Origin of the sequence: Flavobacterium mesophilum, assembly GCF_039581405.1 — a bacterium.
Lineage (GTDB): Bacteria > Bacteroidota > Bacteroidia > Flavobacteriales > Flavobacteriaceae > Flavobacterium.
In genome coordinates this window covers 1,038,087-1,095,270 of the sequence record NZ_JBCPXZ010000001.1, presented here as the reverse complement: position 1 = coordinate 1,095,270, position 57,184 = coordinate 1,038,087, and the positions used below count along the sequence as shown (strand labels likewise).

61 protein-coding genes and 1 pseudogene (2 of these 62 only partly in view) are annotated in these 57,184 nt (G+C 33.3%); 15 read left to right on the top strand and 47 right to left on the bottom strand.

Annotated features, from left to right (window positions below):
- The 6 genes from AAYQ19_RS04715 to AAYQ19_RS04690 form a co-directional block, all read right to left on the bottom strand.
- Positions 1–166: the beginning of a hypothetical protein gene (locus AAYQ19_RS04715; protein WP_343534375.1), read on the bottom strand. 653 nt of this gene lie to the left of the window's left edge; only the first 166 of its 819 coding nucleotides appear in the window; its start codon is at positions 164–166; its stop codon lies off the left edge, out of view.
- A 104-nt stretch (positions 167–270) separates the two neighbouring features.
- The gene (locus tag AAYQ19_RS04710) at positions 271–708 is read right to left on the bottom strand and encodes a hypothetical protein (protein WP_343534373.1); all 438 of its coding nucleotides are present in this window, start codon (positions 706–708) and stop codon (positions 271–273) included.
- Positions 708–1,121, bottom strand: a complete 414-nt coding sequence (locus AAYQ19_RS04705) for a Panacea domain-containing protein (protein ID WP_343534371.1) — start codon at positions 1,119–1,121, stop codon at positions 708–710. The genes AAYQ19_RS04710 and AAYQ19_RS04705 overlap by 1 nt, the downstream gene beginning before the upstream one ends.
- 175 nt (positions 1,122–1,296) lie before the next feature.
- Complete coding sequence (locus AAYQ19_RS04700; protein ID WP_343534369.1) at positions 1,297–2,055, bottom strand: hypothetical protein; 759 nt, start codon at positions 2,053–2,055, stop codon at positions 1,297–1,299.
- A gap of 2 nt (positions 2,056–2,057) precedes the next feature.
- Positions 2,058–2,729 (bottom strand): hypothetical protein, encoded by a 672-nt coding sequence (locus AAYQ19_RS04695; protein ID WP_343534367.1) that lies wholly within the window; start codon positions 2,727–2,729, stop codon positions 2,058–2,060.
- A gap of 145 nt (positions 2,730–2,874) precedes the next feature.
- A complete protein-coding gene (locus AAYQ19_RS04690; protein ID WP_343534365.1) occupies positions 2,875–4,062 on the bottom strand; it encodes a DUF4062 domain-containing protein in 1,188 nt (395 codons plus the stop codon).
- 271 nt (positions 4,063–4,333) lie between these two features.
- On the opposite strand from AAYQ19_RS04690, the gene AAYQ19_RS04685 reads away from it, so the two are divergent.
- A complete protein-coding gene (locus AAYQ19_RS04685; protein ID WP_343534363.1) occupies positions 4,334–4,921 on the top strand; it encodes a recombinase family protein in 588 nt (195 codons plus the stop codon).
- A 70-nt stretch (positions 4,922–4,991) separates the two neighbouring features.
- Here the strand turns inward: AAYQ19_RS04685 and AAYQ19_RS04680 are convergent, their stop codons facing one another.
- On the bottom strand, positions 4,992–5,705 hold the full coding sequence (locus AAYQ19_RS04680; RefSeq protein WP_343534361.1) for a hypothetical protein: 714 nt from the start codon (positions 5,703–5,705) through the stop codon (positions 4,992–4,994).
- Positions 5,706–5,817: 112 nt separating this feature from the next.
- On the opposite strand from AAYQ19_RS04680, the gene AAYQ19_RS04675 reads away from it, so the two are divergent.
- Positions 5,818–6,063, top strand: coding sequence for a helix-turn-helix domain-containing protein (locus AAYQ19_RS04675; protein ID WP_343534359.1), 246 nt, complete (start codon positions 5,818–5,820; stop codon positions 6,061–6,063).
- Between the two features lie 162 nt (positions 6,064–6,225).
- On the opposite strand, the gene AAYQ19_RS04670 is transcribed toward AAYQ19_RS04675, so the two are convergent.
- Positions 6,226–7,725 carry a recombinase family protein gene (locus tag AAYQ19_RS04670; protein WP_343534358.1) on the bottom strand — a complete coding sequence of 500 codons (1,500 nt, stop codon included), beginning with the start codon at positions 7,723–7,725 and terminating at the stop codon, positions 6,226–6,228.
- A gap of 55 nt (positions 7,726–7,780) precedes the next feature.
- Here AAYQ19_RS04670 and AAYQ19_RS04665 point away from each other — a divergent pair.
- Positions 7,781–7,897: pseudogene (locus tag AAYQ19_RS04665) on the top strand (magnesium chelatase subunit ChlI family protein); the annotation flags it as partial.
- Positions 7,898–7,949: 52 nt separating this feature from the next.
- On the opposite strand, the gene AAYQ19_RS04660 reads toward AAYQ19_RS04665, so the two are convergent.
- The 14 genes from AAYQ19_RS04660 to AAYQ19_RS04595 all read right to left on the bottom strand — a co-directional run bounded on the left by AAYQ19_RS04660 (position 7,950) and on the right by AAYQ19_RS04595 (position 18,081).
- Positions 7,950–8,495: a hypothetical protein gene (locus AAYQ19_RS04660; protein ID WP_343534356.1), complete on the bottom strand. Its 546-nt coding sequence runs from the start codon at positions 8,493–8,495 to the stop codon at positions 7,950–7,952.
- Positions 8,496–8,501: 6 nt separating this feature from the next.
- Positions 8,502–9,389 carry a hypothetical protein gene (locus tag AAYQ19_RS04655; protein WP_343534354.1) on the bottom strand — a complete coding sequence of 296 codons (888 nt, stop codon included), beginning with the start codon at positions 9,387–9,389 and terminating at the stop codon, positions 8,502–8,504.
- Between the two features lie 114 nt (positions 9,390–9,503).
- The gene (locus AAYQ19_RS04650; protein ID WP_343534352.1) at positions 9,504–10,025 is read right to left on the bottom strand and encodes a hypothetical protein; all 522 of its coding nucleotides are present in this window, start codon (positions 10,023–10,025) and stop codon (positions 9,504–9,506) included.
- Positions 10,026–10,149: 124 nt separating this feature from the next.
- The gene (locus tag AAYQ19_RS04645) at positions 10,150–10,653 is read right to left on the bottom strand and encodes an SRPBCC family protein (RefSeq protein WP_343534350.1); all 504 of its coding nucleotides are present in this window, start codon (positions 10,651–10,653) and stop codon (positions 10,150–10,152) included.
- A gap of 43 nt (positions 10,654–10,696) precedes the next feature.
- Positions 10,697–11,197: an SRPBCC family protein gene (locus tag AAYQ19_RS04640; RefSeq protein WP_343534348.1), complete on the bottom strand. Its 501-nt coding sequence runs from the start codon at positions 11,195–11,197 to the stop codon at positions 10,697–10,699.
- The gene (locus AAYQ19_RS04635) at positions 11,187–11,513 is read right to left on the bottom strand and encodes an ArsR/SmtB family transcription factor (protein WP_343534346.1); all 327 of its coding nucleotides are present in this window, start codon (positions 11,511–11,513) and stop codon (positions 11,187–11,189) included. Before AAYQ19_RS04635 ends, AAYQ19_RS04640 begins: the two co-directional genes overlap by 11 nt.
- A gap of 150 nt (positions 11,514–11,663) precedes the next feature.
- Positions 11,664–12,851, bottom strand: a complete 1,188-nt coding sequence (locus tag AAYQ19_RS04630; protein WP_343534344.1) for a hypothetical protein — start codon at positions 12,849–12,851, stop codon at positions 11,664–11,666.
- A 212-nt stretch (positions 12,852–13,063) separates the two neighbouring features.
- Entirely contained in the window at positions 13,064–13,429 is a 366-nt protein-coding gene (locus tag AAYQ19_RS04625; protein WP_343534342.1) for a hypothetical protein, read from the bottom strand.
- Positions 13,430–13,511: 82 nt separating this feature from the next.
- The gene (locus AAYQ19_RS04620; protein ID WP_343534340.1) at positions 13,512–13,979 is read right to left on the bottom strand and encodes a DinB family protein; all 468 of its coding nucleotides are present in this window, start codon (positions 13,977–13,979) and stop codon (positions 13,512–13,514) included.
- A gap of 29 nt (positions 13,980–14,008) precedes the next feature.
- Positions 14,009–15,169 (bottom strand): acetyltransferase domain-containing protein, encoded by a 1,161-nt coding sequence (locus AAYQ19_RS04615; RefSeq protein ID WP_343534338.1) that lies wholly within the window; start codon positions 15,167–15,169, stop codon positions 14,009–14,011.
- Positions 15,170–15,238: 69 nt separating this feature from the next.
- Complete coding sequence (locus AAYQ19_RS04610; protein WP_343534336.1) at positions 15,239–16,282, bottom strand: DUF7638 domain-containing protein; 1,044 nt, start codon at positions 16,280–16,282, stop codon at positions 15,239–15,241.
- Positions 16,283–16,297: 15 nt separating this feature from the next.
- Positions 16,298–16,660 (bottom strand): hypothetical protein, encoded by a 363-nt coding sequence (locus tag AAYQ19_RS04605; RefSeq protein ID WP_343534334.1) that lies wholly within the window; start codon positions 16,658–16,660, stop codon positions 16,298–16,300.
- 86 nt (positions 16,661–16,746) lie between these two features.
- Positions 16,747–17,196, bottom strand: a complete 450-nt coding sequence (locus tag AAYQ19_RS04600; protein ID WP_343534332.1) for a hypothetical protein — start codon at positions 17,194–17,196, stop codon at positions 16,747–16,749.
- 66 nt (positions 17,197–17,262) lie between these two features.
- Positions 17,263–18,081, bottom strand: coding sequence for an AraC family transcriptional regulator (locus AAYQ19_RS04595; RefSeq protein WP_343534330.1), 819 nt, complete (start codon positions 18,079–18,081; stop codon positions 17,263–17,265).
- A 99-nt stretch (positions 18,082–18,180) separates the two neighbouring features.
- Here AAYQ19_RS04595 and AAYQ19_RS04590 point away from each other — a divergent pair, with 99 nt between their 5' ends.
- Positions 18,181–19,389, top strand: coding sequence for an MFS transporter (locus tag AAYQ19_RS04590; protein WP_343534328.1), 1,209 nt, complete (start codon positions 18,181–18,183; stop codon positions 19,387–19,389).
- Positions 19,390–19,542: 153 nt separating this feature from the next.
- Here the strand turns inward: AAYQ19_RS04590 and AAYQ19_RS04585 are convergent, their stop codons facing one another.
- The 7 genes from AAYQ19_RS04585 to gltB all read right to left on the bottom strand — a co-directional run bounded on the left by AAYQ19_RS04585 (position 19,543) and on the right by gltB (position 30,138).
- Complete coding sequence (locus AAYQ19_RS04585; RefSeq protein ID WP_343534326.1) at positions 19,543–19,971, bottom strand: hypothetical protein; 429 nt, start codon at positions 19,969–19,971, stop codon at positions 19,543–19,545.
- 554 nt (positions 19,972–20,525) lie between these two features.
- Positions 20,526–20,921 (bottom strand): hypothetical protein, encoded by a 396-nt coding sequence (locus tag AAYQ19_RS04580; protein WP_343534324.1) that lies wholly within the window; start codon positions 20,919–20,921, stop codon positions 20,526–20,528.
- A 55-nt stretch (positions 20,922–20,976) separates the two neighbouring features.
- A complete protein-coding gene (locus AAYQ19_RS04575) occupies positions 20,977–21,378 on the bottom strand; it encodes a lysozyme inhibitor LprI family protein (RefSeq protein WP_343534322.1) in 402 nt (133 codons plus the stop codon).
- Positions 21,379–21,394: 16 nt separating this feature from the next.
- Positions 21,395–21,856, bottom strand: coding sequence for an RDD family protein (locus AAYQ19_RS04570; RefSeq protein ID WP_343534320.1), 462 nt, complete (start codon positions 21,854–21,856; stop codon positions 21,395–21,397).
- Positions 21,857–22,165: 309 nt separating this feature from the next.
- On the bottom strand, positions 22,166–23,389 hold the full coding sequence (gene lysA / locus AAYQ19_RS04565) for a diaminopimelate decarboxylase (protein WP_144339286.1): 1,224 nt from the start codon (positions 23,387–23,389) through the stop codon (positions 22,166–22,168).
- 604 nt (positions 23,390–23,993) lie between these two features.
- Positions 23,994–25,448: a glutamate synthase subunit beta gene (locus AAYQ19_RS04560; RefSeq protein ID WP_281234744.1), complete on the bottom strand. Its 1,455-nt coding sequence runs from the start codon at positions 25,446–25,448 to the stop codon at positions 23,994–23,996.
- A gap of 172 nt (positions 25,449–25,620) precedes the next feature.
- Positions 25,621–30,138: a glutamate synthase large subunit gene (gene gltB / locus AAYQ19_RS04555; RefSeq protein ID WP_343534402.1), complete on the bottom strand. Its 4,518-nt coding sequence runs from the start codon at positions 30,136–30,138 to the stop codon at positions 25,621–25,623.
- Positions 30,139–30,554: 416 nt separating this feature from the next.
- Here gltB and sucC point away from each other — a divergent pair, with 416 nt between their 5' ends.
- Positions 30,555–31,748, top strand: a complete 1,194-nt coding sequence (sucC, locus tag AAYQ19_RS04550; RefSeq protein ID WP_012024229.1) for an ADP-forming succinate--CoA ligase subunit beta — start codon at positions 30,555–30,557, stop codon at positions 31,746–31,748.
- Positions 31,749–32,009: 261 nt separating this feature from the next.
- Here the strand turns inward: sucC and AAYQ19_RS04545 are convergent, their stop codons facing one another.
- From AAYQ19_RS04545 to AAYQ19_RS04530, 4 genes are all read right to left on the bottom strand, one after another.
- Complete coding sequence (locus tag AAYQ19_RS04545; protein ID WP_343534307.1) at positions 32,010–32,477, bottom strand: DUF1456 family protein; 468 nt, start codon at positions 32,475–32,477, stop codon at positions 32,010–32,012.
- Positions 32,478–32,572: 95 nt separating this feature from the next.
- The gene (locus AAYQ19_RS04540) at positions 32,573–33,607 is read right to left on the bottom strand and encodes an aminotransferase class I/II-fold pyridoxal phosphate-dependent enzyme (protein WP_343534305.1); all 1,035 of its coding nucleotides are present in this window, start codon (positions 33,605–33,607) and stop codon (positions 32,573–32,575) included.
- Between the two features lies 1 nt (position 33,608).
- The gene (locus AAYQ19_RS04535) at positions 33,609–34,619 is read right to left on the bottom strand and encodes a dipeptide epimerase (protein WP_343534303.1); all 1,011 of its coding nucleotides are present in this window, start codon (positions 34,617–34,619) and stop codon (positions 33,609–33,611) included.
- 30 nt (positions 34,620–34,649) lie between these two features.
- Complete coding sequence (locus tag AAYQ19_RS04530) at positions 34,650–35,453, bottom strand: alpha/beta hydrolase (RefSeq protein ID WP_343534301.1); 804 nt, start codon at positions 35,451–35,453, stop codon at positions 34,650–34,652.
- Positions 35,454–35,506: 53 nt separating this feature from the next.
- On the opposite strand from AAYQ19_RS04530, the gene AAYQ19_RS04525 reads away from it, so the two are divergent.
- Positions 35,507–35,908 carry a TerB family tellurite resistance protein gene (locus AAYQ19_RS04525; protein WP_343534299.1) on the top strand — a complete coding sequence of 134 codons (402 nt, stop codon included), beginning with the start codon at positions 35,507–35,509 and terminating at the stop codon, positions 35,906–35,908.
- Here AAYQ19_RS04525 and uvrB read toward each other — a convergent pair.
- The 12 genes from uvrB to trmD form a co-directional block, all read right to left on the bottom strand.
- Positions 35,905–37,896, bottom strand: coding sequence for an excinuclease ABC subunit UvrB (uvrB, locus tag AAYQ19_RS04520; RefSeq protein WP_343534293.1), 1,992 nt, complete (start codon positions 37,894–37,896; stop codon positions 35,905–35,907). The genes AAYQ19_RS04525 and uvrB overlap by 4 nt on opposite strands.
- A gap of 17 nt (positions 37,897–37,913) precedes the next feature.
- Entirely contained in the window at positions 37,914–38,885 is a 972-nt protein-coding gene (locus AAYQ19_RS04515; protein WP_343534292.1) for an alpha/beta fold hydrolase, read from the bottom strand.
- A gap of 85 nt (positions 38,886–38,970) precedes the next feature.
- Entirely contained in the window at positions 38,971–39,201 is a 231-nt protein-coding gene (locus tag AAYQ19_RS04510) for a uroporphyrinogen decarboxylase (RefSeq protein ID WP_343534291.1), read from the bottom strand.
- Positions 39,202–39,281: 80 nt separating this feature from the next.
- Positions 39,282–40,232, bottom strand: a complete 951-nt coding sequence (gene rlmF, locus AAYQ19_RS04505) for a 23S rRNA (adenine(1618)-N(6))-methyltransferase RlmF (protein WP_343534290.1) — start codon at positions 40,230–40,232, stop codon at positions 39,282–39,284.
- Positions 40,233–40,389: 157 nt separating this feature from the next.
- Positions 40,390–41,052 carry a thiamine diphosphokinase gene (locus AAYQ19_RS04500; protein ID WP_343534289.1) on the bottom strand — a complete coding sequence of 221 codons (663 nt, stop codon included), beginning with the start codon at positions 41,050–41,052 and terminating at the stop codon, positions 40,390–40,392.
- 92 nt (positions 41,053–41,144) lie between these two features.
- Entirely contained in the window at positions 41,145–41,591 is a 447-nt protein-coding gene (locus tag AAYQ19_RS04495) for a DinB family protein (RefSeq protein WP_343534287.1), read from the bottom strand.
- A 14-nt stretch (positions 41,592–41,605) separates the two neighbouring features.
- Positions 41,606–42,088, bottom strand: a complete 483-nt coding sequence (locus tag AAYQ19_RS04490; RefSeq protein ID WP_343534285.1) for a GyrI-like domain-containing protein — start codon at positions 42,086–42,088, stop codon at positions 41,606–41,608.
- Between the two features lie 10 nt (positions 42,089–42,098).
- A complete protein-coding gene (locus tag AAYQ19_RS04485) occupies positions 42,099–42,920 on the bottom strand; it encodes a DUF4249 domain-containing protein (RefSeq protein ID WP_343534282.1) in 822 nt (273 codons plus the stop codon).
- A gap of 28 nt (positions 42,921–42,948) precedes the next feature.
- Entirely contained in the window at positions 42,949–45,333 is a 2,385-nt protein-coding gene (locus AAYQ19_RS04480) for a TonB-dependent receptor (RefSeq protein WP_343534280.1), read from the bottom strand.
- A 151-nt stretch (positions 45,334–45,484) separates the two neighbouring features.
- On the bottom strand, positions 45,485–47,707 hold the full coding sequence (locus AAYQ19_RS04475) for an NADP-dependent isocitrate dehydrogenase (RefSeq protein WP_343534278.1): 2,223 nt from the start codon (positions 47,705–47,707) through the stop codon (positions 45,485–45,487).
- Between the two features lie 285 nt (positions 47,708–47,992).
- The gene (gene rplS, locus AAYQ19_RS04470) at positions 47,993–48,343 is read right to left on the bottom strand and encodes a 50S ribosomal protein L19 (protein WP_343534276.1); all 351 of its coding nucleotides are present in this window, start codon (positions 48,341–48,343) and stop codon (positions 47,993–47,995) included.
- 173 nt (positions 48,344–48,516) lie between these two features.
- Complete coding sequence (trmD, locus tag AAYQ19_RS04465; RefSeq protein ID WP_343534400.1) at positions 48,517–49,191, bottom strand: tRNA (guanosine(37)-N1)-methyltransferase TrmD; 675 nt, start codon at positions 49,189–49,191, stop codon at positions 48,517–48,519.
- A gap of 269 nt (positions 49,192–49,460) precedes the next feature.
- Here trmD and AAYQ19_RS04460 point away from each other — a divergent pair, with 269 nt between their 5' ends.
- From AAYQ19_RS04460 to AAYQ19_RS04425, 8 genes are all read left to right on the top strand, one after another.
- Positions 49,461–49,820 (top strand): hypothetical protein, encoded by a 360-nt coding sequence (locus AAYQ19_RS04460; RefSeq protein ID WP_343534274.1) that lies wholly within the window; start codon positions 49,461–49,463, stop codon positions 49,818–49,820.
- A gap of 96 nt (positions 49,821–49,916) precedes the next feature.
- On the top strand, positions 49,917–50,456 hold the full coding sequence (locus AAYQ19_RS04455; protein WP_343534272.1) for an NADPH-dependent FMN reductase: 540 nt from the start codon (positions 49,917–49,919) through the stop codon (positions 50,454–50,456).
- A 57-nt stretch (positions 50,457–50,513) separates the two neighbouring features.
- The gene (locus tag AAYQ19_RS04450; RefSeq protein WP_343534270.1) at positions 50,514–51,386 is read left to right on the top strand and encodes a sugar phosphate isomerase/epimerase family protein; all 873 of its coding nucleotides are present in this window, start codon (positions 50,514–50,516) and stop codon (positions 51,384–51,386) included.
- A 15-nt stretch (positions 51,387–51,401) separates the two neighbouring features.
- On the top strand, positions 51,402–52,298 hold the full coding sequence (locus AAYQ19_RS04445) for an archaemetzincin family Zn-dependent metalloprotease (protein WP_343534268.1): 897 nt from the start codon (positions 51,402–51,404) through the stop codon (positions 52,296–52,298).
- Between the two features lie 5 nt (positions 52,299–52,303).
- Entirely contained in the window at positions 52,304–52,645 is a 342-nt protein-coding gene (locus AAYQ19_RS04440) for a cupin domain-containing protein (RefSeq protein ID WP_343534266.1), read from the top strand.
- 175 nt (positions 52,646–52,820) lie between these two features.
- Positions 52,821–53,957 (top strand): MFS transporter, encoded by a 1,137-nt coding sequence (locus AAYQ19_RS04435; protein WP_343534264.1) that lies wholly within the window; start codon positions 52,821–52,823, stop codon positions 53,955–53,957.
- Between the two features lie 60 nt (positions 53,958–54,017).
- Positions 54,018–54,950, top strand: coding sequence for a peptidylprolyl isomerase (locus AAYQ19_RS04430; RefSeq protein WP_343534262.1), 933 nt, complete (start codon positions 54,018–54,020; stop codon positions 54,948–54,950).
- Between the two features lie 100 nt (positions 54,951–55,050).
- On the top strand, positions 55,051–55,359 hold the full coding sequence (locus tag AAYQ19_RS04425) for a cytochrome c (protein WP_343534260.1): 309 nt from the start codon (positions 55,051–55,053) through the stop codon (positions 55,357–55,359).
- Between the two features lie 115 nt (positions 55,360–55,474).
- On the opposite strand, the gene AAYQ19_RS04420 is transcribed toward AAYQ19_RS04425, so the two are convergent.
- Positions 55,475–55,870, bottom strand: coding sequence for a GreA/GreB family elongation factor (locus AAYQ19_RS04420; RefSeq protein WP_343534258.1), 396 nt, complete (start codon positions 55,868–55,870; stop codon positions 55,475–55,477).
- Positions 55,871–56,337: 467 nt separating this feature from the next.
- Between AAYQ19_RS04420 and AAYQ19_RS04415 the strand changes: the two genes are divergently transcribed.
- Positions 56,338–56,673: a tRNA-binding protein gene (locus AAYQ19_RS04415; protein WP_343534256.1), complete on the top strand. Its 336-nt coding sequence runs from the start codon at positions 56,338–56,340 to the stop codon at positions 56,671–56,673.
- Between the two features lie 45 nt (positions 56,674–56,718).
- Here the strand turns inward: AAYQ19_RS04415 and AAYQ19_RS04410 are convergent, their stop codons facing one another.
- Positions 56,719–57,184, bottom strand: the 3' portion of a protein-coding gene (locus AAYQ19_RS04410) for a hypothetical protein (protein ID WP_343534254.1). The gene runs 56 nt beyond the window's last position; 466 of the gene's 522 nt are visible here — the last part of the coding sequence; its start codon lies off the right edge, out of view; its stop codon occupies positions 56,719–56,721.

The following is a 57,184-nucleotide window of genomic DNA, read 5'->3' as shown; positions in this document are numbered from 1 at the left end:
GATCAGTAGTTGCAGCTAAAAAACCTCCAACCCAAGGAATACCTCCTAATGCAGCACTGAAGAATTTGGAAAAAATCCGATCACGTTCACTACCAGGCTCAGTTTTAAGTTCGTTTTTAATTCTGTCTTCAATAGATGTATCAATAATGCTTGGTTTGTTTTCCATTTATTCTTATTTATTGGCTTTTGGATAATGAAAACCTTTAACTAGTTGAAATACTTGTGTTTATGATTGACTTTTCGAGGCTGTTTTAGCTTTTGTTTTTGGATTTACTTTTTTATTTGAGTTTTTGGATCGGGTTTTCTATAAAAAAGATATTTTAATACCAAAGTGTAAAAAGCAAAAATAGAAGTTGTTAGAGTTCCAATTATAAATAGAAATTCTGTTTGAGTTAAATCAAAGAATTTAAAGCGTTTTCCAAAACCGTGAAATAATATCAAGATTCCGATGAAGCCTCCCCAATAAGCTGAAAAATTAAATGCTTTTATTGCATTATCTTTTCTTAATTCACGTTCAAGTTTTTCATTTTCTTGCTCAATCTTAAATCTTTCCAGTTCCAAAAATTCAGAGTGTGTTTTTGGATCGTACGGCTTAAATAATTTCTCTTCCTTTTCAGCTTCGTCTTTAACATTGTCAGTTTCCGGTGCGCTTTCAGTGTCTGTTTTTAAAGCATCATCTGTAAGTAAGTCTGCTAATTTTTTCGCCATTAGTTCACTAAGAGTTTTTGTTTGTAATAATCTTTTATTAGACTGTTTTCAATAACAACATTGTGTGTTCCATCCCAAGTTTTTTCCCAAGGACTGTCCTTCTCATGAGTTAATGCGGAAAGTTGTAACCCTGATAAATGTTTGTATTTATCCCATATTTTTTTTAAGAAATCCTTGTGTTCTTCATCTAATTCATTTTTAGCTGAAATATTAATTAAAAAGGGGTCAACATTATTTTTTCCAAACATTCTTACAGCTTGATATAAATCAGGAATTACTGAGCCGTACTTCCAAGCTTGTACTTGATTAGAAAATAATGGATTTCCTGTAATTCCTAAATGCCAACCGTGTGCTATGTATGTTAGCTTAAGTAATTTCATTGGATCAAGTCCAGTATTTTCGTCTTTCGCCAATTTTAGAAAATATTTTGCTATGTCAAAACAGTTATACATTCTTTTTAAAATTTAATTATTTTGTCTTTCTACAAAGTTACTAAAAATAAGATTGTTAAAAGAACTACTGCATGTTTGTTAATAATTTTTACTGTTTTCCTTTTTCATAATATCTAGAGACGTGTGAAACTATTGTTTATTTAGTCTCTAAACTTTCTTTCTTTTTTTTAAGTTCAGCTATTGTGTCAATTCGTTTTTTGAAAATTTGTTTTTCCGAAATTTCTGCATTTGATATTGAGTCTATAATTTTTATTTGTTCATCAATTAAAGCAATATTAAAGTATCTTTCAAAATCTAAGAACTCTGAATGCAAATCATCAGGAGAAATCCCAATCCAAGGTAAAACATAAATTTTTGATTTTGATTTCTTCCAATTTTCTAGTGAAATTAGAAAAACTTCTTTTAAGTTTTTGACTGATTGAGCAATTACATAATCAATTATTTCGTCTGATTTCCCTTTTTGATATTCTAATTTTAAAATTGTCAATTTGCCTAAACTATGTGTAAAAAGATTTTTAAAACTTTCAGAATAACTTTCTTCTTCATCCTCTATGTCGTTTGGAAATTTCGACTTTAAATATTTTGCTGAATCTGAAGCTTCTGTTTTTAAATTAATAAAAGAATTGCAATATGGATTATGTATAAATTGATTTCTAATTTCCATAAATTTAATCTGATGAGCATAATCTATTGGAGATAAATCTTCTAAATCATAAAGTAAATCAATCTTATTCTTTAAACTTAAACTACTAGATTTATTGCCTAAAACTTTAGAGTCTGGTTTGATAATTCTAAGCATGTTTTTTAAGGTTTCAGAAGCCATTTCTTCAACTCGTATTGAGCAAATAAGAATTGAACTACGTAAAGCCTTGTTGTAATCAATTTTTTTATTCATTTTTATAAATTATGTTTTAAAATAAAATTTAAAACAGTATCATACATTACTTTCACTTGCCTAACATCATATTGTGAGTAATGTCCATGAGCCGCTTTATTGCGTAAATCTAGAACAGTAGTAATGCTTTTTTGTTCTAATTTATTATATACTTCTTTCTTAGCTAATTCATTATTTAAGCGTTCTGAATTTAATGGAGAAGTTTTATTATTTCGTTCTTCAGTAATTTCAATTTCATTTTTAAGACAAAGTTGGCGTAAATGCTCTTCTAATACACTCCCAATCATTACTGCTGAGGCATCTTTATATCCTGATTCAAGCAAATGTTCAGCCATTTCAAGAAAATCACTGAAAATCTCGGCTGTTATTATTCCTTTCATTGAATTCAACCAGCCATTTTCAATTTCTGTTTGGATATTTTTTATAATTGCTATCCCAACTTTAATTTCTTCAGCATACTCATCAGTTACTTGTTTATTAAATGACTCATAATACGGATGCTTATTTCCAAATAACTCAAGAATAAACGAAAGCCCACTAGTTCTGAAACTTTGCATTTCAATGTAACTAACTTTTAAAACTTGATATTCAGATTGATATGTAGTTTGTAATGCTGACTGTGCATTTCCTAAGATATATTCAATTCTTTTTAGAAGAGTTTCTTTTATATTCATACTGTACTAGAGATTTAAGAATTTAATTTATCAGTTTAAAATGTAAACTTTTCTTATTCTATTTATATTAATTTTTGTTTTCGTTATTCAAAAATGAAATGAATTCTAATTAATTAATCTTTCGATATTTTGAAGTTTTCTTAAATTATTGTTTTTCGTACAGAAGTTTAAATTTGTCAATTTTAGAAGAAATTGCGTCTGAAAAATCAATTGTTAATTCCAATGATTTTTCAAGTTTTAAGATTAGATCTTCAAGTTGAAGCATTAATGTTTTTTTTGCTTGGTTTATATCAACCTGAATTCTTGGTAGTTCTTTTACACTTGTATAAAAGCCTGTCATTTCTTTAATTGCGGTAGGTGTATTTCTTCTTAAAATGATAAGAGCCTTTTTTGCTTCTTCAAGATCATTTATTGTATTTTCAGAATAAAATTCATCAGTTAAATTGATAATATTTGTTCCTGCTTTAATTGCTTCTTCAAAACTATTATAGAAAATAGGGTTTTCAGTTTCTAATCTATTTGAATAATCATTTAATGATTTGGCAGTTCTTTTCATAATTTCATTTATCGAAAATTTATTTGCGTTCCTCGCTTGAGATATTCTAGTAATTTGTTTTGCTTTCTCTTCTAGTTCTTTAGCAATTGATTCAGTGTATTCAGTAATTTTGTTCAATGAAGCATTCGAATCACGAAGAAAACTATCATACATATCGCTATAATCCAAGATTCCTAATTCATTTTCCTCCAAAATATTTGGACTCATTGGCAATTGCTCGACAATTCCATTTTTTCGAGTTTCAATGAGAGAAGTTAGTCTTTTGGGAATGTGTATTCTCAGAGAACTTTTAAAATCCTCAACAGAATTAAATTCTGAATAAAGTAATTTTTTTTCACTTAATGATTTTTTAAATTCTCTAACCTTTATTAATTGTTCTGGATTAATTTCATTCATAGATTTAGGTACTGCATTTTTGAAATAAAAAAGTATCTGAAGAGAATTATTATCCGAATTAAATCTTTCCACTGCATTGTTAAACTCTTCTTCAGTTCCTGATTCTGCTTCATCGGTTTTTGTTCCAAATTTGTTCCAAATCATGCCTATAAAAAGATCATAATCAATTCCAATATCTTGATTAATTATTTTTTGGGGATGCAAATTCGATATACCTGGCGCAGAATGAGTTTCCCATTTTAATAATTCGATAACTATATTGTTAGCAGGGGAATATGTTAAGTTCAGTTCTGAAATAACCTCTTCGACCGCAAATCTTTCTTCGTCAAGATCGGAAGGAGAAGCTAGAAAGATAGAATATTGAGTAATTTGTTTTGCCATACTGAGAATTGTTTTTATGATTTGTTACTTTGTCTAATAGATTTTTAATTAGACTCTGATGTTTGTGCGTATCGCTAATATAAGTTTTTTCTTTATTTGATTAGATAAAAGACTATTAAAAATAAACTATACCTAAAATTTAATAAGATTCTTCATTGAGTCGATAACGAATTCTTTGGGGTTTTACTGTATTAAAAGATATTACCCTATTTTTGATATAATTGTAAGAAAATTCACTATATTTGTATTGTAATAAAAGATAAGTAATAATATGATAACAACAGCAAAATACATTAGAGTTTCTACAAGTGGACAAAATGAAGCAAGACAAAAGGATTCGTCAATGATTGAGTATTTTGATACAATCTCAGGAGTAATACCATTTACAGAACGACCACAAGCAATTAAGTTACTAAAAGATGTCCGAAGTGGGTCAATTAAAACTATTGTCGTTCATTCAGTTGATAGATTGGGTCGTAATGCCTATGATATTCAAACTACAATGGAATTATTGAATAGAGAAGATGTAAATCTGATTGTTGAGAACTTAGGATTACATTCAAGAATAGATGGAAAACCAAATCCAATTTTTAAAATGATATGTGATTTATTAGCAAACGTATCTCAAATAGAGCGTGAATCAATTAAGGAACGTATAGCTGAGGGTATTGCGATAGCGAAGTTGCAAGGTAAGTATAAAGGAAGAGTTAAGGGAGTGACTGAAACTAATGAGGATTTTTTAAGTAAATATAAAGCTGAAATAAAATTCATTAAAAATGATTCTTTCTCATTAAGTCAATTAAGTAAACTAACAAATCTTTCTATAAACACAATAAGAAAGATCAAAAGTATGATTTAACAAAAATGAAAAGACACTAGAAAGTGTCTTTGTTTAATAAATCTTTTGATATGTAATCCTGTAAAAATAATTATTTGATTATAATTTTGGAAAAATTTTCAATGTCAGTTTCGAAGTACTGTTTGTCAAATTTAAAATCTGAGTAGGGAGGAATTAAATCAACCAAAAATCTTATTTTACCTTCTTTTGTTTTAGTAACATTAAAAGCATACTTAATTGAACTTTCACTTTTATTTTTTGAAAGCTCTGTTTGTATCAAATCAAGAAATTTTGTTTCGTCATACTTTTCATATAAAGAGCCTATGTACACTAAATTTGGAGTTATTAGAACTGAATTTTCTTCTAATTTTTGTAATTTCATATATTCAGACTTTGTGAATATATAACCATTAATTTGTTTATATTCCCTCCAGTTTTCCATTATTGCTGGATATTCATAGCTACCTTTCCATTTTTCTATGATTAATATATAATAATCTACATTATCATATATTAATGATTTAGTTTTAATACTTATAAAGTTTTCATTATGTGACATCATATATGAACCTAATAAAGTTTTGTATTTGGTTTTATAGCTTTTATCATCGTTAATAGTATTTGCGTAATCAATCCATTCTCCCAATTTAGAATTATATGACCAGCCTATTGCTTTTGTGATCACTTCTGATGTTGAGTTAAATGTAAGTTTTGGTCTGTTAACTCTTTCTTGACCAGTTAAATTAGAAATGGCTGAAAGTGAAAGTAAAATCAATAATATTTTTTTAAAATTTCTTTTTTTCATTTTTTTATTAGCATTTGATTATTTATTTAGCTGTCTACAGTTATTTTCATGTTGACATTTATGTTTACTCTTTGGGTAAATATATGAACTAATATTGACATAGATGTCTACCGTGTCAAAAAATATAGAGTTATATAAAAAGCAATTTGGAGCTAACCTAAAAAAAATTAGAGAAGCAAAAAAGTTGACTCAGCTCGATTTGGCAACAGCTATGAATAATTTAAGTTCCGATTCATTTATTGAAAAAACAACTATTTCGAGAATTGAAAATGCTAGAACAAATGTAACATTATCAACTATGATAAAGCTTTCAATAGCACTCGAAGTAGATATAAAAATGCTATTAGATTTTGAGTAATCTATTCCAAGAAAAAAGTAACGATTGAAGGTAATATTCTATTTTTAATGATCTCTTTGTTAAGTAAAAAAAGAGTGTCAATATATATAATCACTCATTTATTGTGATATTTATATATATTCAGATATTATTTTAAAAAATATCTGAATATATGTTTAGAATTTATTGCGTGGATAAATAATCATTAATCATCATTTCTAAATTTTCATCATCAATAGGATTTCTTAAAGGAAGTTCCTCGTTAAGATATCTTTCATTTAGTGGTTTTCTAGCTTCCCAACCAAGTTTGATACTATTTGGTTTATGTAGATCATATTCTCGCCATCCAAAGATATTTATTAAAACATGTTCTTTATGAATTATAATATGACTAATAATATCTGTAATCTCCGCTTTAAATAATTCTAAGTCTTCGTTAAAATGTTTAATATCTCTTTTTAAGGCATTTTCAGAAGTTTTAATTACTTCATTAAGCTTATTATTGATTTGTTTATATTCCTCTATTTTTGTTTGGTACTCAGTTTTCATTTCATCATATGCTTCTTTGGTAAGCTCCATATCTAGATAAGTATCGATTAATCTTTTTTGTCTATTTTCGAGTTTTACAATTTCTTTCTTATTCAGATCAATTTTAGCTTTGTAGGATGATATTTGTAATTTGAAGTTTTCACGTACTTGTTCATCCTTTGTTTTTTGTGCATGCCTTTCAACGACTTTGCGTATCATTCGATACAACCATGGTCTGTTAATTGAATTGTTACATTTTTCATCCTTGCAAACAAATATATCGGCTCTTGCTTGTGGAATTACTTTTTGATGCATGACATTCCCACATCCACAATTGATTTTTCCATGAACTATGTTTGTATTTACATTTGTTCTACTTCCAAATTTACTTCTAGAATTAATAGAATCATTTGCTTTTTGCCATAGCTCTTTTGAAACAATTGGGGGTACAGAAAGTTCTAAGTCGACATATTTTCTTTCCCCTTTATGAAAACTATTTCTAATAATACCACTTAAGGTCCCAATAGCTATTTTTCTACCAAATTCGGCCTCAATCATTGCAGAGACATTACGCATTCCAAGGTTTTTGGAAGTATATTCAAAAATTTTTTCAATAATTGGAGCTTCCATATCATCAATAATTGGAGTTCCGTCATCTCCTTTTTTATAACCGATAATTTTTCCTCCAAAAGCTAAATTTTTTCGCGCTCGCGACATTTTTCCAGAACTTATTCTTGATCCAAGCAATCGTCCCTCATTAGATGACATTACACCTAACAATGCAATCATCATTTCAGAAGCAACTGAACGTTTGCCATTTTCATCGAGTGTAGTTATATTTAAGTCTTTAATATGAATGTTAATTCCTTTTTCTATGTACTCCTCAACAACATTTTGAATATCGGGATTTTTTCTCCCGAGCCTTGAAAGTTCAATGACTAAAATATGTTTAATATCTTCATTAAGTTGAATATATTTTCTCATCTGATTAAAACCGGCTCTTTGATTACTTTTGGTTTTTGAGCCACTTATTTTATCTTCAAATGTTTTTACAAGTATTAAATTCTTTTTAGAAGCAAATTCTTCAATTTCTTCATATTGTCTTTCTAAAGATTGTTCTTGTGTACTTACTCGAAGATATGCAACTGCTTTCATTTATTTAATTTTTTGTAAAAATATAAAAAAACAAATGAACTATATGTTATAAATAATAATTAAAGTAGCCAGAACAATTGCCGATTTAGATAACGCTCCGTCAATAATTTCACAACATATTGCTGAAGCTATTCAATATAGAAGTTTGGATCGTGAAGGATGGCTTGGATAGAATTAATGTGAAATGCAAATTGTTATCATTTGCATTTCACATCTTTTTCAAATTATTTCCACTCCCAATTATTTTCAATGTTGTATTTTACATTTAGATTATTGGCAAGTTCTTTCAGAAATAGTATTAAACTGTCAATATTTTCTATTGCATTTTTTGGAAGGATTAATGAAACGCCATGTTTTAGCTTTATAAAAATTGAAGAACTTATTTCATTTATTTCTTCAATTTCACTTGTAGCTATTATGCCTCGACTTGCTCTACCTTTTTCTAGAATAAAATCGGTGCTGAGCTCAATAAGAACTGTTTCCTTAAATCGCTCTTTGTAGTTTTCTTTTATAAAACTTTCATAATGTTTTATGTAACGTCTTTTATCCCAAAATGGATAAAGAAAAAACCAAAGAGCTGCCAATATAAAAAAAATAATTGCTCCTTGAATATCTTTGGAATAAAGATAAAAAGCAATAAAGGCACCGTAAATTAGCGGTATTGTAATTCTACTTTTGAATCTTTTCTTTTTAATTCCCTCAGATTTTGACGCCGTGTAAAGTTGGTGTTGTAGATAGTCGTTTGCGCTAAGTTGATAGCTAATAGTCATATCTTGTTATTTTGAATGTTGATACAAATAGTCTAAATCATTTTTTAAAGCAGAATATTTAAAATATTTCTCTTTGACGAGAATGGAGTTAAAATAAATTTCCTGAGCTTCTTTTTTATTTTTTAGTTCTGAATTTGCCATGAATTGAGCAATAAGAACATGGTATAAATTATCAAAATTCACTTCGCTATACGACTTGTTTTCTTCGTAACCGGTCCAATTAAAATCATCAAAATCAAGATCTGTATAATAGAAATATTTCTTGTCATTAAAAGTCGGAAGTTTAGAGGCAAATGCTAGAATTTTGTCGTACTTCTTCAGCATTAGCAATACTTTAAAACGGCCACCCACCAAAGCATTAGTCATGCCAAAATAAAAAATACATTTCTCAGTCTGATTTTTAAAACCCAAGCTTTCAATATCTATATTTTTCGAACTTAAATCTGCGGTATTAAATAATGTTGCAATGCCGCCGTGAATTCTGTAATAATAATTATCCAAAAGCCAGCGCTCGTCAATTTTTTGTGAAAGAACTTCGTTTGCTACATCAATATTTGGTCTCGGTTTTTTGGTTTCACTGACTAAATTGTAATGAATTTCGCGAATGACATACCATAAAGTTAATTCTTCATTGGTTGGCCTGGAAAGATATTTGGGAGATAAAATGGTTTCTTCACCTTTGCCAACTTCAATCAAAGCATCACAAATTGGATTTAACTTAGGCGTTCGCAAAGAGTCCATTGATTTTGCGAATTGCGCTCCAGTCGCATTTGTGTTTTTAGAATATATTTCGCTAATAGCAATCAGATTATTTAAATCTTTTTTGTCTAGTTTGACTTGCGCATTTGTCATTGCAATAAAAAATGCAAATACGACGATAATTAGTTTCTTCATTCTTTGATTTCTTTTACTTCTTGAACAGGTTTCTGAAAACTGCTTCTATTGGTGGTAACAATCAAAACACCCCTGCTTTGGTTAGATTTTCGGTTTGTTAGTAATGAGAACTTTTTAAGGTTTAATTATTTTCGCTTGTAAAATTTCTTCTAAATCTTTAATACTTTTTTTGCTTTCCGATTTAAAACCCGCCGAAACCATAAAAAGTCCTATTGCAAGCATTCCAAATGGGATAATAATAGCTCCTCCGTCTTCGGTATTAGTTTTGTTTGTGAATAGATAAGCGTAAGAAATAGCAATGCAGGCAAACAAAACACCTCCTAGCCAAATTATCATAAAGACTTTTACAAATTCTTCAAGATGCATTTTGATGTTAATTTTAGAACCAGAAATGTCGCTGGTAATTTTTCCTTCTATTATTGGAAGGAAAGAATTTCGGTAGCTAATTGCTCGCTTTATTTTAAAATTATTATGACTCATTGTACCGATATAAGGTTTGGTGTATGAATTATAATTTAATTTGAAACTAAAAGATTTTTCTGCTTCAATTTCATTTTGAAGGCGAGAAATAAGTTCTTCATTTGTTAAAGAAGAATGATAAAATAATTCTTCAAATGGCAGAAGTTTCTTGAGCATATTGTTTTTGTTTTAATCGAAAATACGAATTTTAATGTTAATTCAATCAGTGAAATAAAATAACACAAATAAAAAAAAATCCTGCTTTTTAAAAGCAGGATTTTCAATATTATAGCAAAAAGAATTATTTCGATCTCTCTTCAAAAATTTTGTCTAAACCTTCCATGGCAATGGTAAATCCTTCTTTGAATCCCATTTGGATAATCATTTCCAGATCAGAAAGTTTTTCATGTTTGATGGCGATGTCAACAAAAGTAGCACCGTCTTGTTCAGAAAAATTGACATTCCAGTTAGATCTCGGAAATTCGGTATTTAAATTTCCTTCGCTGTCGCAAAAAGCGTCGAGATATTTAAAATTGGTCTTCGGACTAATCGAAGTAAAATCGGCAATTGCCCAATGTTCTTCACCTTCAGGGCCAACCATAGCATATAATCGGCGTCCGCCTTCTTTGAATTCCATGCTTTTCGTTCGGGCTTTCCACGGAGCGGGCGCCCACCATTGATCTAGAATTTCAGCTTCTGTCCATGCCGACCAAACGTCAGACAGCGAAGCATTAAATTCACGTTTTACATTTACAGTACTCGTTTCCTTATCTACAGTAAAATTCATTAAAAGATTTGATTTCATAATATTTTAATTTTTAATGTATTAGTATTTAGTTTAAAACAGTTTATTTCTGTGTTTCAAGAAGTTGATCCAAGGTTTTAAGTGTTGCCGTAAACCCTTCTTTAAATCCCATTTCTACCACTTTTTCTAATTCGGCTAGACTGTCGCGTTTAATTACGATGTCAACAACAGTTAAATCGCCATCTTCAGAAAAGGAAACATCCCAATACGAACTTCCCATATTTGCAACCGGATTTGCATCGGCATCACAAAATGTAGAAGAATGTTTGAAATTTGTTTTTGGAGAAATCGAAGAATAATCAAAAAAACTCCAACGTTCACTACCATCAGGACCAACCATTGCATATAATCTTCTTCCGCCTTCTTTAAATTCCATGCTTTTTGTTTTGGATTTGAATGGTGCAGGAGCCCACCATTGGTCTAAGATGTCAGCTTCTGTCCAAGCCGACCAAACATTTGACAATGGCGCATTGAATTCGCGTTTTACATTTACGGCAATATTTTCCCTATCGATGGAAAATTGCATTTCAAGATCAGATTTCATTTTCTTTAGATTTTAAATTCATTAATACTTGATCCAATTGGCTGAAACGGCTTTCCCAGATTTTCTTGAACTGTTCCATCCATTGATCTACTTCTTTCATTTTGTCAATTTTGAGCTGATAATAAATTTCTCTTCCCAATTTTTTTTCTTCCAATAAATCACATTCGTTTAAAACTTTAATGTGTTTAGAAACTGCTTGTCTCGTAGTTTGAAATTGTTCTGCAATAGCATTTGGTGTTAATGCGGTTGAAGAAATCAAAACTAAAATCGCTCTTCGTGTCGGATCGGCGATTGCTTGAAAAATATCTCGTTTCATTTTAAAATAGAATTACGCAACTAATCAGTTGCAAATATATGCAACTTTTTGGTTGCGCAATAAAAAAAGCAGATTTTTTTTAAGAAAAGAACCTAAATAAAAAAAGACGCATCAAAAATGCGCCTTTTTATTTATAATTGTGTTATATAATTACTTTCGAAATTTATTCTTTACAATGATGTCTTTGAGCTTGGCTTTCAGGTCTTCACCAGTATCGTAGACCATTTGTTCGTTGTTTGGAAAAGCGACAGCACGTTTATCAAAATATCCCAAATAATTATCATCACATGCATTTCTATTTCCTTTGTAAGTCGAATAAACATTCTCAAAAACAAATTCACTACTAACTGGAAATGTCTGAACCAATTGATTGCTTTTCAGCTCAACATAATCCACTTTTGCCGTCACCAGACACGATTTAAATTGTCTGAATTCATAAACTGTCGCACGAAGTGTTTTGAAATTATCGACTTTAATTTCTTTCCCTAAGCTATCTTTTACAGGTTTTCCACGACTGTCCAAAAGTGTTTTTACGCCATCTTTAACTTGTTTTTCTTTGGTAAATTCTTTCTCTTTAATTTGCTCTGGCGAAATAACAATTTGCTTGAAGCTCAAAATCAAACTATAGTCATACTTTACATTTTTTTGTCTTTCGCTATGATAAACGGTCCATTTATCATTCAATCCATAGGTTTTAAAGTCCAATAAATCGTCTTGAAGCATTTTCGGAATCACCATATTGGTTTCATTTTTAGCAGAAACATCCACAAAATCAGTTCCTTTAAAAAGAGCATCATCCATGAGTTTTTTGGTGTTTTTGTAATTTGGATTTATACTTTCCAAATAAGCAAAATCATCATATGCTTTTCTGACATCCAATTTATTACTCGATTTCAAAAGGGCAGAAGCGTTTTCATATAAATATTTAGAAAGCGCATTTTTGCTATTTACAAGCGCATCAGAATAATTATCAAAAGGGAAATAAGCATTTTTTCCTTGCTTCAATAAAGGCAATGGCAAAATTGGCCTGATTTTCTCCTGACGATTATTTAGCTGTACATAAGTATTGTAAATACGTTCTGCATTTGCAGGATTGTTCTCTTTGTTGAGTAATTCCAAATCACGAAGATCACGATCTTTCGCTTTTGCAAAAGCTTCTTCCAGCAAATAAACGTAATCTTGTTTGCCTTTAGAGTCTTTTTTTGTGCGAAGCGCTTCAACAGCACGATCGATTGCTCCATCGTAATTTCCGTCGCTAAGCATTGATTGTGTTGTTTTTACGCCACAAGAAGAAAGCGCTAAAAACAATATAGAAAATAGAAAAGTAATTTTTTGCATAGTATGTTTTTGAAGGTGTAAATATATCTTTTTAAACTTTCAACAACTATGCCTTTTTCTAATTTATTTAAGGAGCAGAAAAGCTGTTTTCATAAGAAGACCTGTCCCGCTGTCCACTATATCTTTTATGGTGAACCCCACCATAAAAGGATGCCGCTTCCATCGGGGCTAGACGAGGAGTTTTGTTTTTTATGAGAAACAATAATCTGGATTTATTCGCTTACTTTTTTGTATTCAAAAGTACCAACATCTGGGTTTGTTATTACGCGTTTTTCGCTGTCAAAAGAATTGATTTTGAACACAACAGGAAGAATAACCGAAATAATTGTCAATTGCGAATTGTCGCTTGATAATTTCCATTTTGCTTTGTGTGATTCATCACCGATTACGCTTTCAAAATCGCCATTTTCTTTAAAAACCTGAAAAACCTGATCGGTTTTAAAACGCTTTTGAATATCTTTTTCTTTTCCGTTTTTGGTCCATTTCACCAATTGCCATTTTCCAATTAGTTCTTTAGAAGTTTGCGCGCTAGCGGATAAGCCAATTAATAAAACAAATAATAAAAGTATTTTCTTCATTTTTAGAATTTTAGAATTGAAAATTAAATTTACGGATTTTACTGTTTTGAAAGAAAAGTTAAGGTTAAGTTTTATTGTCTTTTCAGTTTTGCAAAAGTTTTTTAATCAATACAATTTGGCCTAAATGATAATAGCTATGCTCAATCATGCAGTCAATATTTCGTCTGTAAGAACCATATTTAATATCAACAAAACCTTCGTCTAATTTTTCATCTGGCATTTGTTCAACTAAAGAAGCAAATTCTTCAGAAGTAGACCAAAATTTATTTTGAAAAGTTTCCCATTCTTCTTGCGATTGAATAGGAGGAAAGTCAAAACTGAATTTGTCTTTTATGTCCAATGTTCCGCCTTTAAAAACCTGATTAATTCCGTTGATATAGTAATGAATATGTTGCGCCAAAACTGCAATTGTATTTAAATTTTGAATTGGAGAAACAGCAATTTTCCAATCCAGATTTTCCAATTGATCTTTATAATTGGTATTGGCAACCCAAGTTCCGTTTAAAATAATTTCTCTAAACCGATTTGCAATTTCTACTGTATTTTTCATATTCAAATAATTTCAGAATAGTTACAATTTTAGCTGTATTTCAGCCACCAATATTTATTTTCTAGTTTATATTTTCCAAACCATTTTGAAGGTTTATACAACAACGCCACAACAAAAATCCAGATGAAATAAATTGCCCAAAGTGGCAAACCGCTTTCCATATTTTTTGGTCGTCCAAAAGTCCCAGATGCAAATTCGAATTGCGACCAATCAAAACCTTGCATCAAAAGCATAATTAAAGTTAGCGTATGAATGACATAAAAATGAACAATGAAATAAAACAAAGGAACTTTTCCGTAAACTAAAGTCACTTTTTTAATCGTGTTGTGAAACTGTTCGGCGAAAGCAAGGATCAAAAATAGAATTCCCAAAGTTACCAGACAAAACAATAGAGAAGGTGGATATTTGGTCACATTCATAAAAGACAAAAAGGTAAAAACCGAATTTTTCTGTTTGGCCCATAGCGCAGGATCCCCGTAAATATTGAGATAACGAATAACAGTAAATAAAGCCAAAGCGCTAAAACCGATTTTGACAAATAGACTTTTTCTTTTTTCAGCTTCCCATTCAAAGAATTTTCCGGTTGCAAAACCAACCAGCATAATGCCCAACCAAGGAATTGGCGGATACGCCATTACAAAAGCTCTTCCGGCAATTGGAATTACAGTTGGACTAAAAAATGGCGTTATAATTGTTTTTAAAACCGAATTTTCTGTAAAAGGAATCAGCGGTAAAAGATTGTGCAAAAACAAAATGCATAACCCAATAATTGCTAATATTTTGGAAGGAACTTTCAATAGTAATCCTAAAATAATAAATCCGAAACCTATTGCAGCAATAACTTCAAAGAGAAGCGTGTGAAAACCAATATCAAAGAATAATCCGAAATTGACAACAGTAAATTCGAGCAATAATAACCAAAATCCTCTTTTGATTAAATGGTGCTTTTTTTCGTTAAAATTAGTATTGTTTTGAAACGAAAGGTAAACCGAAGTTCCTGCCAGAAAAACAAAAATTGGCGCACATAAATGCGTAATCCAGCGCGTGAAAAACAACAATGGCGAAGTAGTTGCCAAATCAGTTGGGCTTTGTGCAATCGAATCGACATGCATCAAATCTCGAACATGATCGAGAGCCATAATAATCATTACAATGCCACGAACGATGTCGATTGAAGGTTGTCGTTTCATCGGGTTGATTTTTAAATTCTTAAAAAGTAAATTTATTAAATTATTTTTTAAGAATTTGAAATCAATAATTTACTCATCTATAGGCTTAGGCATGTCAGGATATGGATATTCATACCCATAATAATCTTCCCATTCTTTTTTGACAATATCGCCGTAAATAATCTGACGTACTTCGTAGTCCTTCGTATCCATGTCGCCTACAAACATTCTGTTATGTTCAGGAACATTTTCATAGGCTTCTTTAAGCTTTGATTTTAATTTTACTGTCGGGGTAGATTTATATTCTTCAAAAATTCTGGCACATTTTGCAATGGAATTTTCGATCCCGTTTAATTCTTGATATTTGTTTAAAAATTCATCATATTTTGAATTTATATTCACACCATTACCTGATTTTATAATAAAGGATCCTAATCCTAATATAGTGATTTTTTCGCCTATTTTTAATTCAGTTATCAATTTTTCATCATTGATTAAAGTTTTCAAATCATCAAATTTGAAAATCTTTTTTTTAGGAATATTGGTGATTTCTATTTGCCCATTTTTGTAAATAGAAAGTTCAGCTAAATATGTTTTCTTATCATCATTTATATAGAAAATATAAAATCTCTCACCATTTATTTGATTTGGGAAAATTGATTCCGGGTTCTCTAAATAATAAGGAGTAAAATTTGTGTAAGGATGTTTTGCAACTCGTACTTCTCCAACAAGTTTAAAATTTTTACCGTTATAGTTGTGCAGATTTTCTAGAGTTGGATTTAACTTTTTTACTAAATCTTTTATGTAGTTATAATATGAGCCCTGGTTATAATCCCATTCTCCATTTTCAATAACCCAATTTCCAAGACTGAATATGGAAATAGTTTTTCCGTCAGGAATAGAAGTTACGACCCAGTTTTTATTTAATTTGTTTTGAAACATTGGCAAATCAACCATTTCCCAACAATCAATAAGTCCATCGCTGTAAATTTGAAGATTTGTAAAATGATATTGCATGTTAAAGATAATTCCCGGAATTGAAAAACCATTAATTGTTTCAACTCTTGAAATAGTCGTCATAGATTGCTCCTGTTCAGTTTTTTCTATTTTAGCTATCTTTTTAAATAAATTCATTTCTGATTTTCTCTTTTAGGTTAATCTCGTTTTCACCTGATAAACAAGCTCCCAAAAGATAACAGCAAAAACAGCATTAGCAAGTATCGCGGTTTTAACCTGATACGGATCATATTCAATTAGCAAATGCAGGTTTGTAAACTGCAAAGCCAGAAATAAAGCCAATGTAGAAATTGCTATAGCGAAGAGTATATTTAACATTAGTCTCCATTTTAAAGCTACAAAAGCATAAATAATATTGAAAACCGCATAGCCGAATCCTAAAGTTACGAAAGGATCGGTTTTTAATTTTTCACCGATTTTTAAAATAATTGGTGTTGAAATTAGATATAAAAAGAAAAGTATTGAATAAGATAAAATTCGTACTTGTGGTTTCATTTTTTATTATTTAAGATAAAGTTATGCAGTTGCAAAAATACTTCGAAAAGATGAAATTTAAATGAAGTTAATTCTCTCTTTGAATTTTACGGCAACAATTTTTCAATTTTTTCTTCTGATTTTTCCTTTAAAGCACTATCAGGCTTAAAACTCCAGATAATCAGAAACTTTCCTTTTACAACATATTCTTCTGGATGTTCATCCGTTGGTTGGCCGTCTTTTCCCCAAAGCAATCCTTGTAAAAATCGGTCGCCTTTAAAAACGTGGTCAAATTCAAAATACATAATAGAACCGCGATCGCCTTTGCTTCTGAAATTTTGAATGGCTTTGCTTTTTACAGTACCAACAATATTGCTGTAGGTTTCAATATCATTGTAAAAAGTGCAAGCTTGTGGCGTAATGCAAATATTGCCATCGTTGAACGTATAGGCTTTCGGAATTTCTTTTGGTTTTAACTTTAAATCAGCGATAGTTTGGCTGAATAAATTTGTAGTAAGCAATAAAAATAATGCAGATAGGGAAATTGTAATTTTCATGATTTGGGATTTGGTTTGCTTAGCTAAAATAGAATTTTTATTTGAGTTTAAAACAACTAAAAAACTTTAAGCAGATATTTTATCCGAATCATTTTCATCTTCTAGAATATAATTGGAAGGTGTTTTTCCCAAATGTTTTTTGAACATAAAAATAAAAGCGCTGGCAGTTTCGTAGCCTAAATCCAAAGCGATTTCTTTGATCGATTGTTTTTCACCCAATCTTTTAATTGCTTCAAGCAGTTTCAAGCGCGTGCGCCAATCGCTGAAATTCATTCCCAATTCTTTGATGAACAAACGCGATAAAGTACGGCTGCTCATGAACGAAAGTTCGGCGTAATAATCGATTGTATTTTTGCTTGCTACATCGCTCATTAAAAGCTCGACTACTTTCTGAAGTCTTTCATCATTTGTTGTAGGCAAAAAAGTGGCACTTGGCTGAATTAAAGCCAATTCATCGAGAAAAACAGCAATAATTCGTCGTTGCGAAGCGGTTAGATTTCCATCGGTTCCAAAAGAAATAATTTTGAAAACCAACTGTTTTAAAAACATCGGAATATCAAATGAAAAACTATTGGTTGGCAATCCTTCACTTGCTGACGGATCAATAAAAACGCTGTAATAATTCACGTCTTTTTGAAAAGTAACCTGATGTTCAACGCCACCCGGAAGCCACAATCCCTGCAACGGATTCACGACCCAAATATGATTTCCAACCACAACATTCATGACCCCGCGAGTGGCATAAATCAATTGTCCACGCGGATGCGAATGCGAAATGCACATTTCGTTATTGACCATTTCAGTATAGCCAATAACAGGAATTAACGGATTCACTTGATATCCATAATCCTGTGCCATTCGATATGTCCGAATCTGATTATTCATTGTCCAAATATAGCAATTTTGACATTGTTATTTGTCCCAATTTTGTAAAAAATAATACAGCTGTTATTTTAAAAAATACCATTAACCTAAAAATAACTCATGGAAACCGTTAAAGTACAACCAGAAGTAATTAAAAAAACGACGTATTCAATACTTTTTATAATCAGTTTTTCGCATTTAATCAACGACCTTTTACAAGCGGTCGTTCCGTCAATATATCCTTTGATTAAAGAAAATTTCGGACTGAGTTTTTCTCAAATCGGGATTATTACTTTTACCTATCAAATTGTCGCTTCGATTTTGCAACCTTTCGTGGGAATGTACACGGATAAAAATTCAAAGCCATATTCCCTTATTATGGGAATGTGTTTCACTATGACCGGATTATTTCTGGTTTCGATTGCGTCTAACTTTGCCTTTTTATTGCTTTCAGTAAGTTTAATCGGAATTGGATCTTCTATTTTTCATCCAGAATCTTCGCGTGTGGCGCATTTGGCTTCGGGCGGAAAAAGAGGTTTGGCACAATCTATTTTTCAATTGGGAGGAAATGCCGGAAGTGCCATAGGACCGTTATTGGCGGCATTTATTATCATTCCACACGGACAAAGTTATGTGGCTTGGTTTTGTATTATCGCTTTGATCGGAATTTTTGCCTTGTATAAAATTGCGCTTTGGTACACGGAACATTTAGCGGAAAGAAATGCCAATAAAGCAGCGCTTAAAATCGAAACGCATCATTTGTCTAAAAACAGAGTAATTGGTTCGCTTGTTATTTTGTTGGTTTTGATTTTTTCAAAATACTTCTACATGAGCAGTATTACAAGTTATTATACTTTCTTTTTGATTGATAAATTCCATATTTCGATTCAGCAATCACAGGTTTATTTATTCTTGTTTTCTGGAGCTGTTGCAGCGGGAACTTTAATTGGAGGACCAATTGGCGATCGAATTGGAAGAAAATATGTAATCTGGGTTTCTATTCTTGGCGTTGCGCCATTTACATTAATGTTGCCTTACGTTTCTTTATTTTGGGTAGGAACTTTATCTGTAATCATTGGATTGATTCTTTCTTCTGCTTTCTCTGCAATCTTGGTTTACGCAACTGAATTGATGCCTGGAAAAGTTGGTCTAGTTGCTGGTCTTTTCTTCGGATTTGCCTTTGGAATGGGCGGATTAGGTTCTGCAGTTTTAGGAAAAATCGCGGATGCCACAAGTATAGAATATGTATTTAAAATTTGTGCGTTTCTGCCTTTGATTGGGATTATTACAGGTTTCTTGCCAAATATTGAGGGAAGGAAGAAGGATTAACTTATTTTAACACATAGAGACATAGATTTGGAATGTGTGAAAAAAAGGCATTTCATTTATTTTAAAACACACATAGTTTTCTGGATTGGAAAATTTATGTGTGTTTTTGTTTATTGCTTACGCGATTATCTGTTCGCTTTTGAGCTTTTAAAGTTATTGTGTATTATGTTTTTTTTCTGTTTGTAATTTCATTCGATATATAAAATCATTGTCTTGTTCAAATGCCAATTGATTAAATGTCGAATCAACGATTTTATTTTGGGCGTATTGAATTGTTTTCTTTTTTGGATGCACAAGAATTACAGTTGTAGTATCAATAGCATTATCAATTTGAAAACTGTTTTCTGTCGTAATAAAAGATAGATTTCTTCTAATGATTTTTTCGATGGAACCGTCATCATTAAAATAAACAATAGATGAATTTAAGCTATTTTCTGGACCGTGGCTATATTTTAAAAATTTCACTTTTGAACCAACAAGATATGAGGTTTGAGGAACTAGTCCATCATAATAGTAATTAAATTTTACCGCTTTATATTTTGCTATCGAATCATTTAAATCTTTTTCAAATTTTTCTGCCAATTCCTCATTGTTTTTTTGACATGAGTAAGAAAAAATAAAAAGCAGAACGAAAATAATCTTAAGAATTAATTTACGGATTGCTTTTTTACTGTTCATTTTCTGTTGTTGGTTTGTTCAGTTAGATGTTTTATTTGTTTTCAAATATATGTTTAAGAACTAAATAATTTCGAGATTTAATTATAAAATTCTAATTATCCACAATCTTGTCATTTCGACGAAGGAGAAATCTTCGCAAGTAGCTCCGCAATGATAGTCCAATGTTTGTAGAGTTTATCATGGAGATTTCTCCTTCGTCGAAATGACAAAATTTGCGGTTACTTTGTGGTGGCTTCGACTTTGCTCAGCCTGACAAAAAGGTGAAAAAATAAATCTGATCAATCTGCAAAATTTGCGAGAAGCAAAAACAAAAAAATCCCGCCTCAACAAAGAAACGGGACTAAAGTGATATTCTCTTTTTTTCTATTTTTAAACTGTTGCAGCAATTTCTTGTGGCAACGAAATTTGATTTTTAAGTAAATCTTCGAAAGTCTTTTGCTTACAAATTAATACGATCTTTATTCTTTTTTCGAAACATAGAAAAAATTCATATCGTATTCTTTTGATGATTTTATGGGATAAAGTTTGTCATCTTTGATCAGCCACTTTTTATTCGCTGGAAAATTGTCTTCATTTTTTAGAATCAAGATGTCTTTTTTAATCGCCCAAGTGCCAGAAGTTGTTTTTGTGCCGCCAAGATTATAACTCATTTCAAAAGTTCCATCAGATTTAAAATTTGCAGTTGATTGTAACCAACTGGTTTGAAACTCATATATTCCTGAAACAATTGAATTGCTTTGCTCTTGCTTATTTACATTTGATTGCTTCTTAGTAATAGCTGTGGAATAAGCTGAAAAAAAGAAAATCGTGATCATGTAAAAAAGGATGAGAGTGATCGTTTTTAATTTAGTCATACTTTGGTTTTTTAGTTATTTGATTAGTTAATTGGTCTTGTTTATTATCGAATTTTTATTCTTTTGTTTTTACTGAACCCGAGCAAACATCGCCCTCTTCAATTCCAATAGACCACATTTTCAAAGTTTTGATTCGTTCGTTTGTCAATTTGGTTAAATGTATGCTCCAACACATTGGAAAAACAGATCCGTAATTGAATTGTTTGTCGCTTTCAGGAAATAAGGCATCCATTTCTGCGTCACGAAATTTAATCCAAAGATTTTGTGCAATTTTTAGTTTTGATATAAATATAGGATCGTCTTTATAATCTTTTAAAATCTTGCTATAAACTTGATTAAGTTCTTTGTCGGCTTTTATGAATTTTTGATTTTCAGCATTATTCATTTCGGACTGTGTTTGTCCAAAACCAAGTATAGAAGTTAAGAAAAGAATGATAATTAAAATTTTGTTTTTCATATTGTTTACTCTTTTATTAAACAAATCGTTTGTAAAATTGTTCGCTATCTTTTGTGTCAATAACAATTGTATTTGCACACAAATCACCAAGTCTTTGGTTGTATTTTGTGTTTTTGATGAGTAGTAATCCTAAAATTCCAAAAGGCCATAAGTCCAGAATGTCAAATAGATGTCTTACAAAAGATTGCCCCAAAGTCAAACTTGTGGTGCCTTGATTTCGAATAGAAATGACTTTTAAATCAAACATTTGATTGCCAAGAGTGCCTCCAAATTTCACTTCAAATCCAACAGTATAGCCGAACCATATCAAGAAGTTTACTAATGCTGGAAAGCCATTTAAAGCATAGCCATTTTCAGTTTTTTCTCCGAAGTAGATAAACATTACAATAGTAACTCCAATCAATAATGTGTAGTCAACTAATCCGGCAAGGATTCTTTTTTTTAGATTTGGTTTTGTGGTTATTTGTTCTGAGGTCATTTGTTGGTTTTAGATGTTTTATTTGTTTTTCAAATATATGTTTAAGAACTAAATAATTTCGAGATTTAATTATAAAATTCCAATTATCCACAATCTTGTCATTTCGACGTAAGGAGAAATCGCGCTCGTTGAAGAGAAAGATTTGTGGTTACTGTGTGTGGGCTTCGACTTCGCTCAGCCGGACAAAAGATGAATGAAAAATCTGCTTAATCTGCCGAATCTGCGAGAAACAAAAAAAATCAAAAACAAAAAAAAATCCCGCCTCAATGAAGAAACGGGATTAAAGTGATATTCTCTTTTTTTCTATTTTTAAACAGTTGCAGCAATTTCTTGTGGCAACGGAATTTGATTTTTAAGTAAATCTTCAAATGTTTCAGCTTGACGAATCAGAATTCCTTGTCCGTTCATCCACAGCACTTCGGCTGGTTTGTATCTTGAGTTGTAGTTCGAAGACATTGAGAAGCAATATGCTCCAGCGTTTCTGAACTCTAAAATGTCTCCCTCAGTAATTTCCGCGATTCTACGGTTGTTTGCAAAAGTATCAGTTTCGCAAATGTATCCTACAACAGAGTAAAAACGCTCTTTTCCTTTCGGGTTAGAGATGTTTTCGATATGGTGTGAAGATCCGTAAAACATTGGACGAATTAAGTGATTGAAACCACTGTCGATTCCTGCGAAAACAGTAGAAGTTGTTTGTTTTACTACGTTTACTTTTACTAAGAAATGACCTGCCTCGCTCACTAAGAATTTTCCTGGTTCGAAAATCAGCGTTAAATCTCTTCCGTATTCTGCACAGAAAGCGTTGAATCTTTTAGATAATTTTTTACCTAATTCTTCAATATCGGTTTCGATATCGTCTTTTTTGTAAGGAACTTTGAATCCGCTTCCGAAATCTAAGAATTGTAAATCTTTGAAATGTTTAGCTGTATCAAAAAGGATTTCAGCAGCATACAAGAATACTTCGATATCTAAAATATCAGATCCTGTGTGCATGTGAATACCAACAATGCTCATTTTTGTGTTCTCTACAATTCGCAAAATATGCGGAATTTGGTGAACAGAGATTCCGAATTTACTATCAATATGTCCAACAGAAATATTTGCATTTCCACCCGCCATTACGTGTGGATTGATACGAATACATACTGGAATATGAGGATGTTTTGTTCCGAATTGCTCTAAAATTGATAAATTGTCGATATTGATTTGTACACCCATTGCGGCAACTTCTTCGATTTCTTCAAGAGAAACTCCGTTTGGTGTAAAGAAAATTCTTTCGGGTTCATAGCCAGCATGAAGTCCTAATAAAACCTCCTGAATTGATACAGTATCTAAGCCAGACCCCATGTTCTTTAATAACTGTAGAATCGCAACGTTAGACAATGCCTTCATGGCATAATTAACTCTTAAGTTCTCCACCTTAGAGAAAGCTTTAGTTAATCTGTTGTACTGTGATTGGATTTTTTCAGCATCGTAAACATACAATGGACTTCCAAATTGGTCTGCTAACTGCAGTAAATCTTTTGCTTGCATTTTAAAATTATTTTGAGCAAAGTTATTACTCTTTTGAGTAACTGCAAATTAATTGCAGAAAAATAACAAATTATAACAAATTGTTTTATTTCAAACAAAAAGTTCTCGTTTTTGGAATTTTATAACTGATTATTAGAGACAAAGGGGCAGAGGCTCAAAGGTACAAAGTTTTTTTGCCATAAATTCACGAATTTTTCTAATTTATAAATGCTGCTGAATTAATTTTTGGCACAGATTTAAACAGATTTTAGAATTGACTATAATTTTATCGAAATTATTGTAGAGCATAGCCCACGGTTTCAACCGTGGGAAACGTATTATTGCGTATCATTGAGGATTTGCATTGTGTCCCCACGGTTGAAACCGTGGGCAATGTTTGAAATGTATTGAATAAATAAATTAGTGAAAATTTGTGTAATTGCTTCACCTGTTCGCTATCGCTCGGGTTGTGGCAAACAAAAAAACAAAACCCCTGAATGGAAATTCAGGGGTTTGTCAAATAGTATGTGTTGTTGTTTTTATAGTTTTAATTTTTAGTTCTATAGATGCACTATATAAGAAAAACTTAGTCCCTTAGAATCTTAGCATCCTAGAACCTTAAAAATTACAAGCTAGGAAGATCTCCTTTTCCTTTAGTAGGCAAGTTTGTAGATCCCATAAGGAATAAATCTACTTCTCTTGCTGCTTCGCGACCTTCTGAAATAGCCCATACAATTAATGATTGTCCTCTTCTCATATCACCAGCAGTGAAAATGTGAGGAACGTTTGTCTGATAGTTGTGCGCTTTATAGTTGCTTCTCATATCAGTTTCGATGCCTAACTGCTCGCTTAATGTTTTCTCTGGACCTGTAAATCCAAGAGCTAATAACGCTAAGTCGCAAGGCCAGATTTTCTCAGAACCTTCTTTTTCGATTAGTTCTGGTCTTTGACCTGGAGTCATTTTCCATTGTACTTCAACCGTTTTCAATCCAGTTAATTCACCTTTTTCGTTAGAAATGAATTCTTTAGTATTGATTAACCAGTTTCTGTCACAACCTTCTTCGTGAGAAGAAGATGTTTTCAACTGTAACGGCCAGAAAGGCCAAGGAGTTGTTTCGCTTCTTCCAACTGGAGGTTTTGGTAAAATCTCAAAGTTAGTTACCGATTTAGCTCCGTGTCTGTTAGAAGTTCCAATACAGTCAGAACCTGTATCTCCACCACCAATAACGATTACATCTTTACCAGTAGCTTTAACTTGGTCTGGAATAGATTCTCCGTATAAAACTTTAGTTTGTTGAGTCAAGAAATCCATTGCTTGAACAACACCTTTGCTTTCGATTCCTTTAGTTGGCAAGCTTCTTCTTTCAGTTGCTCCTCCACATAAAACGATAGAATCGAATTGGTTTAATTCTTCAACGCTGAAGTTTACACCAACATTTACATTTGTTTTGAAAGTGATTCCTTCTGCTTCAAGAATAGCTACACGACGGTCGATAATTCCTTTTTCTAATTTGAAATTTGGAATTCCGTAACGTAATAAACCTCCAATTGCGTTGTCTCTTTCAAAAACAGTTACTGTGTGACCAGCTCTGTTCAATTGTTGAGCAGCCGCAAGACCAGCAGGACCTGAACCAATAACTGCAACGGTTTTTCCTGTTCTAGTTTTTGGCGCTTGTGGTTTAATCCATCCTTCAGCGAAACCTCTTTCTACGATGCTTTTCTCGATGTTTTCGATAGAAACCGGATCTTTGATGATTCCTAATACGCATGATTTCTCACATGGAGCAGGGCATAAACGACCTGTAAATTCTGGGAAGTTGTTTGTAGATTGCAAAATCTCTAATGCACTCTGCCATTCTTCCTGATGTACCATGTCGTTGAAGTCAGGAATTAAATTTCCTAACGGACATCCGCTGTGGCAAAAAGGAATACCACAGTCCATACATCTTGATCCTTGTTCTTTTAATTTATCTTTTGGTACCGGAATAGTAAATTCGTTGTAGTTTGAAACACGTTCTGCAACTGCTAAATTACTTTCGTCGGCTCTATTGTATTCTTTAAATCCGCCTATTTTACCCATGACATTTTTATTAAATGTAAATGATTAAATTCCAATTTTTAAATTCCAAATTCCAATTTTTTTAACCGCAAAGAACGCAATGTCTTTGTTTTGCTTTTTGGAACGTTTTTAAGTTCGCAAAGCTTTGAGGTTAGTATCAATCTAAAATCTAAAATCTGAATTCTACAATCATTTATCCCGCTATTAATTCTTCTATTTGTTTTTCTTCTGCAATTCGTTTTAATGCTTTTTTGTAATCCGTTGGCATTACTTTTACGAAGTGCTGTTGTTCATTTTCCCAGTCTGCTAAAATTCTCTTAGCTAATGGACTGCTTGTGTACAATGAATGGTTTTTGATCAGTTTTCTTAGTTTGGTAAGATCTTCTTCTTCCATTGGATCGAATGCAACCATTTCCATGTTACAAACTGTCGAATCGAATTTTTTGTTTGGATCGTAAATGTAAGCTACACCACCGCTCATACCAGCAGCGAAGTTTCTTCCAGTTTTTCCTAAAACTACAACTGTACCACCTGTCATGTACTCGCATCCGTGATCTCCAATTCCTTCTACAACCGCTGTTGCTCCAGAGTTTCTCACACAGAAACGCTCTCCTGCGATACCATTAATATAAGCCTCTCCGGTAATAGCTCCGTAAAGGGCAACGTTCCCGATAATGATGTTGTCTTCAGGTTTGAAAGTCGCAGTAGGAGGTACTTTTACAATTAGTTTTCCTCCAGAAAGACCTTTTCCTAAGTAATCATTACAGTTTCCGTGAATTTTAAATGACAATCCGTTTGTTGCAAATGCACCAAAACTTTGTCCGGCAGAACCTTCAAAATCAACTAAAATAGTGTCAGCAGGTAATCCTTGTGCGCCATAAATTTTTGAGATTTCGTTACTCAAAATCGCACCTACAGAACGGTCTGTATTTTTGATTTTGAAAGTAACTCTCGTTTTCTCTTTTCTATAAATAGATGGAATAGCTTCTTTGATGATGTCGAAATCCAATACATTTTCAAGAGCGTGGTCTTGAGTTGTTGTATTATGATTTGGAACTTCTTTCGCTTTTTCCGGTTTGTATAGAATAGTCGATAAGTCTAAACCATTAGCTTTATAATGTTTGATAGCTTTGTCTACGTTTAATTTTTGAGACTGGCCTACCATTTCTTTTAAAGTTCTGAAACCTAATTGAGCCATGATTTCTCTTAACTCTTCAGCAATAAAATACATGAAGTTGATTACGTGCTCTGGAGTTCCTTTGAAATTTTTTCTCAATTCAGGATCCTGAGTTGCAATACCAACTGGACAAGTATTTAAGTGACAAGCTCTCATCATGATACATCCAGAAGCTACAAGCGGAGCAGTAGCAAATCCGAATTCTTCAGCACCTAATAAAGCAGCGATAGCAACGTCACGTCCTGTTTTTAATTGTCCGTCACATTCAAGAACTACACGGCTTCTTAAGTCGTTCAAGATAAGTGTTTGTTGTGCTTCAGCTAAACCAAGTTCCCATGGAATACCTGTGTGTTGTAATGAAGTTAATGGTGCAGCACCTGTTCCTCCATCATAACCAGAGATTAAGATAACGTCAGCTTTTGCTTTTGCAACACCGGCAGCGATTGTTCCAACTCCAACTTCAGAAACAAGTTTTACGTTGATGCGAGCCTCGCGGTTTGCATTTTTCAAATCATAGATCAACTGAGATAAATCCTCAATAGAGTAGATATCGTGGTGAGGTGGAGGTGAAATCAAACCTACATAAGGAGTAGAGTTTCTAGTTTCAGCAATCCAAGGCACTACTTTTTCTCCAGGTAACTGTCCACCTTCTCCAGGTTTTGCTCCCTGAGCCATTTTGATTTGGATTTCTTTAGCGTTTGTCAAATAGTTGATCGAAACACCAAAACGCCCTGAAGCAACTTGTTTGATTGCAGAGTTTCTAGAATCTCCATTGATTTCTTTCTGGAAACGTTTTGGATCTTCTCCACCTTCTCCAGAGTTACTTTTTCCACCAATTCTGTTCATTGCAATAGCTAAGTTCTCATGTGCTTCTCTAGAGATAGACCCATAAGACATTGCTCCAGTTTTGAATTTCTTAACGATTTCTGTCCAAGGTTCCACTTCATCAATAGAAATTGGATCTAAATTATTGAATTCAAATAAACCTCTAATAGTCATTAAGTTTGAGCTTTGCTCGTTTACGGCATTAGAGTATTCTTTATAACTTTCAGGGCTGTTTAAACGAACTGCTTGCTGTAATTTAGAAATCGTAGTTGGGTTAAACATGTGTTTTTCACCACCACGTCTCCATCTGTAAATACCTCCAATTTCAAGAGAAAGCAAGTTTGCAATTTTTGAATTTGGGAAAGCTTTTTGGAAACGTTTCTTAACTTCTTTTTCAACTTCCATTAAACCGATTCCTTCGATTCTAGAAGGTGTGTAAGGGAAATATTTAGAAGTAAATGTTTTGTTTAATCCTAAAATCTCGAAAATTTGAGCAGCTCTGTATGAATGTAAAGTAGAGATACCAATTTTGTTCATGATTTTTACGATTCCTTTTGCGATTGCTTTGTTGTAGTTTACAACAGCGTAATCAGCTTTTACTTTTGTAATGAAACCTTTTTCAACTTGATCGTGAATGATTTCGTTTACCATGTAAGGGTTGATCGCACTTGCGCCATATCCGAACAATAAAGCAAAATGATGCGGTTCGCGTGGTTCAGCAGATTCGATGATGATTCCGAATTTAGAACGAACTTGTAAAATGTTTAATGAGTGGTGAATGTAAGAACATGCCAATAACATAGGAATTGGAGCCAATTCTTCGCTTACACCTCTATCAGATAAGATAATGATGTTGCATCCTTCATTAACTGCTTTAAAAGTTGCCTGAACACATTTTTCAAGAGCACGCTCTAAACCGTTAACTCCTTTTTCTATTTTATATAAAGTAGAAATAGTAGCCGATTTGAAATCTGCGTGATCGATATTTCTAATTTTATCCAAATCCTCATTAGAGATAACCGGATTTTGGATTTTTAATTTTTTACATTGTTTCGATTCGATTTCGAAAATATTGAAATCTCCTCCAATTGCTAAACTGATATCAGTAATGATCTCTTCACGAATACCATCCAAAGGTGGGTTAGTAACTTGAGCAAACAATTGCTTGAAGTAGTTGTACAACAATTGTGGCTGATCAGATAATACAGCTAACGGTGTATCGTTACCCATAGAACTGATTGCTTCAGCTCCGTCGCTACCCATTGGGTTGATGATCGTTTTTAAATCTTCAATTGTATAACCAAACAAACGTTGTCTTGTTAAGAAATCTAATTTTTCAACAGGAGTAGGGTTGTTTGTGTAAGGGATTTTAGCCAAAGGCAATAAGTTAGCGTCAACCCATTCTTTATAAGGACGTTTTGTAACTATCGCTTTTTTAACTTCATCATCTTCGATGATACGACCTTCGTTCATATCCACCAAGAACATTTTTCCTGGCTCTAAACGACCGTGTTGAATTACATCTTCTGGATCGATGTCTAATACACCAATTTCAGATGACATAATTACGAATCCACTATGTGTTAGAGTATAACGAGAAGGACGAAGACCATTTCTGTCCAATAAAGCACCAATTACGTTACCATCAGTAAACGGAATAGAAGCTGGACCATCCCAAGGTTCCATAATACAAGCGTTGAACTCATAGAATGCTCTTTTCTCTTCAGACATTGTTTGGTGTTTTTCCCAAGCTTCAGGAACCACCATCATCATTGCCTCAGGAAGAGAACGGCCAGTCATTAATAAAAGTTCAATCACCATATCCATAGAAGCAGAATCTGATTTTCCTTCTAAGATAATTGGGAATAATTTTTTGATATCATCGCCAAAAACTTTGCTCTGCATAAGCTCTTCACGAGCACGCATACGGCTTACGTTTCCACGAAGTGTGTTGATCTCACCATTATGACACATATATCTAAATGGTTGAGCTAAGTCCCAAGATGGGAATGTATTTGTAGAGAAACGTTGATGTACAAGCGCTAAACGAGTCACCAAGTCTGGATCTTTCAAATCTATATAATAACGGCTGATGTCTTCCGGCATCAATAGACCTTTATATATTATAGTAGTGGTCGATAAACTAGTAAAATAGAACATGTGGCTTTCAGAAGTTTTAGATCCTCTTACGGCATGTTCAGCAATTTTTCTAGCTGCAAAAAGTTTTGCATTAAATTCTTGTTCAGTTAAATCTTGTCCGTTTTTAGAAACGAAAACTTGTTTAATTGTTGGTTCTTTTTCTGCGGCGATTTCACCTAAATTTTCAACGTCAACTGGCACATCTCTCCAACCTAAAACTTTTAAGTTTTGGTCTTTAATAGTAGCCTCAAATGCATTAATACAAAAAGAAACCTGGTTTTTGCTTTTTGGTAAAAAAACCATTCCTACTGCATACTCACGCGCTTCAGGGATTTCAAAGTCACATACTTTCTTAAAGAATGCATGCGGGATATCAAATAAAATTCCAGCCCCGTCTCCAGTTCTTCCATCAGAACTAACGGCACCACGATGTTCCAATTTTATTAAGATGTCCAATGCTTTGTGAATAATATCATTTGACTTAATACCATTCAAATTACAAATAAATCCTGCACCACAATTGTCGTGTTCAAATTCAGGCAAATAGAGCCCTTGTTCTTTAACTTTCATTCTTGATATTTTTTCTACAAAAATAAAGATTTCGTTAAACATAATGTATTGAAATTGTGCTTTTGCTTTCATTTTTACCGTAATATTAGAAAAAGGGTTCTTAAATGATAATAATATTATTTAAAGCATTGCGAAATGATAAAATCATAATAACAATTAAATAATATTAGGAAAAATCGTCGTCAAGCCTAGAATTCAATAGGGTTTTTTGTTAAATCTCAAACGATATAGTGGTTTTGTGTTAACTTTTTCGATGCAATTCGTTAACGATAATTTTGCTTTCAAAAAGAATATCCAATTAATAACAAAATGACTCGTTTTTTAATTGGAAAAAGATTTTACTATTAAGTTGAATTTTGCTACTTTTGTCGCACTTTTATTCTGAAATAAATTCAGAACCAGACAAATTCTATATTATGAACATACACGAATATCAAGGAAAAGAAATTTTAGCAAGTTACGGAGTACGCGTGCAACGCGGAATTGTGGCTAATAACGCGGTTGAAGCTGTAGCTGCTGCAAAACAATTAACTGCCGAAACTGGTACAGGATGGCACGTAATAAAAGCACAAATTCACGCAGGTGGTCGTGGAAAAGGTGGTGGAGTTAAGCTGGCAAAAAACTTACAGCAAGTTGAAGAGTTAGCTGAACAAATCATCGGAATGCAATTGATCACGCCTCAGACACCGCCTGAAGGTAAAAAAGTAAACAAAGTATTAGTTGCTGAAGATGTTTACTATCCTGGAGAAAGCGAAACTTCTGAGTTTTATGTTTCTGTTTTATTGAATAGAGGTACAGGACGCAACATGATCATGTATTCTACTGAAGGTGGAATGGATATCGAAGAAGTTGCTGAGCACACTCCACACTTAATCTTTACTGAAGAAATTGATCCAACTGTTGGATTACAAGGTTTCCAAGCTAGAAGGATTGCTTTTAACTTAGGACTTTCTGGAAATGCTTTCAAAGAAATGGTGAAATTCATCGACGCACTTTACAATGCTTACATTGGTTCTGATGCTTCTATGTTTGAAATCAACCCTGTATTAAAAACTTCTGATAACAAAATCTTAGCTGTAGATGCTAAAGTAAATATCGACGATAACGCATTATACAGACAGCCTAAATATGCTGAAATGAGAGATATCCGTGAGGAGAATCCAATCGAAGTTGAAGCTAAAGAAGTTGGTCTTAACTATGTTGACCTTGATGGTACTGTAGGATGTATGGTAAACGGAGCTGGTCTTGCAATGGCAACTATGGACTTAATTAAATATGCTGGTTTTGAGCCTGCTAACTTCCTTGACGTAGGAGGAACTGCTGATGCTAAGCGTGTTGAAACAGCTTTCAGAATTATCTTGAAAGATCCAAACGTAAAAGCTATCTTGATTAACATCTTCGGAGGTATCGTTCGTTGTGACCGTGTTGCTCAAGGTGTTGTTGATGCTTACAAAAACATGGGTGACGCTATTAAAGTGCCAATTATCGTTCGTTTGCAAGGAACAAATGCTGAAATTGCAAAAGAATTAATTGACAACTCTGGTATGCCAATCTTATCTGCAGTTCAATTCCAAGAAGCTGCTGACCAAGTTAAAGCTGCTCTTTCTTAATTAAATAAGAAATCAAATTATATAGAAAATCCATTCCGTTTTGCGGAGTGGATTTTTTTTTAAACCGCAAAACACACAAAGATTTTTTACCTGCAAGACTTAATATAAACGCAAAGTTCGCAAAGCTATGCGCATAAAAAAATTAGCCACAGTTTATACAGTTTATGCAGATTTTTAAAATCCTTTTAATCCGTGTAATCTGTGGCTAAAATATCTTTGCGAACTTTGGCGTAACTCTTTGCGTGCTTTGCGGTTAAAACTTTAAGATTTTTTCTTATTACCGTTTTTGTAAACCACTTTCTCTACAACAACTGGTTTTCCATTTCCTTTTGGAAATGATTTCTTTTTAGGTTTTCCAGCTGATGAACCCGACTTTGATGGATTTTGATCGCCTCTGTATTTTTCAGAATCTTTTGGAGTTGGTTTGAATTCAGGTCTTTCTTTAGAAGATTCTTTTTTCGGAATTTCAGCTTTATGTTTTGCTAAAACCTCGTTTGGGTTTTTTGGATTTTCTTTCGTTCCTCTCAAATGAATTACCAATCCGTTTAGGAAGTTTCTCAAAACTTGATCGCCACATTCCATATAATTTGGATGATCCTCAGCTCTGAAAAAAGCCCCCAATTCTGATTTTGAAATTCTAAAATCAACTAATTCTAAAATTTCAACTATTTGGTCGTCACGGAGCATCAAAGCCACGCGAAGTTTTTTAAGTATATCGTTATTTGTCATATTTTTTTGTTTCAGGTTTAAGGTTTCAAGTTTTCCAATTTTGGCTTGAAGCTAGAACTCATTATTTATTTTTGCAAAGGTAGTTTTTAAAATGATTAAAATCGAGAATTAAATTTATTTAAAACGCCAATCAATTTATCTAGATCTTCTTTGAGATGATTTGCTGTAATTACAATTCGATTCAAAGGTTCGGTTTCTTTGGTGTATTTAAAACTGGCGATAACTATATTTTCATTTTTTAATGCGTCAACCAACTCTTTTGATAATAAATAAATTAAAGGATAGTTTTTGTCAAATTTGATATTGCTATGTTGAATTAGAATCGAATCGATATAACTTAAATTATCAAGTAATTTTTGATGTTGTGTTTTATAGATTTCTGAAGCATCTGAAAGCGTTTGCACAAAAGCAGGATTCATGCCCGCAGCGCTCGTGAAAGTTTCCAGTTCTTTTATTTCTTTAATGAAATCAGAATCTGAAGCAATGATACCGCCGGTTACGCCAAATGCTTTTCCTAAAGACGAAACCATGATTTTTCTTTTAACTGGAAAATTTATTGAAGCATAAATTCCTGAACCATTTTTGCCTAAAATTCCAAGCGAATGCGATTCATCAATTAGTAACGTAATTTCTTTAGATTTTGAAATTTGGTTTAAAAAAGATAAGTCGACTGGTTTCGTTTGAAATGAAGGCACTCCATCAGTTAAAATCGTTATTCGTTCTTTTTCAGCATTTAATAAACGATCATTTAATTTATCATTTTCAAAAACAGGAAGACTGTTTTCAATTTTAATAGCCGAATGCGTTTCATTTAAATGAAAAAAGCAATCGGTTTGGTTTTTCATTTTTTCCAAAACCAATTTACCGGCCAGCATTCCAGATGACACCGTAACTGTAGCTTCTGTTCCAATATGAGAGGACATAAAGTTTTCTCCAGCACTGTAAGCATCTAATTGAATATTTGCTGTTCTCGAGCTTCCGTACGTTGTTCCCCATTTCAAAATGTTCTGAATTACCAAATCCTGAAAAGCCGCATTGGTTGGAAGTCCGAGATAGGCAGTGCCACCAAAATACAAATAGTGCTTTTGGTCCACTTCAATTATGCGGTCTGGAAATTTTTCGACTATCATTTTATAGCAATGTAACTCCTGTTCCGTTAAGACTTGAATAATTCACGATGCCGTTTTTGATTGTAACACCGGTTGCGATATCTTCGGCCAAAAGCAATGCGCCATCCATATCAACATAATCCAATTGTGGAAGCAAATGCGCAATAGCAGAAATTCCAACAGTAGATTCGGTCATACAGCCCACCATTGTTCTCAAACCTAATTTTTTAGCTTCTTCAATCATGCGTTTTCCAGGAGTCAATCCGCCACATTTTACTAATTTCACATTTACGCCATGAAAATGATTGAAACATTTTGCGACATCTTCTTCAATAATACAGCTTTCATCAGCAATAACGGGCAAAACAGAATGTTTGAAAACTTCTTTATGCGCTTCCCAATTATTCGCTTTCATTGGCTGTTCTAGAAATTCTACACCAAGTTTTTTCAATTCGATAGCATTGTTGATCGTTTCTTCAACGCCCCAGCCGCAATTGGCATCAATTCTAAAAACAGCATTGGTATGTTTTCGAAGTTCTTTTACAATAGCAATATCTTCTTTGGTTCCTAATTTGATTTTATAAATAGGCCAAGGAAGTTCCTGCATTTTAGAAACCATTTTTTCAATAGAAGCAATTCCGATCGTATAATCCGTCATCGGATTTTTTTCTGTGGTATAATTCCACAATTCGTAGAGTTTTTTACCTTTTATTCGAGCATACAAATCATTGTAAGCCAAATCTAAGGCGCACAAAGCAAACATGTCATCTTTTAAATACGGATGAATTTTTGCCCAAAAAACATCAGGAGTTTCAAGTTCTGAAGTCTCGATAATGTTTCTGATTTCTTCCAAATCTTGGATCATCATTGGAACCGTAGTTTTGTAATACGGATTTGAAGTCGCTTCGCCAAAACCAGAAAAACCATTGCTTTGTAATTCCACAATTAACGAAGGTTGAAAATCAATCGACTCACGTGAAATCGTGAAAGTATGTTTGAGTTTTAAATTATATTCTCTTAAAATTAATTTCATTAGTATGCTATTTTTCTTTGTTTTTTAGTCTCAATAACCAAGCCATAAAACAGCCTTTACAAAACCGTCTCGCCACAATTTTTCATTATGTTCACCGCCTTTTACAATTTTTGTTTTGCTTAAATGAAGGCAATAACAGCGATTTTTATCTAACAGGCGCTCCATTTTTTCTAAATCTTTGACCATATCATCACTTTCTTTATCGCCACATAAAAAATAAAATCTAGTTTTGATTTTAGGTGATTGTTCAGTAAACGTATAGATCTCATTTGAGAACCAAAATGAAGGCGAAAAGACTCCGGCATTTCCAAAAACCTGAGGATATTTTACTGCTCCGTAATACGAAACGAGTCCGCCAAGGGAACTTCCCATGATTGTCGTGTTTTTGGCTTTTGTTTTTGTTCTGTAATTTTTGTCGATATAAGGTTTTAAAGTGTTAACGATAAAGTCAAGATAATTATCGGCATTTCCGCCACCGTATTTCTCATTTTTGAAGGGTGTTAATTCATCAATTCGCTTATCATTTCCATGTTCAATTCCTACAACAATTACGGGAGCTTTTAAGCTGTCGAGTTTTTCATCAACATTCCATTCGCCCACAAAAGAAGTTTTGGCATCAAATAAATTTTGTGCATCGTGCATATAAATCACGCTGTATCTTTTTTTGGGCGAAGCCGAATAACCTTCAGGCAGATAAAGCCATATTTTTTTTGTGGTCTTAAGCTGAGGCGCTTCAATTGTAAAAGTCGAAACATTCTTTGAAGCCGTGCTTTCCTGTGCATTTCCAAAAGTAAATGTCAACAGAAATATAAAAAAGAAAAATCCTCGAACCATTCCTTATTGTGTTTTAGATTTAATGTAATAATTTAGCTAAAAATAATAATTTGATGAACACCGAAGAAGAAAAAAGAAGTTTACTTTTAGAAATGATCGCTTTTGCTACTATTGATGGACATTTGCACAAACGCGAGGTTGATTTTCTTTGGATTGTTGCCGAAGAATTGAATATCAGCAAAGAAGAATTTAGAGATTTATTTCATCAAGAACATGCTGTAAAAGTAAACAGATCCGAGTTTCAACGCATACAGCAATTCTACAGATTGGCTTTGATTATGCACTGCGATGGTGTTTTACACGAAAAAGAATCGCATGCCATTCATCAAATTGCACTTGAAATGGGACTAAATCCTGGTGCGGTAAAACGAGTTTTGGAATTGATGAAAAAGGCACCAAATGCAATAATTGACCCTAAAAAATTATTGAAAGTTTTTCAGGAACAGCACAATTAAGGCAATTGTTCCTGAAGTTTTTTGATATCGTCACGAAGTTTAGCTGCTTGTAAAAAGTCTAATTCTTTAGCTGCTTTTTCCATTGATTTTCGTTTTTCACGAATCAATTTTTCCAAATCAGTTTTTGACATATATGCTGTTTCTGGCTCAGCAGCGACAGGCAATGTATGTCCTAATTCGTATTCAACTAAAGGATTTTTAGTAAACGCACTTTCAATTTTCTTGTTTAGAGCTTGCGGAACGATATTATTTTCGACGTTGAAATTAATTTGTTTGGTTCTTCTATAATTCGTTTCGTCGATTGTGCGTTGCATGCTTGCTGTAATTTTATCGGCATACATAATCGCTTTTCCGTTTAAGTTTCGTGCGGCACGCCCAATAGTTTGCGTCAGCGATCTGTGGTTTCTTAAAAAACCTTCTTTATCAGCATCTAAAATCGCAACCAATGAAACTTCGGGTAAATCTAAACCTTCACGAAGTAAGTTTACCCCAATTAAAACATCAAAAATACCTTTTCGTAAATCTTGCATGATTTCGATTCGCTCTAATGTATCCACTTCAGAATGGATGTAACGACAACGAATATTCACTTTTGTCAAATATTTGGCTAATTCTTCAGCCATTCTTTTAGTTAAAGTGGTGACCAAAACTCTTTCATCCAATTCGCATCGAACCTGAATTTCTTCAATCAAATCATCAATCTGATTCAAACTCGGACGTACTTCGATTGTTGGGTCTAATAATCCCGTTGGACGAATAATTTGCTCTACATAAATACCATCCGATTTTTGTAATTCATAATCGGCTGGAGTTGCCGAAACATAAATCACTTGATTTTGCAAAGCTTCAAATTCTTCAAATTTCAAAGGTCGGTTATCCATTGCGGCAGGCAAACGGAAACCATATTCCACCAAATTTTCTTTACGACTGCGGTCGCCTCCGTACATTGCATGAACTTGGGAAACCGTTACGTGGCTTTCGTCTACAACCATCAAGTAATCGCTCGGAAAATAATCTAACAAACAGAAAGGTCTTGTTCCGGCTTCACGTCCGTCGAGATAACGAGAATAATTCTCAATTCCGGAGCAATAACCCAATTCGCGAATCATTTCTAAATCGAAATTCGTTCGCTCTTCAAGGCGTTTTGCTTCCAGATGTTTCCCTATTTCTTTAAAATAATCCACTTGTTTCACTAAATCCTGTTGGATTTGCCAAATCGCACCTTGTAAAACTTCCGGTGAAGTCACAAACATATTGGCAGGATAAATGGTCAATCTTTTGAACTTTTCAATTACTTTGGAAGTCTGAGCATCAAATGATTCAATTTCTTCAATTTCATCTCCAAAGAAGTGAATTCGATACGCATCATCGGCATAACTTGGATACACTTCAACCGTATCGCCTTTGATTCTGAAAGTTCCCGGATTAAAATCGGCTTCCGTTCTGGCATATAAACTTTGAACCAAACTATGTAATAATTTAGTTCTCGAAATCACTTGATCTCTTGTGATTTCAATAACGTTTTTCTGAAATTCGACAGGATTTCCAATACCATACAAACATGAAACTGAAGCAACAACCAAAACATCACGACGCCCAGAAAGTAGGGAAGAAGTCGTGCTCAAACGCATTTTTTCTAATTCTTCATTGATAGATAAATCTTTCTCAATAAAAACACCTGTAACAGGCATAAAAGCTTCCGGCTGATAATAGTCGTAATAAGAAACGAAATATTCAACCGCATTATTTGGGAAAAATTGCTTGAATTCTGAATACAATTGCGCAGCCAAAGTTTTGTTATGTGCCAAAACTAAAGTCGGACGTTGTACTTCCTGAATAACATTTGCAACCGTAAATGTTTTTCCGGATCCTGTAACTCCTAATAAAGTTTGATATTTTTCGCCATCTTCAACACCTTGTGCAAGTTTTTGTATGGCTTGCGGTTGATCTCCTTTTGGACTATATTCTGAAGCTACTTGAAAATTCATTTCTTATGGATGAAAAATTAGTTTTGTAAAGATACGAAGTTTGAAGGCTTTTCGAGAAAATTAATCATAGCATCATTTGTAAATTTTGACTGATCAATACTTAAAAAATGTCCAGCATCATTAACCATTATTGTCTTGGTTTGTGGAAGATATTTTTTGGCGCGTTCTAAACTTTCCTCCGAATTTATAACATCTTTATCGCCAATTAAAACTAAAACCGGATTCTGAATCGACTTTAATTCGTCATCTGAAAAAGGCGTCATTTTAAGCATGCTAGAGTTTGATTTTGCATATTTATTAGCCAAATAAAATTGTCGTTTATAAACAGGACTGATTTTTTCCGGATGCGTAGAAAAGGTTTCTAATGTTTTTCCAAATTTCTTTTCGCTCGGAAAAAGTTTAAGCATTAAAGCTGTTGTCGTTTTTCCCATTTTGTCAATAAACTTAAAAGTTTGCGCTGGACTTAGCAAAACGATTTTATCAATAGAATTGTCTTTTTGTGTAGCCAATAAAGTTGCGATCCAGCCTCCCCGTGAAGCTCCGATAATATCGAATTTCTTCAATTTATAATGATCGAATATTTCATTGTACCAAATGACCATTTCTTCTTTTGAAAGCGGTTTTGCCGTCAAAGTAGATTTATTGGGTTCCATTAAAAAATCTATGGCATAAATGCGATGATTTTTAGCCAATACTTTAATGTTTGGATACCACATAGTAGAACTGGCATCCATTCCATGAAGTAAAACTAAATCTTTTCCGTTTTTTGGTCCTGCCATAATAACGTGTGCTGTTCCAAAACTGGTTTTCACATTTTCTTCGGTGTACGGAATGTCCCAAAGTTTTAGTGCTTTGTCGTAAGCGGTGGTATAATTTTGTTTGTCGCTTCTGGTTTTGAAAACATAATCTTCAAATTTTGCTTTTTTTGAAGCGCAAGCGGTGAGTAAAAGAATAATGAATATCCGAATAAGTATTTTTGAAGTACGCATAAAATTCAATTTACTTTTAAAAGTACAACAATTTAATTCTGAGCAAGTTTCAGAATTTTAACAGAAAATATCAAAATTTTAATCTTTAGGCCTTTTTTGCTGTTAAATGATAAATTTGAACAAAAGCTAAAATCAAGTTTGGAATAATAACTGGCAAAAGCCATTGATTAAAATCGCGATAATCTTTCAAGAAGATGCCATAAATGACAAAACAAATACAGCCAAACATATTAATAAACCGAATTGTTCTGAGATCTTTCAGCAAAAAGCCTCCAACAATAAAAACGGATGCGAGATAACCAATATATTCTGCCATGTTACTGTTATTTAATAGTTTATATTAAATGTAGCAAAAGGAAATTAGATAATCAAGATTTGAGATTGAAAATCAATGATTTAAAATTTCCATGATTTCTGTTCCGCTTCACTCAAAAAACTCCAAGCCACAATACGACTGCTTTTTTGGCCTTGAGCCATATCAATTGTTTTGATAGAAACGGCATTTACTTTTTTCAGGATTTTGTAAATCGAAGCAAGATTTTCCTTTTTTGAAACTAAGGTGGTGAACCATAAACATTGCAATGGATATTTGACACTTTCGTAAATCATTTGAGTGATAAACGCGAGTTCGCCTCCTTTGCACCACAATTCAGCATTTTGGCCTCCAAAATTTAAAACAGGATTTGTGTTTCTTTTTTCTTTCGGATTTAGATTCGAAACTTTCCTCGAGGCGCTTTTGTTTGCTTCTTCTGCCGATGCATGAAAAGGCGGATTACATATCGTGAAAGCAAATTTGTCTTCGGGAATGATTATGTTTTTGAAAATAAATCTTGGTTCAGTTTGTTGTTGTAAACTTATGTCGTCGACTAATTTTGGATTTGCCTCAATAATTTTGCTGCAATTTTCAATTGCTTTTTCGTCAATATCGGTTCCAACGAAAACCCAGCCGTAAATACTATTTCCTAATATCGGATAAATTAAATTAGCGCCTGTTCCGATATCTAAGCCTAAAACCGAATTTCCTGTTGGGATAATTCCGTTGTTGGTTTCGGCCAATAAATCGGCGATATAATGAATGTAGTCGGCACGTCCAGGAATTGGCGGGCAAAGGTAATTTTTAGGAATATCCCAGTTTTGAATGTCGTAATAGGTTTGTAATAAAGCTTTATTAAGCGTTTTTACAGCAAGCGGATTGCTGAAATCTATGGTTTCAATTCCGTGTTTGTTTATTGAAACAAAAGCTTTTAAATCTGGACAATTTGAAATCAGTTTTTCAAAATCATAGCGATTGCGATGAAGATTTCTTGGGTGTAAAATGCTTTTTTCAGAATTGTCGTTTGCTTTCATTTTGTTTGATTTCGAATGCAAAGATATGGATTCCTTATAATTGATTTATGATCGATCCAATATTCCGTAGAGGCGCACTGCAGTGCGTCTCTACAAAATACTTTGTATTTTAAAATTGGTAATAATTTGAAGGTTATTTCGTCCCGCTGAGACTTTCTTAATCAAAACATTCCATCATCAAAAGATCGCCTTCCTGATGCGTGATTGTTACAAGTCCGTCTTTTTCAACTGAATTACTACTTCCGGTTCTGTAGCCCATTGTGAGCGTGTCGTTGTTCAGTTCGTATTTTAAATTAGTAGAAGAAATGCCGTTTACAACACCAATTGGAATTAGAGAAATTGGAGTTTGTGCTGTATACCATTTTTCAAATTTTCTTGGCAAAAGAAATATTTTTGAATGATCATCTAGAATCACAATTTTAAGCGAATCGCGATGACGAACAATATTCGTAAGATTAGTAATGGTATGATCGGCACGTTTTCCTGTTGCCCAAACAACGTTTACAGCCGGAATTTTTCGTTCAACAAGATAATCACAAGCTTTTTCGAGATCGGTTTTGTCTTGATCTTCGGTATGAACAATTTCAATAGGATATTGCGATGTTCTGTAAATTTCTGGATCAAAACCACGGTCAAAATCGCCAAGAAGCACATCGACTTTTATTCCTAATTCAAGAACTCTTTCAATAGCCGAATCTAAAACTACAACCAATGGCGACCATTCCAGCAATTGTCCTAATAGTTCGGGACTGCAGGCGGCTCCATTAGCAATAATTAAAGCAGGTTCCTGATCGTCGCGGACTATATGATGTGATGACATATGCGTTTTTTTGAATGTGCTGCAAAGGTAGATAATAGTTAATTAGAAAATTAGATAATTAGAAAATGTATTTATGCAATTTTTAATCTAAATCAGAAATCTAAGAGTCTTCTATGGTAGTTTATTTGCCCTAAATGATACGCTAAATGTGTTGAAAGATGAACCAAGAAAAATCCCGTTGTCATTTCTTTTTCGAAAACGATTTGAGGATAAATTTTTTCTAAATCGGTTTCAGATAGTGAATCGAGAGCATTATTTACTACGGTAATGGTTTCTTCTATTTTGTGAATCAATGCTGCTTTCGGAATATTTTTTAAAGAAAATTCCAAAGGACGATTTCGAACATAACCGGTTTTCCCAATTTCTGCGCCAATGAATGTATTGATATTTCCCATAAGATGCAGACAAAGATTTCCAGCTGAATTGGAAATGTTTAGGTCAATTTTCCACAGATTGCTTTCGTTTTGATACGATTCGATCTCAATTTTTAATTTGTTGAGATCGCGTTCAAATAATGATTTTAGAGTTTCGATCAACATGATAGTGCAATGAATTAAGGTCTGTTTTTTATTGGAATCCAAACTTCTTCTTCAGAAGTTGGATCGTCTTTTTTGTATTTTTCACCCATTATAGCAAAATGCGGTCTGTCGTCAACTGTGTATTCTGAATTTGGCAACCATTCAGCAAAAATAGAATGATATGTTTTATGGGCGTCGCTTGCAGGGCCTTTATGAATAAAAACAGCGTAAATTCCTGTTGGAATTGTCAAAGTTTCCATTTCGTCTGGTAGTACAGGAAAGTTTCGTACTTCAACTGCAGCCCACTTTTGGAAAGTTTTGCTAGCATCAAAATTGTCAAAATATCCATTTGGGAAAACTTCAAGTGAATATAAATTAGTATCAACCGTATTTTTTATTTCCTTTCGTCTTGGCATAAAACTGCTCCATAATTGAAAGGTTTGGTTTTCCATAAATGACATTACAATATGTTTGCCGACTAATTTTTTTTCGGTTAAAATTTTAATTTGGGCTTCCATTTTGGGTAGTTTATTTTATAGTGTATTTTTTAAGATCAGTTTCGCTCAATGAAAAATAGCCAAGCGGATAATTTTCCTTATTTGTTGTGTTGATGACATTTCCTTTCACCGTTGCTGGAGGGGATTGAAAAGGTCCGCCAACATTGCTTCCGGCAATGCTTACCAAAATACTCATGTAGTTATAATATTGTTTCGAGATTCCGAAATGAGTGATTTCGATTTCATCTCCAGATTTTAATTCGTCATCATCTGAAAGGCTGAAAAATTCGTTGCCTTGAAAAAACTTATCTTCATCCACGTAATAGTTTGATTTGATTTTGTTGGAATAAACATATTTGTACAAATAGAAATTATCAGCATCTGCGGGATCATTAAAATAAGCTTTGATTTCAATATCTTTTCCAGTAAAACCGCCTTGATTGTTTTGCTCAATATGTGTAATGGGTGCAACAGACATCAATGTTTCAGTTGCTGTGTAGGTTTGTCCATTTGAAATTACCGTCAGAGTATATTCCTGATTTAAAACCGGCTTGAAATTGGTGCATACGTAACGGCCAGATTTTGGGACTTCAGTGAAATTGAATTGCTCATTGGCGCTATTTCTTATAAAAATACGTGCACCAGAAACGGTTGGAATTACATTTTCAAAATACCCCGTTGTTGTAGTCAGCTTTATGGTTTGTTGTCTGCCAGTTGTACCTTTTTGCCAGTTAATTGCGGCTTCAATAACCAATTTTGGCGGTGCAGTTTCTAAATCAACATCGACAACTTCTTCACATCCGGTAAAGAAAATCGAGATAAAAAATAGTAGTAATAAGGCAACTTTTTTCATAGTTTTCTTTTTTAACAAAAAGTGATTTTTAAAACCTAAAATTATAACTCACCGCAGGCACAATTCCAAAAATGGATGTTTTAACGGCTTCATTTTCGCCTGTATCTGTATTTTGGCGGAAATTAATTGACGCTGCATTATGGCGATTGTATAAATTATAAATGCTAAAAACCCATTCTCCTTTCCAGTTTCGATCTTTGTTTTTTCTCGGAGTCAAAGTTGCCGAAACATCTAAATGATGGTAAGCTGGCAACCGATTCTCATTTCGTAAACCATAACTCGGCACTGTAATTCCTAAATATTCGTATTGTCCATTCGGGTAAGTCACTGGCATTCCCGACTGCAACGCAAAGTTAGCACCAAACGACCATTTTTCGTTCAAATTATAAGCTGAAGTTATGGCTAAATTATGTGTTTTGTCATATGCAGAGCTGTACCATTGTCCATTATTGATTCCGGTTTCTTCGGGAGTTCTTCCTGGCGTCTGCTGTTCTGATTTTGATAAAGTATATGAAATCCATCCATTGAATTTGCCTTCGTTTTTCTTTACCATAATTTCTAAACCATACGCACGCATTTGTCCGTTTAGAATTACCTGCTCAATAGCATTATTTGCAATTAAGTCGGCTCCGTCAATGTAATCGAGTCGGTTTTGGATTTTTTTGTAATAGGTTTCAACTTCTAGCGAATAAGCGCTGTTTTCAATATTTCTAAAATAACCCACGGCAACCTGATCTGCAATTTGAGGTTTGATGTAATTATCGCTTGGCATCCAGACGTCAAGTGGAGTAGGCGATGAGGTGTTTGAAATCAACTGAAGATATTGCGCCATTCGATTATAACTTGCCTTTATGGCTTGGTCGTCATTCAATTGATACGAAATCGAAAAACGCGGTTCTAGATTATTATAATTCTTGATCGACTTGTTTTTGCCATAATATTCAGTGCCAATTGGTGTTGCTTTTTCATAAATCTGCATGTCAGTATCAAAAATTACGGGATTGTTGTTTTCGTATAGATTTACATAAGAAGGACCTAGACGATAAAACAAACTGTATCGCAATCCGTAGGCAATTGTGATTTTTTTCGAAAGCTGATTTTCGGCATCAATATAAATAGAAGGCTCAAAAGCATATTTTTTATCCAATTGATCTGGATTAATTCCTGATTCAGGACTGCTTGGTTTAATGGTTCCAGGATTGAATTTGTAATAAATTCCGTTTAAGCCATAACTCAATTTGAATTTATCCGAAATATAATGTTTGAAGTCGTATTTGATATTATAGTTTTGAATGCCCGAATCCCATTTGAACCCAACAAAATCAAGATCTAAACCGTAATAATAGTCGCTGTAGATCAAAGACAAATTCGAAAACAATTTATCTGAATACAGATGATTCCAACGCAAGTTTAAGGTTGAATTTCCGTAAATATTGGTAAAGCTTTTATTTAAGCTGAAAACATCACGACCAAAATACCCTGATAAATACAAGCTGTTATTGTCGTTTAATTTATAGCTCAATTTGGTGTTCAAATCGTAAAAATAAGCCGAATTGTCTTTTTGATCTTCAGAAAGTTTTAGGAATAAGTGGGCGTAAGAAGCTCTTCCGCCAATTAAAAACGAACCTTTATCTTTTACCAAAGGACCTTCTGCTAAAAGTCGGCTTGAGATTAATCCGATTCCTCCATTTAAATGAAAATCTTTGCTGTTTCCATCTTTCTGATAAATATCCAAAACAGATGAAGCTCTTCCGCCAAAACGTGCTGGAATTCCTCCTTTGTATAATTTCAAGTCCTTAATCGCATCTGGATTAAAAACCGAGAAAAAGCCAAAAACGTGTGAAGAATTAAAAATAGTCGCTTCGTCCAGCAGAATCAAATTTTGATCGGCGCCACCGCCACGAACATTAAATCCCGATGCGCCTTCGCCTGCATTTGTAACACCCGGAAGCAATAAAATAGATTTTAGAACGTCAACTTCTCCCAAAACCACGGGCATTTTTTTAATAGTCGCAATCGAGAGCTTATTGGCACTCATTTCAGGCGATTTGGTGTTGATTTTGCCTTTGTTTTCCTTAATTACAACTTCTTGCAATTCCTGACCTTCGCCTTCACTCAGGCTGAAATTCATTTTAGTGTTTTGGTTTAAAAGAATGTTTTGTTGAAGTGTTTGGTAGCCTACATAACTGATTTCGATTTGGTATTCTCCTTTGGGAATGGTCAGCGAGTAAAATCCGTATTCGTTTGTAGTAGTTCCAATTTTTAAAGAAGGAATATAGACGTTGACAGCAATTAGGGTTTCATTGCTTTTATTATCTTTTATAGTACCGCTAAGAGTGAATTTTTCTTGAGAATACGATGTAAACGCAGTTAAAATTAAAAAAATAAGTATGCCAATCTTTCGTATAAACATCTTTTTTATTTTGGTTTACATAGTTAAGAATTCTTACTAATATATTAAAATCGAAGGGCTGTTAAATCTTAGTTAAGATAAACAAAAAAGACAACCGTTTAAGGTTGCCTTTTTTTATTTATTTGCAGTAGCACATTATAATGCTCAGAAATTATTTGATTTTAGCAATAATAGCATTGAATGTTTCGCTAGGACGCATTGCTTTGCTTACCAATTCTGGAGTTGGTTGGTAGTAACCTCCAATATTTTGAGCTTTTCCTTGAGCACCAATTAATTCAGCATCGATTTTAGCTTCGTTAACTTCAAATTCAGCAGCAATTGGAGTAAAGATCGCTTTTAATTCAGCATCTTTAGTTTGAGCAGCCAAAGCTTGAGCCCAGTAGAATGCTAAATAAAAGTGAGAACCACGGTTATCGATTTGACCCACTTTACGAGCTGGAGATTTGTCGTTTGCTAAGAATTTATCGTTAGCTTGATCTAAAGTTTCAGATAAAACGATTGCTTTAGAATTGTCCAAAGTTTGTCCTAAATGCTCTAATGAAGCACCAAGAGCTAAAAACTCTCCTAATGAATCCCAACGTAAATATCCTTCTTCTGTAAATTGCTCAACGTGTTTAGGAGCAGATCCTCCAGCACCAGTTTCGAACAATCCACCACCGTTCATTAAAGGAACGATAGAAAGCATTTTAGCAGAAGTTCCTAATTCTAAAATTGGGAATAAATCTGTTAAGTAGTCACGTAAAACGTTTCCAGTTACAGAGATAGTATCTAAACCTTTGATGATTCTGTCTAAAGTAAATTCAGTAGCAGCAACTGGGTTTAAAATACGGATATCTAAGTTTGTAGTATCGTAGTCTTTAAGGTATTTTTGAACTTTTACGATCAATTCTCTATCGTGTGCTCTGTTTTCGTCTAACCAGAAAACAGCAGGAGTACTAGATAAACGAGCTCTGTTTACAGCCAATTTAACCCAGTCCTGAATAGGAGCGTCTTTTGCCTGACACATTCTGAAAATGTCATTAGCTTCAACGTTTTGCTCCATTAAAACAGTTCCGTTTGCATCAACTACACGAACAACACCGTCAGCTTTCATTTGGAAAGTTTTGTCGTGAGATCCGTATTCTTCTGCTTTTTGAGCCATTAATCCAACGTTAGGAACACTTCCCATTGTTTTTGGATCAAAAGCACCGTGTTTTTTACAGAAATCGATAGTTGCAGTGTAAACACCAGCATAAGAACGATCTGGAATAACAGCAAATGTATCTTGTGCTTTTCCTTCTTTGTTCCACATTTGTCCAGAAGTACGAATCATTGCTGGCATAGAAGCATCAACGATTACGTCAGATGGAACGTGTAAGTTTGTAATTCCTTTATCAGAATTAACCATTGCTAAAGCAGGACCGTTAGCGATTGCTTGATCGATCGCAGCTTCAACTTCAGCTTGCTCAGGTCTTCCAGCGATTTTCGCGTAGATATCACCTAAACCGTTTCTTGTATCAACGTTTAATTCAGCGAATAAAGAAGCGTATTTTTTGAAAACGTCTGCAAAATATACTTCAACGATAGCGCCGAAGATAATTGGATCAGAAACTTTCATCATTGTAGCTTTCAAGTGTACAGAAAGTAAAACTCCTGCAGCTTTAGCTTCAGCGATTACATCAGCAGCAAAAGCTTTTAATTTGCTTACGCTTAAAACAGAGCTGTCAATAATTTCGCCCGCTTTTAATGGAGTACTTGCTTTTAAAACAGTTGTAGTTCCGTCTTTAGCAACGAATTCGATTTTTACATCGTTTGCTTCATTTACAGTTAATGATTTTTCACTTCCGTAAAAATCACCACCAGACATTGAAGCCACTTTAGTTTTTGAGTCAGAAGACCAAGCACCCATAGAGTGTGGATTTGCTTTTGCAAAGTTTTTAACTGCTCTTGGAGCTCTACGGTCAGAGTTTCCTTCACGTAAAACTGGGTTTACAGCAGAACCTAATACTTTTGCATATTTTGCTTTAATTTCTTTTTCAGTATCATTTTTAGGATCTTCTGGATAATTTGGAACATTGTATCCGTGAGATTGTAATTCAGCGATAGCTGCTTTTAATTGTGGTACAGATGCTGAAATGTTTGGTAATTTGATAATGTTAGCTTCTGGTTGAGTAGCTAATTGACCAAGTTCAGCAAGAGCATCACCAGTTTTTTGAGCATCTGTCAATGATTCAGGAAAGTTAGATAAAATTCTTCCTGCTAAAGAGATGTCTCTTGTTTCAATAGCGATACCTGCTGTAGAAGTAAACGCCTGCACAATTGGTAACAAAGAATAAGTCGCTAATAAAGGCGCCTCATCAGTTAAGGTGTAAAAAATTTTTGAATTCTGTGTCATTTTTTTTTTTTTTTTTTTATAATCGTGTCGTCAAAGGATGACGATATGAAAAGTATAGTCGGCTCAAAACGAGCGGAGCAAATATAATAAAAACAGTCCGAAAACGGTGTAGTTTTATTTTGAAATGAAGGATTTATCAGATTGTTATTTCGCGCTTCTTAAATTGTCAAATCGATGATTTTGATATTAAAAAATTACAGTTTTGACAGTAGCGGAAACAAAGGCATAAAAAAAACTCGTTTCAAATGATATGAAACGAGTTTTTTATAACAGATTGATAAATGATTATCTTCTTTTATCTTTAATCTTAGCTTTTTTACCAGTAAGTTCTCTGAAGTAGAAAATTCTAGCTCTACGTACGTGACCTTTCTTGTTGATTTCGATTTTTTGCAAAGCTGGCAAGTTTACTGGGAAGATACGCTCAACACCAACTGCTCCAGACATTTTACGGATTGTAAAAGTTTCTGTGTTTCCAGAACCTCTTCTTTGAATAACAACTCCTTTAAAAAACTGAGTTCTTGTTTTTTCACCCTCTTTAATTTCGTAGAAAACAGTGATTGTGTCTCCAGCTCCGAAATCTGGGAAATCTTTTCTAGCAACGAATTCGTCTTGAACGAATTTTAATAAATCTGCCATGATAATTTAAATTATAGTTTATTCCGAACAACATTCACGGATCTCGCCAGAGGTTGGTCAAATTCGGGTGCAAATGTAGATAAAAAAAATTAAATTCCAATAAAAATAAATTCCAAATTCTAATTTATTAACTAGTTGATTAATTGGGATTTGGAATTTTAAAAATTTGGAATTTATTCTAATAAATCTGGACGTCTATTTTTGGTGTGTTCAAAAGCCATGTCTTCGCGCCATTTGTCAATTTTGGCCGCGTGGCCACTTGTTAAAACTTCAGGCACTTTCCAACCTTTGTAATCGGCAGGTCTTGTATATATAGGTCCTGATAGTAAATTATCCTGAAAACTGTCTGTCAATGCCGATGTTTCGTCACTTAAAACACCAGGAATTAATCGAATTAAGGCATCAGATAAAACAATAGCGCCCAATTCTCCTCCCGACAAAACATAATCTCCAATCGAAATTTCTTTCGTAATAAAATGATCTCTAACTCTTTGGTCAACACCTTTATAGTGGCCACACAAAATGATAATGTTTTTATACATAGACATTTTGTTTGCCATTTTTTGATTCAGTGTTTCGCCGTCAGGTGACATATAGATAATTTCGTCATATTCACGCTGACTTTTTAAATGTGTAATACAGTCATCAATGGGCTGAATCGTCATCACCATTCCGGCACCACCGCCAAACGGATAATCATCAACACTTTTTTGTCTGTTGGTGCTATAATCACGAAGGTTGTGAAAATGTACTTCGACCAAGCCTTTATCAATAGCACGTTTCATAATCGAAGCCTCAAACGGGCTTCTTAACAATTCCGGTAAAAGTGTAATAATATCAATTCGCATTTCTCTTTCAAAAGTTTGGGTGCAAAGATACAAAGTAAATATGGAGAAACTTAAAAACAGGAATTCAAAATATGGGGGCATTTATTTTTATTGAAAAAAAGCGATTTAAGTATAAAGTGTGTATGTCAATTTGTTGTTTTACAAATAATTAGATAATAATTATATAACATTCGAATGTTTTTATGTAATTGATTATGTGTTAATTTTAAGTAGAATTACATAAAATTTTTACTGCTTTATCGAATGCCTTAAATCTAAATCACAATCAAATGAAAAATATAGTTTTATGCTTTGCTATAATGTTGTTATATGCATGCGCAAGCTCGAAAAATACTGGAGATAAATGGATTGGGAAAACCAAACAAAATTTGATAAAAAGCTGGGGAACTCCCATACGAACATTCGACAATGCCTCCAGCGGAGAAATTCTAGTTTATGCAGATCAGGTTTATGAAAAAGATAAAGATCACGATTCTAGAATGGCGGGCCCTATGTATTGGAATTATATTTACATGTATGTCGATAAAACTGGAAAAATATCTTCTTTTAGAAATGAAAAGCAAAATTTTTCACCGCAATCTATTGATTCTGATAAATTAGCAGGGATGAATTTATTGACGGTGAAATGATTTGATAAAACCATTTGTTTTAAAAAGATTTTTTTCCGTTTGCAAATAAGTATTATTTTTAAAGAATCAATTCCAAAGATTTTTTAAACTAAAACAATGTCTTCTCAAAAAATAAAAATATTTGCCATTGTCGGAAGTACTCGAAAAAATTCCAGCAATTTTAAAATTCTGAAATATATTTCAGAAAATATAAATCCACAATTTGAAATTGAAATATTTGAAGAAATAGATCAATTGCCACATTTTAATCCTGACTTGGATCAGGAAACTCCACCACAAAAAGTTATCGAATTCAGAAATAAAATTACTCAGGCTGATGGTATATTAATTTGTACGCCAGAGTATGTTTTCAGTTTGCCAGGAACTTTAAAAAATGCTTTAGAATGGTGTGTTTCGACAACTGTTTTTTCTGGAAAAACCACAGGACTTATCACCGCGTCGGCTTCAGGCGAAATGGGTCATGAACAACTTTTATTGGTAATGAAAACACTTGAAGCAAAATTTGATGCCACTTCTCAGCTTTTAATACAAGGTATTCGCGGAAAAATAGATAACGAAGGGAAAATAACAAATTTTGATACTGAAAAGGCTCTTGAAAGCTTCATAACGAATTTCGAAAATCATTTTTTTGATTGATTTGTGTAGCCTTTCAATAAAAAGAGTAGCTTTACTTTTATACTTTTTAAGATAAAAATGGTAACAAGAAGAAACTTTATTATAAACACAAGCTTGGCTGCAGCGGCAGTTTTAGCTGCACCCTCATTAGCTTTTACTATGAACAAAAAAGAAATTGGATTACAGTTATATACTTTACGCGATGAACTTCCAAAAGATGTGAAATCAACTTTAGAGAAGGTCGCAAGAGCGGGTTACACAACCGTTGAAACGTATGGTTTTTCTATAAAAGATCAATTTTGGGGATTATCACCAAAAGAAATAAAAAAGATTTTGGATGATAATAACTTAAAAGCCGTGAGCGGACATTATAATTTAGGAAGCTTTTTGTACGATGGAAATACCGACGAGCTTATAGCGGCAATCGAAGCGGCTAAAGTCTTGAAAAATGAATTCCTGACTGTTCCGTGGGTAAATGAGCCTTTTAGGAAAAGTATAGAAGATTATAAAAAGATCGCTTCTCGATTAAATGAAGCGGCTAAAATGTGTAAAAAGGCCGGTTTAAAATTGGCGTATCATAATCATGATTTTGAATTTCAAAAATATGATGGCGTAACAGGCTATGAGATTTTGCTCAAAGAAACAGATAAAGATTTAGTCTTTTTTGAATTGGATTTATATTGGGTTGCGCGATCTGGAAATGATTCTTTAAAACTATTTAAAGAAAATCCAGGGCGTTTTAAAATGTGGCATGTAAAAGATATGGACAAGACAAATCAAGCATTAAATACTGAAGTAGGCTCAGGACTTATTGATTTTAAACCTTTGTTCAAAGAAGCAAAACAATCTGGAATGGTTCATTTTTTTGTGGAACAAGAGAACAATTATGTGCCAAATGCTTTTGAATCTATAAAAACAAGTTGTGATTATATTTCAAAAAATCTAATTTAATTCGTCGCTTAATTTATGAAGAAACTTCTTTTTCTGTTATTTGTTGTTTTCTGTTCATGCAAACCCAATAAAAAAGAAAATCCGGAATTAAATCTTCCAATAGATCCGTATTTTACAGAAATTAAAGCAAATGATGTAAAACTCGGAAAACCGGTTTTTGGTGATTGGTTGTATTCTCATCCAGAAAAAGGGCAGCGTTTTGAGCAATTTATAAACACAAAACATGTTGTCCCGACAAAAGAAGAAAATATTATTTATTTACAGCCAATTGGAGAATTCAATTCACAACAAGTAAAGCAAATTGAATTGGTTCGTGAATATTTGGAAGTGTTTTTTCAGTTAAAGACGAAGGTTTTGAAAGAGATTTCAAATGATATTATTCCGAAAAATGTTAGGAGAAAAGGCGATTTAGGCCAAGAACAATTTTTGGCAGGTTATATTTTGGATAGTGTTCTAAAGAAAGAAAAACACGAAAAGGGAATTGCTTTGATGGCAATTACTGAAATGGATTTGTATCCAAAACCTGAATGGAATTATGTTTTTGGACTGGCATCTTACAGAGATAAAATTGCCGTTAGTTCGATTCACAGATTATATGACAAGAGATTAGAAAATGCAGATTTCAGTTTGTGCTTAGAGCGATTGCTGAAAATTTGTTCGCACGAAATTGGACATATGTTTGGTTTGCATCATTGCATTGAAGCCGACTGTGCTATGAATGGAACAAATAGTTTGTCTGAAACAGACGAGCATTCGCTTCGATTGTGCTCGCTTTGTCAAAGAAAATTAAATTCTGGATTTAAATATGATAATGTAAAAAGGCTGAATGAACTGGAACAATATTTCAAAAAGAATAACTTGGCTGAAGGGCAGGAACTAATGATAAAAGACATTGAAAAAATTAAAAACTAAATAAAATGGCAACTAGCAAAGAATTTATAAAAGGAGACGAAATAGAATGGGAAGTAGTTGGTGAGGGAATAAAACGAAAAATCCTCGCTTTTGATGATCGAATCATGCTTGTAAATGTTCATTTTGAAAAAGGAGGTATTGGCGTTTTGCACGATCATTATCATTCTCAGGTCACTTATATTGCAAGCGGAAAATTTGACGTTACAATCAGCGGTGTAACACAAACCTTGAAAGAAGGCGACAGTTTTTACATTCCGCCTCACGCTGTTCACGGTGTTGTTTGTCTGGAAGAAGGAATGTTGACGGATGTTTTCAGTCCAGCGCGAGAAGATTTTTTGAACTATTAAAAATTGAAAAATAAACCATATAAGTCATGTAAGAAAATTTAAGTTTTTAGTTAAATGAACTTACATGACTTATATGGTTCAATAAATTTAAAAATTTATAGATTTTTTAAAGTTTTGCTAAAGATTAGATTGGTATTTTTGCACCATGAATTTATCTAAAACAAATGTCCTTTTTATGGCAGTTTGCACTGGTCTTATAGTTGCAAATCTTTATTACTGCCAACCTTTGATTGTACTTATTGCCAACGAATTTAAAATTCCCGAAGCAGATGCCGGAACTATAACTTATTTAACTCAGGCTGGTTATGCCGTTGGGTTGTTTTTTATGGTGCCTCTGGGCGATAAGATTGAGCGAAAAAAGCAAATTTTAATGACCACTTTTGCCTCTGTAATTGCTTTATTGATTGCAGCGACAGCAAAAAGTTTTTTGATTTTACAAATCGCTTCTTTGTTAATCGGAATCACTTCAATTGTACCACAACTCATTCTGCCTTTAGCCGCGTCTTTGAGTACGCATGAACAACGTGGAAAAGTCATCGGAACTATTATGAGTGGCCTTTTAGTTGGGATTTTGCTTTCGCGAACATTAAGTGGCTTTATCGGTCAGGTTTTGGGTTGGAGATTGATGTTTTATATTGCTGCTGCAATTTGTCTATTGATCTTTTTTGTCATTCAAAGTACATTTCCAGTCAACAAGCCTCAGTTTTCAGGAACTTATGGCGAATTGATTAAATCGCTTTTTACGCTTATAAAAACACAACCAGTCTTGCGCGAAGCGACGGCGATAAATGTTTTCAGCTTTGCTCAATTTGGTGCTTTCTGGACCACTATGGTTTTGTTGCTTTCGGGCGAACCGTTTGGTTTTAATAGTGCTACAATTGGGTTATTCGGAATTGTGGGTGCTTCTGGAGCTTTGGCAGCGCCTTTGGTCGGAAAAATTGGAGATAAAGGAAATTCAAGAATTGCAGTTGGTTACGGTTGTTTGTTGATTTTGATAAGCTTTCTAATTTTTTATTTTTCGATTGAAAGCGTAATCGGAATTGCAATTGGAATTGTGTTTATTGATATCGGAATTCAAGGTGTTCACATTTCAAATCAAACCCGAGTTTATTCGTTATTGCCAGAAGCTAGAAATCGCTTAAATACCGTATTTATGTCATTTAGCTTTTTAGGAACTGCAGTTGGATCAGCATATGGATTATTGCTTTGGAAACTTGGCGGATGGCATGCTGTTGCTATTGGTTGTATGGTTTTATCGCTAATGTCATTAGCCGTTTATGGCCTTACTTATAAATCAAAATCTAAAAAATAGAAAGACAAATTGATAAAAAATTAATTTGTAAATTTGCATTCAAATAAAAAAAATACAACAATGGAAAACGGAATATACGCTAAATTCAATACTAGCAAAGGTTCGATTTTAGTAAAATTGACACATGATTTGACACCAGGAACTGTAGGAAACTTTGTGGCTCTTGCAGAAGGAAATATGGAAAATAAAGTAAAACCTCAAGGGCAAAAATTCTACGACGGATTGAACTTTCACAGAGTAATCGCTGATTTTATGATTCAAGGTGGATGTCCTAAAGGAACTGGAACAGGAGATCCAGGTTATAAATTTGATGACGAATTCGTTTCAAGCTTAAAACATGACCGTCCAGGGGTTTTATCTATGGCAAATTCTGGTCCTGGAACTAACGGTTCTCAATTTTTCATCACGCACGTTCCAACTCCTTGGTTAGACGGAAAACACACTGTTTTTGGACATGTTGTTCAAGGACAAGATATCGTTGATGCAGTTGCTCAAGGTGATGCTTTAGAGTCTGTAGAAATTATCAGAGTTGGTGAAGAAGCTCAAAAATGGAATGCAATCGAAGCTTTCATTTCTTTGAAAGGAGCTCGTATGAAAAGAGAAGCGGCTTTAAAAGCAGAATCTGAAGCAAAAATGGAGCAATTAGCTGCTGGTTTTGATAAAACTGAAAGCGGTTTACGTTATAAAATGATTCAAAAAGGAGAAGGAAAAAGAGCTGAAGCTGGAAAAACAGTTTCTGTTCACTACGAAGGATCTTTAGAAAACGGAAAAGTTTTTGATTCATCTTACCCAAGAAAAAAACCAATTGAATTCAAATTAGGAATTGGACAAGTAATCGAAGGATGGGACGAAGGTATTGCTTTATTGCAAGTTGGAGACAAAGCTCGTTTTGTAATTCCATCTGATTTAGCTTACGGACCATCAGGAGCAGGAGGAGTAATTCCACCACACGCAACTTTGATTTTTGACGTTGAATTAATGGACGTAAAATAAGATTTTGAAAGCAATTTAGTATTGTTTTAAATAACAATCCCATATGCCGCGGCGTATGGGATTTTTTTATATTTACTTAAATTAAAAACGAAACCAAGCGATGAAATCAAAAATCTTAACTTTAGCCGCGATCGCATTATTTGCAGCTTCTTGCGGTTCAAAAAAAGCACCTGCTACTCCAGCTGCTCCGGCAGTTACTGAGACTGCAAAAGCAAAGGAACTAACTCCTGAACTTGCTGCAGGTAAGAGTTTATACGAAAACAATTGTGCAAAATGTCATAAATTGTTCGAACCAACGAAATTTACGAAAGAAGAATGGCAACCAATTTTGGTTCGTATGCAAAAGAAAGCAAAGTTGGATGATACTAACATGGCTTCAATAACAAACTATATTCATTCGCAATTGTAATAATTTACGTTTGAGAAAAACATAAAAAAAACTATTCAATGTTACTATTGAATAGTTTTTTTGTTTTCAGACAGATATAAAAAAAACACCTTCATAATTGGAGGTGTTTAAAAAGTTACGAAATAAATACTTCTGTATTGTCAACGGCAATTACCTTTAAAGTTTTGATTCCGGCAGGCAATTCCCAATCGACTTGGTCGTTTTCCTTAAATCCAATAATGGCAACGCTTAAAGGCGCAAGAATTGAAATTTTTGATTGTTTTAAATCGGCAACAGATGGCAAAACAATTTGTATTTTCATTTGTTTTTGAGCTTTTACATCTTCAATCGTTACAACAGAATTGATTCTGATTACCGAAGGATCCAATTCGCTTTCTTTGCTGATTATAGCGCGATCCAATTCCTGCGAAAGCTGATTGGCTTCTCTTGTGTTTGTTGAATTCTTGCTTTTTAATATCAAATCTCTTAAAAATTGATAATCTGATTTGCTAAAAGTGGGTGTTGGTTTCATATCTGTTTGAATTTATTGTTATACTTTTTTAAAAGATTTTTCTTCTTATTAGAATATAAAGCACAATACAGTTGAAGTCTTTTTGAAAACTAAATTTTTGAAATACGCTGAATATGGAAAAACAAAAAAATACCCGACCAAAATTGATTTTTGTCAAAGTAAAAAATGTTTAAAGTTGAGGTAAATCCTCCGCCTGAAAGAAGAAAAGTGAAATAGACGGAGGCCTAATTAATAAAGGCCTTACTATGTGAAATAAGTACAGCAGAAAGCGGTTTTCTTCTAAAAGAAAACAGCAAAGAAGAAACTGTAAATATTGTTATAGTATTCACAATGAGTGATTTTATTGAATTTGCAAAGATAAGAAACTTTTTTTAATAGGTAAAATTCGATGCTATGGTAAAAAAGCTTTGCTGAGGTAACAGAATTAAATCCAAAATTGATAGGTTTGTAAATAAACAATTTTTAGAATGGATTTAACTTGGAATGAATTTGAAAGAACCGATATGCGCGTTGGGACAATTATGGAAGTAAATGATTTTCCCGAAGCAAGAAAACCAGCTTTTCAATTGACAATTGATTTCGGTTCAGAAATAGGAATCCGAAAATCATCGGCACAAATTACCAAACGATATAAAAAAGAAGATTTGATAAATCGCCAGATTGTGGCGGTCGTGAATTTTCCGAAAAAACAAATCGGAAAATTTATGAGTGAATGCTTGGTTCTTGGTGCAGTGGGCGAGGAGGGAGATGTAATTTTATTAGCGCCTGATTTTAAAATTCCGAATGGGTTAAGGATTGGATAGTTTTTTAATTAAAGATATAGAAAGATACCTAACGCAAAAACTGTGTTAGGTATTTGATTTTGTATCATTCCATTCTCTTAGATGTTCTTCAATTCGCAATTTGTCAACGGTTAGTTGCAATGTGAAGGTTTCGAGCATTTTTAGATAATCTTGTTTTGAAAAATTAAGGTCTTCTAATTCATTAAACCATTCTACTTTAGAGCCAACTTTTTCAGCACCCCATTCTCTTGTTTGATCAATACCCATTCGTTTCCATTGTATTAAGTCTCCACAATTCTTGATTTCTGCAACTATTAATGTGCAGGAAAAATCATTGTCGTCTGGACACATCAAAATTGGGCAAATTGTTGTTTCATTTTCACTTGGTAATATTCGTTTCCAAACAACTGTTTTTTCTTCTTCATGTTCCATCCAATATACAAGTGTTGGAATAAGTCCTCTGAACATTCGATTTGGATAAAGTTCATCAAGTTTTTCATCTAACCAATTGTCGTCAATTCGATAATTTATG

Bases quoted from the DNA above. Each gene is read 5' to 3' on its own strand.
- rplS (WP_343534276.1), bottom strand. From the start codon at position 48,343: ATGGCAGATTTATTAAAATTCGTTCAAGACGAATTCGTTGCTAGAAAA.
- AAYQ19_RS04600 (WP_343534332.1), bottom strand. From the start codon at position 17,196: ATGAAAATTACAATTTCCCTATCTGCATTATTTTTATTGCTTACTACA.
- AAYQ19_RS04450 (WP_343534270.1), top strand. From the start codon at position 50,514: ATGGTAACAAGAAGAAACTTTATTATAAACACAAGCTTGGCTGCAGCG.
- AAYQ19_RS04635 (WP_343534346.1), bottom strand. From the start codon at position 11,513: ATGAAACGAGATATTTTTCAAGCAATCGCCGATCCGACACGAAGAGCG.
- AAYQ19_RS04655 (WP_343534354.1), bottom strand. From the start codon at position 9,389: ATGAAGAAACTAATTATCGTCGTATTTGCATTTTTTATTGCAATGACA.
- AAYQ19_RS04435 (WP_343534264.1), top strand. From the start codon at position 52,821: ATGGCAGTTTGCACTGGTCTTATAGTTGCAAATCTTTATTACTGCCAA.
- AAYQ19_RS04620 (WP_343534340.1), bottom strand. From the start codon at position 13,979: ATGAAAAATACAGTAGAAATTGCAAATCGGTTTAGAGAAATTATTTTA.
- AAYQ19_RS04535 (WP_343534303.1), bottom strand. From the start codon at position 34,619: ATGAAATTAATTTTAAGAGAATATAATTTAAAACTCAAACATACTTTC.
- AAYQ19_RS04475 (WP_343534278.1), bottom strand. From the start codon at position 47,707: ATGACACAGAATTCAAAAATTTTTTACACCTTAACTGATGAGGCGCCT.
- AAYQ19_RS04610 (WP_343534336.1), bottom strand. From the start codon at position 16,282: ATGAATTTATTTAAAAAGATAGCTAAAATAGAAAAAACTGAACAGGAG.
- uvrB (WP_343534293.1), bottom strand. From the start codon at position 37,896: ATGAATTTTCAAGTAGCTTCAGAATATAGTCCAAAAGGAGATCAACCG.
- AAYQ19_RS04570 (WP_343534320.1), bottom strand. From the start codon at position 21,856: ATGACCTCAGAACAAATAACCACAAAACCAAATCTAAAAAAAAGAATC.
- AAYQ19_RS04640 (WP_343534348.1), bottom strand. From the start codon at position 11,197: ATGAAATCTGATCTTGAAATGCAATTTTCCATCGATAGGGAAAATATT.
- AAYQ19_RS04530 (WP_343534301.1), bottom strand. From the start codon at position 35,453: ATGGTTCGAGGATTTTTCTTTTTTATATTTCTGTTGACATTTACTTTT.
- gltB (WP_343534402.1), bottom strand. From the start codon at position 30,138: ATGAAAGTTAAAGAACAAGGGCTCTATTTGCCTGAATTTGAACACGAC.
- AAYQ19_RS04660 (WP_343534356.1), bottom strand. From the start codon at position 8,495: ATGACTATTAGCTATCAACTTAGCGCAAACGACTATCTACAACACCAA.
- AAYQ19_RS04440 (WP_343534266.1), top strand. From the start codon at position 52,304: ATGGCAACTAGCAAAGAATTTATAAAAGGAGACGAAATAGAATGGGAA.
- AAYQ19_RS04595 (WP_343534330.1), bottom strand. From the start codon at position 18,081: ATGAATAATCAGATTCGGACATATCGAATGGCACAGGATTATGGATAT.
- AAYQ19_RS04425 (WP_343534260.1), top strand. From the start codon at position 55,051: ATGAAATCAAAAATCTTAACTTTAGCCGCGATCGCATTATTTGCAGCT.
- AAYQ19_RS04525 (WP_343534299.1), top strand. From the start codon at position 35,507: ATGAACACCGAAGAAGAAAAAAGAAGTTTACTTTTAGAAATGATCGCT.
- AAYQ19_RS04575 (WP_343534322.1), bottom strand. From the start codon at position 21,378: ATGAAAAACAAAATTTTAATTATCATTCTTTTCTTAACTTCTATACTT.
- AAYQ19_RS04580 (WP_343534324.1), bottom strand. From the start codon at position 20,921: ATGACTAAATTAAAAACGATCACTCTCATCCTTTTTTACATGATCACG.
- AAYQ19_RS04480 (WP_343534280.1), bottom strand. From the start codon at position 45,333: ATGTTTATACGAAAGATTGGCATACTTATTTTTTTAATTTTAACTGCG.
- AAYQ19_RS04590 (WP_343534328.1), top strand. From the start codon at position 18,181: ATGGAAACCGTTAAAGTACAACCAGAAGTAATTAAAAAAACGACGTAT.
- AAYQ19_RS04445 (WP_343534268.1), top strand. From the start codon at position 51,402: ATGAAGAAACTTCTTTTTCTGTTATTTGTTGTTTTCTGTTCATGCAAA.
- AAYQ19_RS04455 (WP_343534272.1), top strand. From the start codon at position 49,917: ATGTCTTCTCAAAAAATAAAAATATTTGCCATTGTCGGAAGTACTCGA.
- AAYQ19_RS04415 (WP_343534256.1), top strand. From the start codon at position 56,338: ATGGATTTAACTTGGAATGAATTTGAAAGAACCGATATGCGCGTTGGG.
- AAYQ19_RS04490 (WP_343534285.1), bottom strand. From the start codon at position 42,088: ATGGAAGCCCAAATTAAAATTTTAACCGAAAAAAAATTAGTCGGCAAA.
- AAYQ19_RS04495 (WP_343534287.1), bottom strand. From the start codon at position 41,591: ATGTTGATCGAAACTCTAAAATCATTATTTGAACGCGATCTCAACAAA.
- AAYQ19_RS04460 (WP_343534274.1), top strand. From the start codon at position 49,461: ATGAAAAATATAGTTTTATGCTTTGCTATAATGTTGTTATATGCATGC.
- AAYQ19_RS04510 (WP_343534291.1), bottom strand. From the start codon at position 39,201: ATGGCAGAATATATTGGTTATCTCGCATCCGTTTTTATTGTTGGAGGC.
- AAYQ19_RS04700 (WP_343534369.1), bottom strand. From the start codon at position 2,055: ATGAATAAAAAAATTGATTACAACAAGGCTTTACGTAGTTCAATTCTT.
- AAYQ19_RS04545 (WP_343534307.1), bottom strand. From the start codon at position 32,477: ATGACAAATAACGATATACTTAAAAAACTTCGCGTGGCTTTGATGCTC.
- rlmF (WP_343534290.1), bottom strand. From the start codon at position 40,232: ATGAAAGCAAACGACAATTCTGAAAAAAGCATTTTACACCCAAGAAAT.
- AAYQ19_RS04645 (WP_343534350.1), bottom strand. From the start codon at position 10,653: ATGAAATCAAATCTTTTAATGAATTTTACTGTAGATAAGGAAACGAGT.
- AAYQ19_RS04680 (WP_343534361.1), bottom strand. From the start codon at position 5,705: ATGAAAAAAAGAAATTTTAAAAAAATATTATTGATTTTACTTTCACTT.
- AAYQ19_RS04430 (WP_343534262.1), top strand. From the start codon at position 54,018: ATGGAAAACGGAATATACGCTAAATTCAATACTAGCAAAGGTTCGATT.
- AAYQ19_RS04515 (WP_343534292.1), bottom strand. From the start codon at position 38,885: ATGCGTACTTCAAAAATACTTATTCGGATATTCATTATTCTTTTACTC.
- AAYQ19_RS04630 (WP_343534344.1), bottom strand. From the start codon at position 12,851: ATGCAAAAAATTACTTTTCTATTTTCTATATTGTTTTTAGCGCTTTCT.
- trmD (WP_343534400.1), bottom strand. From the start codon at position 49,191: ATGCGAATTGATATTATTACACTTTTACCGGAATTGTTAAGAAGCCCG.
- AAYQ19_RS04615 (WP_343534338.1), bottom strand. From the start codon at position 15,169: ATGAAACGACAACCTTCAATCGACATCGTTCGTGGCATTGTAATGATT.
- AAYQ19_RS04690 (WP_343534365.1), bottom strand. From the start codon at position 4,062: ATGGCAAAACAAATTACTCAATATTCTATCTTTCTAGCTTCTCCTTCC.
- AAYQ19_RS04650 (WP_343534352.1), bottom strand. From the start codon at position 10,025: ATGCTCAAGAAACTTCTGCCATTTGAAGAATTATTTTATCATTCTTCT.
- AAYQ19_RS04710 (WP_343534373.1), bottom strand. From the start codon at position 708: ATGGCGAAAAAATTAGCAGACTTACTTACAGATGATGCTTTAAAAACA.
- AAYQ19_RS04500 (WP_343534289.1), bottom strand. From the start codon at position 41,052: ATGTCATCACATCATATAGTCCGCGACGATCAGGAACCTGCTTTAATT.
- AAYQ19_RS04625 (WP_343534342.1), bottom strand. From the start codon at position 13,429: ATGAAGAAAATACTTTTATTATTTGTTTTATTAATTGGCTTATCCGCT.
- AAYQ19_RS04670 (WP_343534358.1), bottom strand. From the start codon at position 7,725: ATGAAAGCAGTTGCATATCTTCGAGTAAGTACACAAGAACAATCTTTA.
- AAYQ19_RS04685 (WP_343534363.1), top strand. From the start codon at position 4,334: ATGATAACAACAGCAAAATACATTAGAGTTTCTACAAGTGGACAAAAT.
- AAYQ19_RS04605 (WP_343534334.1), bottom strand. From the start codon at position 16,660: ATGAAACCACAAGTACGAATTTTATCTTATTCAATACTTTTCTTTTTA.
- AAYQ19_RS04695 (WP_343534367.1), bottom strand. From the start codon at position 2,729: ATGAATATAAAAGAAACTCTTCTAAAAAGAATTGAATATATCTTAGGA.
- sucC (WP_012024229.1), top strand. From the start codon at position 30,555: ATGAACATACACGAATATCAAGGAAAAGAAATTTTAGCAAGTTACGGA.
- lysA (WP_144339286.1), bottom strand. From the start codon at position 23,389: ATGCAAGCAAAAGATTTACTGCAGTTAGCAGACCAATTTGGAAGTCCA.
- AAYQ19_RS04560 (WP_281234744.1), bottom strand. From the start codon at position 25,448: ATGGGTAAAATAGGCGGATTTAAAGAATACAATAGAGCCGACGAAAGT.
- AAYQ19_RS04485 (WP_343534282.1), bottom strand. From the start codon at position 42,920: ATGAAAAAAGTTGCCTTATTACTACTATTTTTTATCTCGATTTTCTTT.
- AAYQ19_RS04420 (WP_343534258.1), bottom strand. From the start codon at position 55,870: ATGAAACCAACACCCACTTTTAGCAAATCAGATTATCAATTTTTAAGA.
- AAYQ19_RS04540 (WP_343534305.1), bottom strand. From the start codon at position 33,607: ATGATAGTCGAAAAATTTCCAGACCGCATAATTGAAGTGGACCAAAAG.